The 53892-nt window shown below is 63.0% G+C and carries 59 protein-coding genes (1 of these 59 cut by a window edge); 37 read left to right on the top strand and 22 right to left on the bottom strand.

Translation table 11 applies throughout. The features are described from left to right. The first annotated feature begins 78 nt into the window (after positions 1-78). Positions 79-417 carry an ArsC family reductase gene (locus ACSQ3L_RS25725; RefSeq protein WP_436162457.1) on the top strand — a complete coding sequence of 113 codons (339 nt, stop codon included), beginning with the start codon at positions 79-81 and terminating at the stop codon, positions 415-417. 217 nt (positions 418-634) lie between these two features. Here the strand turns inward: ACSQ3L_RS25725 and ACSQ3L_RS25720 are convergent, their stop codons facing one another. From ACSQ3L_RS25720 to ACSQ3L_RS25710, 3 genes are read right to left on the bottom strand one after another with little or no spacing between them, the layout of a single operon-like run. Then, on the bottom strand, positions 635-988 hold the full coding sequence (locus tag ACSQ3L_RS25720) for a DUF488 domain-containing protein (protein WP_436162456.1): 354 nt from the start codon (positions 986-988) through the stop codon (positions 635-637). 19 nt (positions 989-1007) lie between these two features. Beyond that, the gene (locus ACSQ3L_RS25715) at positions 1008-2264 is read right to left on the bottom strand and encodes an aminopeptidase (protein ID WP_436162455.1); all 1257 of its coding nucleotides are present in this window, start codon (positions 2262-2264) and stop codon (positions 1008-1010) included. After that, on the bottom strand, positions 2261-3253 hold the full coding sequence (locus tag ACSQ3L_RS25710) for a LysR substrate-binding domain-containing protein (RefSeq protein ID WP_436162454.1): 993 nt from the start codon (positions 3251-3253) through the stop codon (positions 2261-2263). The genes ACSQ3L_RS25715 and ACSQ3L_RS25710 overlap by 4 nt, the downstream gene beginning before the upstream one ends. A 95-nt stretch (positions 3254-3348) precedes the next feature. Here ACSQ3L_RS25710 and ACSQ3L_RS25705 point away from each other — a divergent pair, with 95 nt between their 5' ends. The 3 genes from ACSQ3L_RS25705 to sbmA all read left to right on the top strand — a co-directional run bounded on the left by ACSQ3L_RS25705 (position 3349) and on the right by sbmA (position 6216). Continuing rightward, complete coding sequence (locus ACSQ3L_RS25705; protein WP_436162453.1) at positions 3349-3564, top strand: hypothetical protein; 216 nt, start codon at positions 3349-3351, stop codon at positions 3562-3564. A 117-nt stretch (positions 3565-3681) separates the two neighbouring features. Beyond that, a complete protein-coding gene (locus tag ACSQ3L_RS25700; RefSeq protein ID WP_436162452.1) occupies positions 3682-4842 on the top strand; it encodes a YbfB/YjiJ family MFS transporter in 1161 nt (386 codons plus the stop codon). Positions 4843-4956: 114 nt separating this feature from the next. Further along, positions 4957-6216 carry a peptide antibiotic transporter SbmA gene (gene sbmA / locus ACSQ3L_RS25695; RefSeq protein ID WP_436162451.1) on the top strand — a complete coding sequence of 420 codons (1260 nt, stop codon included), beginning with the start codon at positions 4957-4959 and terminating at the stop codon, positions 6214-6216. A 36-nt stretch (positions 6217-6252) separates the two neighbouring features. On the opposite strand, the gene ACSQ3L_RS25690 is transcribed toward sbmA, so the two are convergent. Beyond that, the gene (locus ACSQ3L_RS25690; protein WP_436162450.1) at positions 6253-7260 is read right to left on the bottom strand and encodes a polysaccharide deacetylase family protein; all 1008 of its coding nucleotides are present in this window, start codon (positions 7258-7260) and stop codon (positions 6253-6255) included. Between the two features lie 212 nt (positions 7261-7472). On the opposite strand from ACSQ3L_RS25690, the gene ACSQ3L_RS25685 reads away from it, so the two are divergent. Further along, positions 7473-8138: a tetratricopeptide repeat protein gene (locus ACSQ3L_RS25685; protein WP_436162449.1), complete on the top strand. Its 666-nt coding sequence runs from the start codon at positions 7473-7475 to the stop codon at positions 8136-8138. Further along, positions 8135-9565: a ribosome biogenesis GTPase Der gene (gene der / locus ACSQ3L_RS25680; RefSeq protein WP_436162448.1), complete on the top strand. Its 1431-nt coding sequence runs from the start codon at positions 8135-8137 to the stop codon at positions 9563-9565. Before ACSQ3L_RS25685 ends, der begins: the two co-directional genes overlap by 4 nt. A 183-nt stretch (positions 9566-9748) precedes the next feature. On the opposite strand, the gene ACSQ3L_RS25675 is transcribed toward der, so the two are convergent. Next, complete coding sequence (locus tag ACSQ3L_RS25675; RefSeq protein WP_436162447.1) at positions 9749-10669, bottom strand: LysR substrate-binding domain-containing protein; 921 nt, start codon at positions 10667-10669, stop codon at positions 9749-9751. Between the two features lie 119 nt (positions 10670-10788). Here ACSQ3L_RS25675 and ACSQ3L_RS25670 point away from each other — a divergent pair, with 119 nt between their 5' ends. From ACSQ3L_RS25670 to ACSQ3L_RS25640, 7 genes are all read left to right on the top strand, one after another. Next, positions 10789-12090: an MFS transporter gene (locus ACSQ3L_RS25670; protein ID WP_436162446.1), complete on the top strand. Its 1302-nt coding sequence runs from the start codon at positions 10789-10791 to the stop codon at positions 12088-12090. Between the two features lie 144 nt (positions 12091-12234). Beyond that, positions 12235-13416: a cell wall hydrolase gene (locus tag ACSQ3L_RS25665; protein WP_436162445.1), complete on the top strand. Its 1182-nt coding sequence runs from the start codon at positions 12235-12237 to the stop codon at positions 13414-13416. A gap of 254 nt (positions 13417-13670) precedes the next feature. Continuing rightward, positions 13671-14078, top strand: coding sequence for an AtpZ/AtpI family protein (locus tag ACSQ3L_RS25660; RefSeq protein ID WP_436162444.1), 408 nt, complete (start codon positions 13671-13673; stop codon positions 14076-14078). A gap of 59 nt (positions 14079-14137) precedes the next feature. Further along, a complete protein-coding gene (locus ACSQ3L_RS25655) occupies positions 14138-14896 on the top strand; it encodes a F0F1 ATP synthase subunit A (RefSeq protein ID WP_292185521.1) in 759 nt (252 codons plus the stop codon). 86 nt (positions 14897-14982) lie between these two features. Continuing rightward, positions 14983-15207: a F0F1 ATP synthase subunit C gene (locus tag ACSQ3L_RS25650; RefSeq protein WP_006206606.1), complete on the top strand. Its 225-nt coding sequence runs from the start codon at positions 14983-14985 to the stop codon at positions 15205-15207. A gap of 78 nt (positions 15208-15285) precedes the next feature. Next, complete coding sequence (locus ACSQ3L_RS25645; RefSeq protein WP_436162443.1) at positions 15286-15885, top strand: F0F1 ATP synthase subunit B; 600 nt, start codon at positions 15286-15288, stop codon at positions 15883-15885. 10 nt (positions 15886-15895) lie between these two features. After that, positions 15896-16387, top strand: coding sequence for a F0F1 ATP synthase subunit B (locus ACSQ3L_RS25640; protein WP_436162442.1), 492 nt, complete (start codon positions 15896-15898; stop codon positions 16385-16387). A 259-nt stretch (positions 16388-16646) separates the two neighbouring features. Here the strand turns inward: ACSQ3L_RS25640 and ACSQ3L_RS25635 are convergent, their stop codons facing one another. Together ACSQ3L_RS25635 and ACSQ3L_RS25630 are read right to left on the bottom strand one after the other, a co-directional pair. Then, positions 16647-17345, bottom strand: coding sequence for a ribonuclease HII (locus tag ACSQ3L_RS25635; RefSeq protein ID WP_436162441.1), 699 nt, complete (start codon positions 17343-17345; stop codon positions 16647-16649). A gap of 152 nt (positions 17346-17497) precedes the next feature. Continuing rightward, on the bottom strand, positions 17498-18652 hold the full coding sequence (locus tag ACSQ3L_RS25630; protein ID WP_436163526.1) for a PA0069 family radical SAM protein: 1155 nt from the start codon (positions 18650-18652) through the stop codon (positions 17498-17500). A gap of 150 nt (positions 18653-18802) precedes the next feature. Between ACSQ3L_RS25630 and ACSQ3L_RS25625 the strand changes: the two genes are divergently transcribed. Continuing rightward, the gene (locus ACSQ3L_RS25625) at positions 18803-19327 is read left to right on the top strand and encodes a glycosyltransferase family 2 protein (RefSeq protein WP_436162440.1); all 525 of its coding nucleotides are present in this window, start codon (positions 18803-18805) and stop codon (positions 19325-19327) included. A 146-nt stretch (positions 19328-19473) separates the two neighbouring features. Next, positions 19474-20448 carry a hypothetical protein gene (locus ACSQ3L_RS25620; RefSeq protein WP_436162439.1) on the top strand — a complete coding sequence of 325 codons (975 nt, stop codon included), beginning with the start codon at positions 19474-19476 and terminating at the stop codon, positions 20446-20448. A 22-nt stretch (positions 20449-20470) separates the two neighbouring features. On the opposite strand, the gene moaB is transcribed toward ACSQ3L_RS25620, so the two are convergent. From moaB to ACSQ3L_RS25590, 6 genes are all read right to left on the bottom strand, one after another. Next, positions 20471-21025, bottom strand: coding sequence for a molybdenum cofactor biosynthesis protein B (moaB, locus tag ACSQ3L_RS25615; protein WP_436162438.1), 555 nt, complete (start codon positions 21023-21025; stop codon positions 20471-20473). Further along, the gene (locus tag ACSQ3L_RS25610; RefSeq protein WP_436162437.1) at positions 21025-21912 is read right to left on the bottom strand and encodes a 4-(cytidine 5'-diphospho)-2-C-methyl-D-erythritol kinase; all 888 of its coding nucleotides are present in this window, start codon (positions 21910-21912) and stop codon (positions 21025-21027) included. Before ACSQ3L_RS25610 ends, moaB begins: the two co-directional genes overlap by 1 nt. A gap of 26 nt (positions 21913-21938) precedes the next feature. After that, on the bottom strand, positions 21939-22124 hold the full coding sequence (locus tag ACSQ3L_RS25605) for a hypothetical protein (RefSeq protein WP_292185499.1): 186 nt from the start codon (positions 22122-22124) through the stop codon (positions 21939-21941). A 132-nt stretch (positions 22125-22256) separates the two neighbouring features. Next, the gene (locus tag ACSQ3L_RS25600) at positions 22257-23120 is read right to left on the bottom strand and encodes a S49 family peptidase (protein ID WP_436162436.1); all 864 of its coding nucleotides are present in this window, start codon (positions 23118-23120) and stop codon (positions 22257-22259) included. Positions 23121-23200: 80 nt separating this feature from the next. Next, on the bottom strand, positions 23201-24001 hold the full coding sequence (locus ACSQ3L_RS25595; protein WP_436162435.1) for a tRNA1(Val) (adenine(37)-N6)-methyltransferase: 801 nt from the start codon (positions 23999-24001) through the stop codon (positions 23201-23203). After that, complete coding sequence (locus ACSQ3L_RS25590) at positions 24001-24225, bottom strand: putative signal transducing protein (protein WP_023759075.1); 225 nt, start codon at positions 24223-24225, stop codon at positions 24001-24003. Before ACSQ3L_RS25590 ends, ACSQ3L_RS25595 begins: the two co-directional genes overlap by 1 nt. Before the next feature lie 195 nt (positions 24226-24420). Between ACSQ3L_RS25590 and ACSQ3L_RS25585 the strand changes: the two genes are divergently transcribed. Beyond that, the gene (locus ACSQ3L_RS25585) at positions 24421-25437 is read left to right on the top strand and encodes a polyprenyl synthetase family protein (RefSeq protein ID WP_436162434.1); all 1017 of its coding nucleotides are present in this window, start codon (positions 24421-24423) and stop codon (positions 25435-25437) included. Between the two features lie 21 nt (positions 25438-25458). On the opposite strand, the gene ACSQ3L_RS25580 is transcribed toward ACSQ3L_RS25585, so the two are convergent. Next, positions 25459-26892 carry an MFS transporter gene (locus ACSQ3L_RS25580; RefSeq protein WP_436162433.1) on the bottom strand — a complete coding sequence of 478 codons (1434 nt, stop codon included), beginning with the start codon at positions 26890-26892 and terminating at the stop codon, positions 25459-25461. Positions 26893-26997: 105 nt separating this feature from the next. Between ACSQ3L_RS25580 and ACSQ3L_RS25575 the strand changes: the two genes are divergently transcribed. From ACSQ3L_RS25575 to ACSQ3L_RS25555, 5 genes are all read left to right on the top strand, one after another. Further along, positions 26998-27603, top strand: coding sequence for a TetR/AcrR family transcriptional regulator (locus tag ACSQ3L_RS25575; RefSeq protein ID WP_436162432.1), 606 nt, complete (start codon positions 26998-27000; stop codon positions 27601-27603). 77 nt (positions 27604-27680) lie between these two features. Then, positions 27681-28349 (top strand): GntR family transcriptional regulator, encoded by a 669-nt coding sequence (locus ACSQ3L_RS25570; RefSeq protein ID WP_436162431.1) that lies wholly within the window; start codon positions 27681-27683, stop codon positions 28347-28349. A gap of 195 nt (positions 28350-28544) precedes the next feature. Next, positions 28545-29138, top strand: coding sequence for a biotin transporter BioY (locus ACSQ3L_RS25565; RefSeq protein WP_436162430.1), 594 nt, complete (start codon positions 28545-28547; stop codon positions 29136-29138). Next, positions 29135-29578, top strand: a complete 444-nt coding sequence (locus ACSQ3L_RS25560; protein WP_436162429.1) for a DUF1284 domain-containing protein — start codon at positions 29135-29137, stop codon at positions 29576-29578. The genes ACSQ3L_RS25565 and ACSQ3L_RS25560 overlap by 4 nt, the downstream gene beginning before the upstream one ends. Before the next feature lie 235 nt (positions 29579-29813). Beyond that, positions 29814-31589, top strand: coding sequence for a tetratricopeptide repeat protein (locus tag ACSQ3L_RS25555; RefSeq protein ID WP_436162428.1), 1776 nt, complete (start codon positions 29814-29816; stop codon positions 31587-31589). 81 nt (positions 31590-31670) lie between these two features. Here the strand turns inward: ACSQ3L_RS25555 and ACSQ3L_RS25550 are convergent, their stop codons facing one another. Next, on the bottom strand, positions 31671-32132 hold the full coding sequence (locus tag ACSQ3L_RS25550; protein ID WP_436162427.1) for an N-acetyltransferase family protein: 462 nt from the start codon (positions 32130-32132) through the stop codon (positions 31671-31673). Between the two features lie 229 nt (positions 32133-32361). Between ACSQ3L_RS25550 and ACSQ3L_RS25545 the strand changes: the two genes are divergently transcribed. After that, the gene (locus ACSQ3L_RS25545; RefSeq protein ID WP_056581147.1) at positions 32362-33282 is read left to right on the top strand and encodes a glycine--tRNA ligase subunit alpha; all 921 of its coding nucleotides are present in this window, start codon (positions 32362-32364) and stop codon (positions 33280-33282) included. Between the two features lie 3 nt (positions 33283-33285). Here ACSQ3L_RS25545 and ACSQ3L_RS25540 read toward each other — a convergent pair whose 3' ends face one another. Further along, entirely contained in the window at positions 33286-33462 is a 177-nt protein-coding gene (locus tag ACSQ3L_RS25540; RefSeq protein ID WP_436162426.1) for a hypothetical protein, read from the bottom strand. A 195-nt stretch (positions 33463-33657) separates the two neighbouring features. Here ACSQ3L_RS25540 and glyS point away from each other — a divergent pair, with 195 nt between their 5' ends. Both glyS and ACSQ3L_RS25530 read left to right on the top strand, forming a co-directional pair. Further along, on the top strand, positions 33658-36279 hold the full coding sequence (gene glyS / locus ACSQ3L_RS25535) for a glycine--tRNA ligase subunit beta (protein ID WP_436162425.1): 2622 nt from the start codon (positions 33658-33660) through the stop codon (positions 36277-36279). Between the two features lie 109 nt (positions 36280-36388). Continuing rightward, positions 36389-36628: an ATPase gene (locus ACSQ3L_RS25530; RefSeq protein WP_436162424.1), complete on the top strand. Its 240-nt coding sequence runs from the start codon at positions 36389-36391 to the stop codon at positions 36626-36628. 78 nt (positions 36629-36706) lie between these two features. Here the strand turns inward: ACSQ3L_RS25530 and ACSQ3L_RS25525 are convergent, their stop codons facing one another. Together ACSQ3L_RS25525 and ACSQ3L_RS25520 are read right to left on the bottom strand one after the other, a co-directional pair. Continuing rightward, the gene (locus tag ACSQ3L_RS25525; RefSeq protein ID WP_436162423.1) at positions 36707-37096 is read right to left on the bottom strand and encodes a hypothetical protein; all 390 of its coding nucleotides are present in this window, start codon (positions 37094-37096) and stop codon (positions 36707-36709) included. A 180-nt stretch (positions 37097-37276) separates the two neighbouring features. Further along, a complete protein-coding gene (locus ACSQ3L_RS25520; protein WP_436162422.1) occupies positions 37277-37780 on the bottom strand; it encodes a hypothetical protein in 504 nt (167 codons plus the stop codon). Positions 37781-37969: 189 nt separating this feature from the next. Here ACSQ3L_RS25520 and ACSQ3L_RS25515 point away from each other — a divergent pair, with 189 nt between their 5' ends. From ACSQ3L_RS25515 to ACSQ3L_RS25500, 4 genes are all read left to right on the top strand, one after another. Continuing rightward, positions 37970-38944 (top strand): L-threonylcarbamoyladenylate synthase, encoded by a 975-nt coding sequence (locus ACSQ3L_RS25515; RefSeq protein ID WP_436162421.1) that lies wholly within the window; start codon positions 37970-37972, stop codon positions 38942-38944. An 8-nt stretch (positions 38945-38952) separates the two neighbouring features. Next, complete coding sequence (locus ACSQ3L_RS25510) at positions 38953-40383, top strand: FAD-binding oxidoreductase (RefSeq protein WP_436162420.1); 1431 nt, start codon at positions 38953-38955, stop codon at positions 40381-40383. A 191-nt stretch (positions 40384-40574) separates the two neighbouring features. After that, positions 40575-41141 carry a DUF6101 family protein gene (locus ACSQ3L_RS25505; RefSeq protein WP_292185556.1) on the top strand — a complete coding sequence of 189 codons (567 nt, stop codon included), beginning with the start codon at positions 40575-40577 and terminating at the stop codon, positions 41139-41141. A gap of 81 nt (positions 41142-41222) precedes the next feature. Then, a complete protein-coding gene (locus ACSQ3L_RS25500) occupies positions 41223-41387 on the top strand; it encodes a hypothetical protein (RefSeq protein WP_436162419.1) in 165 nt (54 codons plus the stop codon). A 178-nt stretch (positions 41388-41565) separates the two neighbouring features. Here the strand turns inward: ACSQ3L_RS25500 and ubiA are convergent, their stop codons facing one another. After that, positions 41566-42549 (bottom strand): 4-hydroxybenzoate octaprenyltransferase, encoded by a 984-nt coding sequence (gene ubiA, locus ACSQ3L_RS25495; RefSeq protein ID WP_436163525.1) that lies wholly within the window; start codon positions 42547-42549, stop codon positions 41566-41568. 68 nt (positions 42550-42617) lie between these two features. Further along, on the bottom strand, positions 42618-43529 hold the full coding sequence (locus tag ACSQ3L_RS25490; protein WP_436162418.1) for a LysR family transcriptional regulator: 912 nt from the start codon (positions 43527-43529) through the stop codon (positions 42618-42620). A gap of 89 nt (positions 43530-43618) precedes the next feature. Between ACSQ3L_RS25490 and ACSQ3L_RS25485 the strand changes: the two genes are divergently transcribed. Both ACSQ3L_RS25485 and purD read left to right on the top strand, forming a co-directional pair. Further along, entirely contained in the window at positions 43619-44434 is an 816-nt protein-coding gene (locus ACSQ3L_RS25485; protein ID WP_436162417.1) for a phytanoyl-CoA dioxygenase family protein, read from the top strand. Between the two features lie 157 nt (positions 44435-44591). Next, entirely contained in the window at positions 44592-45869 is a 1278-nt protein-coding gene (gene purD, locus ACSQ3L_RS25480) for a phosphoribosylamine--glycine ligase (protein ID WP_436162416.1), read from the top strand. Positions 45870-45894: 25 nt separating this feature from the next. On the opposite strand, the gene ACSQ3L_RS25475 is transcribed toward purD, so the two are convergent. Beyond that, entirely contained in the window at positions 45895-47061 is a 1167-nt protein-coding gene (locus ACSQ3L_RS25475) for a glycoside hydrolase family 25 protein (protein ID WP_436162415.1), read from the bottom strand. A 253-nt stretch (positions 47062-47314) separates the two neighbouring features. Between ACSQ3L_RS25475 and ACSQ3L_RS25470 the strand changes: the two genes are divergently transcribed. The 4 genes from ACSQ3L_RS25470 to ACSQ3L_RS25455 all read left to right on the top strand — a co-directional run bounded on the left by ACSQ3L_RS25470 (position 47315) and on the right by ACSQ3L_RS25455 (position 51202). Next, complete coding sequence (locus tag ACSQ3L_RS25470) at positions 47315-47869, top strand: hypothetical protein (RefSeq protein WP_436162414.1); 555 nt, start codon at positions 47315-47317, stop codon at positions 47867-47869. A 159-nt stretch (positions 47870-48028) separates the two neighbouring features. Further along, on the top strand, positions 48029-48478 hold the full coding sequence (locus ACSQ3L_RS25465) for a hypothetical protein (RefSeq protein ID WP_436162413.1): 450 nt from the start codon (positions 48029-48031) through the stop codon (positions 48476-48478). Positions 48479-48642: 164 nt separating this feature from the next. After that, complete coding sequence (locus tag ACSQ3L_RS25460; protein WP_436162412.1) at positions 48643-50412, top strand: acyl-CoA dehydrogenase; 1770 nt, start codon at positions 48643-48645, stop codon at positions 50410-50412. Positions 50413-50431: 19 nt separating this feature from the next. Next, complete coding sequence (locus ACSQ3L_RS25455) at positions 50432-51202, top strand: crotonase/enoyl-CoA hydratase family protein (protein WP_436162411.1); 771 nt, start codon at positions 50432-50434, stop codon at positions 51200-51202. Here the strand turns inward: ACSQ3L_RS25455 and pdxH are convergent. After that, positions 51193-51810 (bottom strand): pyridoxamine 5'-phosphate oxidase, encoded by a 618-nt coding sequence (gene pdxH / locus ACSQ3L_RS25450; protein ID WP_436162410.1) that lies wholly within the window; start codon positions 51808-51810, stop codon positions 51193-51195. The two genes, ACSQ3L_RS25455 and pdxH, sit on opposite strands and share 10 nt — an antisense overlap. Positions 51811-51887: 77 nt before the next feature. On the opposite strand from pdxH, the gene ACSQ3L_RS25445 reads away from it, so the two are divergent. The 3 genes from ACSQ3L_RS25445 to fabI all read left to right on the top strand — a co-directional run. After that, a complete protein-coding gene (locus ACSQ3L_RS25445; protein WP_436162409.1) occupies positions 51888-52349 on the top strand; it encodes an RT0821/Lpp0805 family surface protein in 462 nt (153 codons plus the stop codon). Positions 52350-52609: 260 nt separating this feature from the next. Beyond that, positions 52610-53539 carry a DnaJ C-terminal domain-containing protein gene (locus ACSQ3L_RS25440; RefSeq protein ID WP_436162408.1) on the top strand — a complete coding sequence of 310 codons (930 nt, stop codon included), beginning with the start codon at positions 52610-52612 and terminating at the stop codon, positions 53537-53539. 105 nt (positions 53540-53644) lie between these two features. After that, a protein-coding gene (gene fabI / locus ACSQ3L_RS25435; protein ID WP_292185271.1) for an enoyl-ACP reductase FabI crosses the window boundary here: on the top strand, positions 53645-53892 show its beginning. 571 nt of this gene lie beyond the right edge of the window; the window shows 248 of its 819 coding nt (coding positions 1-248); the start codon lies at positions 53645-53647; its stop codon lies beyond the right edge, outside the window.

Genomic DNA, 53892 nt, shown 5'->3' with positions numbered 1-53892 from the left:
GGCAAAGCGGGAAGGGCGGTTTTAGGCTGCGAAGCGGATTCGACGGTCAGCCCAAGGAAAGCAGCTTTGACGATCACCATGTACGGCATCACCAATTGCGACACGGTCAGGAAGGCGCGCGTCTGGCTGGAGGGCCATGAAAGTGCCTACCGGTTTCACGATTTCAGGGCAGAGGGACTGGACGCCAAGCGGCTGGATAACTGGGTTAGCAAGGTCGGCTGGGAAAAGCTGCTCAACAAGGCGAGCACGACGTTCCGCGAGCTGCCGGACAAGGAAAAACAGGGCCTCGACGAAAAGAACGCCAAGGCGCTGATGCTGGCCAAGCCAACGATGATCAAGCGGCCCGTGTTGGAGGTCGGCGACCGGGTTCTGGTGGGGTTCAAGGCTGATGTTTATGAAGAGGCGGTGGGGAAGTAGAGCCGCCTCTCGTTCCGCGGTGTTCCGTCGCGCCCCCCTCTGTCCTGCCGGACATCTCCCCCTCAAGTGGGGAGATTGGCAGCTTCGCCGCTCCGCCATTCTTGTCGCGTTCGTGATTTGCGAAGACGACGATGACAGCGGATCTCCCCACTTGAGGGGGAGATGGCCGGCAGGCCAGAGGGGGGCGCTGTCCCGCCGACTCGCAAAAAGAAGGTCTTCAGCGTCCGCGCAGATACCCCGCCAGCGCCACCGCGTTGTTATGCGCCTCGTCATGCGCGCCGTAGAGCAGCGTCACATTGCCGTGGCGAAGCAGGCCGCGCAATTCACTCACCGCCTCGCCATTCCCATCCAGCTCAAGCCGGTACCGCTCCCGGAACTCCGCCCAGCGCGCCGGTTCATGCCCGAACCATTTGCGCAGCTCGTTGCTCGGCGCGATGTCCTTCAGCCACAGCGTCAGCGCGGCGCCCTCCTTGCTGACGCCGCGCGGCCAGATCCGGTCGACCAGAACCCGCTGCCCGTCGTCGGGAGCGGGTGGCTCGTAGATACGCTTGACCGCCAGATCGAAGGCCATCGGACCCTCCGTAAACGGGTCAGGCCCACTCGCCCTTGCGCATGACTGGCACGCGGGCTCCGTCCTTGTGGACGCCGTCAATGTCGATCTTGTCCGAACCGATCATCCAATCGATGTGGATAAAACTCTTGTTGCCGCCGCGCGCCGCGATCTCGTCCTGGCTGAGCGAGGCGCCGTCGACGAAGCACTTCGAATAGCATTGGCCGAGTGCGATGTGGCAGGCGGCGTTCTCGTCGAACAGCGTGTTGAAGAACAACAGGCCGCTCGCCGAGATCGGCGAGGAATGCGGCACCAGCGCTACTTCGCCCAGGCGCGGCGCGCCTTCGTCGGTGTCGAGCACTTTCTTCAGCACGTCCTCGCCCTTCGATGCCCTGGCCTCGACGATCCTGCCCTCTTCGAAACGCACAGAGATCTCATCGATCAGCGTGCCCTGGTAGGACAGCGGCTTGGTCGAGGAGACATGACCCTCGACCCGCCTTGCATGCGGCGTGGTGAAGACCTCCTCGGTCGGGATGTTCGGATTGCAGGTGATGCCGTTCTTGGCGGTCGAGGCGCCGCCCATCCATTCATGGCCGTCCGCCAGCCCGACGGTCAGGTCGGTGCCCGGTCCGGTAAAGTGCAGCGCATGGAAATTATGGCCGTTGAGCCATTCCGTGCGGCTGCGCAGCGCTGCATTGTGCGCCTTCCAGTTGCCGATCGGGTCCTCAACATCGACCCGCGAGGCGGCGAAGATGGCGTCGGCGAGCTTCACGACCGCAACGTCGTCGGCATTATCAGGAAAAACCTGCCTGGCCCAGGCGAGGTCCGGATAGGCGACGATGTTCCAGTTGATGTCGAAGCCGGTGATCTTTTCCAGCGCCGGCTGGTAGGCCATCGAATTGGCCTTGTTGGCGCGCGCCACTTTCGCCGGATCCTGCGCCGACAACAGCGACGGATCCTCGCCGCGTACGGCCAGCCTGGCCGCATTGTTGGAAAAGGCCTTCGCCATGCCTTCATAGAGCCAGCCGGCGGCGCGGTCGAAGCTCGCATCGGCGCCGAAGCGGTAGCGTGCCAGCGTCATCTCGTCATCGTTGAAGATCGGTGTCACCAGCCCGGCGCCGGCCTTGTAGGCGTGCTCGACGATCCGCCTGGTCAGCGGCAGTGCCGCGATGGACGACGTCAGCACCAGATCCTGTCCCGGTTGCAATTGCAGTCCGACCTTGATGGCGACTTCCGCCAGCCTGTCGAGCTTCACCGGGTCGATCGATGCGGAAACGCCGCGCGAATGTGTGGTCATGATCCTGCCTGTCGTAGTTTGATGTCCGACTCTACATAGCTCGGTGCCACGGTGCTTTCCACCGCGATCGCGCCGGCGGGTTCTGCAGTGTCGGACCCGAACTGCGCCATCGTTGCCTCGATCTCTTCCCTGATCCAGGCCTTGAAGTCCCGGACCTTGCGACTTTCGGCCTTGGTGCTGGAGGTCACCAGCCAATAGCCGAGCCCGCTCTGGGCGCGGATTCCGAACGGCGCCACCAGCCGCCCATCGGCCAGCGCATCGGCGGCGAGCAATTGCCAGCCCAGCATCACGCCATGGCCGGCGATCGCCGATTCCAGGCACAGCATCGGGTCGGTGAAACGCGCCCCCTTCAGGAAGGTGACGGGTGGAACGCCTGCTGTCTCGAACCAGCTCTCCCAGTTGATCATCGCCCGCTCGTCGGTAATTGCGCAGGTCTGTGCAAGGTCCTCGATCGACTTCAGTTTTTGGGCGATCGCCGGCGCGCAGACCGGGAAGACTTCCTGCGCCAAGAGCAGTTCCGCCCGCCCGCCCGGCCATTTGCCGTCGCCGAGCCGGATGGCGATGTCGATGTCCGAGTGATCGAGATTGGCCAGCCGCACCGAAGCGTCGATGCGCAGCAGTACGTTGGGATGCCGGTCGAAGTGGCGCGATAACCTGGGCAACAGCCATTTCGAGGCAAAGGCCGGCGCCACCGAAACCACCAATGTGCATTGCGTCGCCTCGTCGGCCAGCGCCACGGCCTGGGCAAGCTCACGAAATCCAGCGCCGAGGCGGCTCGCGAAGAGGGCGCCGAACTCTGTCAGCACCAGACCGCTCGTCGTTCGTTCGAACAGCGCCTGGCCAAGCTGTTTTTCGGTGCGGCTTATCTGCTGGCTGACGGCGCTGACGGAAACGTTGAGCTCACCGGCCGCCGCCGCCAGCGATCCGAGACGGGCAACGGTTTCGACGGCGCGAAGGCCGTTGAGATGGACGCGATTGAGCATGGTCATTTGAGTTTTTCTAAACCGGTCCGCCCGAAATCTCAATTGAAAGACACATCGAAACGGCAGATTCTAAAAGCGGAAACAGGCCTGTGGAGCCGGAAATGCTAAGGATCTTGTCGTCGTCGCTGAAGGTCTTTTTCGCTGCGGGTGAGCCGCGCCGCCGGGAGAGCGAGGCGCAGAGATGGCTGACCGATCCGCTTGCACATCCCGTCCTGAACACCATGGCGGAGCGCGAATTGGGCGACGTGCCGTTCAGGCTGACGGCGCGGCGGACAGTGCACGAGACGGCTTCATTGCACGCCGGCGGCCGCTGCTGAGCGGACGCTAAGCGTTCCGGCTTAGGGAAGGGCGAGGCGAGCGCCACGTCCTGCGGCCGCACTGGCCCAACAGATGGCGGATTGTTTCAACGATCCCTGCATTTATTGTGCGCTGCAATGATATCGGCCACCTCAACCGCGCTGCGTTTCGCTTTCGCCGGCATGATAGCCATGGCGGTTGCCATGGGCATCGGCCGTTTCGTCTACACACCGATCCTGCCCGGCATGATGGAGGAACTGCATCTGTCGCCGGCCGATGCCGGGTGGATCGCCTCGGCCAATTATCTCGGCTATCTCGTCGGCGCGTTTGCCGCTGCGGGCGGCTGGGCACATGGGCGCGAGCGCCTGCTGATGCTGGTGGGGCTTGGCGCCAGTGCGGTCCTCGCCGCGCTGATGGGGCTGACCGATGCGATGGCCGCCTTTCTCGTCATCCGCTTTCTGGCCGGTCTGGCGAGCGCCTTGGTCATGGTGTTCATGGCCAGCATCGTTTTCAGCCACATAAACGCTGCCGGGCGCAGCGACCTGCAGGCGTGGCATTTCGGCGGCGTTGGCCTCGGCATCGCGGTGTCCGCGGCGATGATGGCGGTGCTGGTCACCGAGCATGCCGGCTGGGCGGCTGGCTGGTTGTGGTCGGCGGCGATTTCGGCCGGCGGTTTCGTGGTGGTGGCGCTGTTGGCAAACGAGGGTCCGCTGGCCAATGGCGAAGCCGGCCCGGAGCCGGCGCTGGCGAAAGACCGCTCGCTGATCAAGATCATCGTCGCCTACGGTCTGTTTGGTTTTGGCTACGTGGTAACGGCGACGTTCCTCGTCGCCATCGTCCGGCAAGGCGGCGGCAGCCGCGTCTTCGAAGCCATGGTGTGGATGGGCGCCGGTCTTGCGGGCTTCCCGTCAGTCTGGCTCTGGCAGAAGATCGCTGCCCGGACCGGCCTCTATGCCACCTATGCGCTGGCGTGCTTCGTCGAAGTTGTTGGCGTCACCGCCAGCGTCGCCATTGGCGGACACACCGGGCCGCTGCTAGGCGGCGTGTTGCTCGGCGGCACTTTCATTGCCATCACAGCACTTGGCCTGCAGGCCGGACGTCAGCAGGCGCCACAGGCGCCTCGGCGCATCTTCGCCCTGATGACGGCTTCGTTCGGCCTCGGCCAGATCATCGGCCCGATCGCCGCCGGATTGCTGGCGCAGGCGTCAGGCGATTTCTTCCTCGCCTCGATCGTCGCCGCGGCCATGCTGGTCGTCTCCGGCGCCGTCACCTGGTCGGCTGCGCCAAAATCGCCATGATTGTGGGCTTGCTGTGCCGGGCATCGGGCACGGGCATTTTCTTTCCCGCTAATGTGTGACTTTATGCCCGCCGTAGTCAGCCTGATTTGCGCCTAGATCGAGGAATTCGCCACAGTGTTCGTATCTTTTTTCCCGCAGCCGAAGCTCTTCTTCACTTCGGCCGCCGTCTGGAGCCTTGCGGCGATCCTGTTCTGGTTTTTCGGTGGTGAACAACTGGGCGCGGTTTTCGGATTGCCGCCCGCTGTTGCCGGCGCGCCGCCCATCATTGGCATCGCGATCCTCATGTCGCCGCCATTTCTATGGTTTTATCTCTATTTCGCGTTCTGCGTGGCCGTCTTCTACGCATTCTGGAGCTGGTATTCGCCGCATCCATGGCAGCGCTGGTCGATCCTGATGACCGCGGTCATCCTGTTCTTCATCTATTTCAATGTGCAGGTCAGTGTCGCCGTCAACGCCTGGTACGGACCCTTCTTCGACTATGTGCAGGGACTGATGTCGGGGACTGGAAAGTCGACCAACAGCGAATTTTATATCGGATTGGCCGATTTTTCGTGGCTCGCGCTGGTCGGCATGAATGTGCAGGTGGTCAATGCCTTCATCGTCAGCCATTGGATTTTCCGCTGGCGCACGGCGATGAACAACTACTTCGTCGAGAATTGGAGCAGGCTACGCCATATCGAGGGTGCCTCGCAGCGTATCCAGGAAGATACGATGCGGTTCTCGCAGATCATGGAAGATCTCGGCTCCAGCTTCGTCCAGTCGATCATGACCTTGATCGCATTTCTGCCGGTCATGATCCAGTTGCAGGCGCATATCACCGAGTTGCCGATTATCGGCGCGATCCCGCAGCCATTGGTTGTCGCAGCCCTTGCCTGGTGTCTGTTCGGAACGATCTCGGTGATGGTTGCCGGCCTGAAACTCCCGGGCCTGCAGTTCCGCAACCAGCGTGTCGAAGCCGCCTATCGCAAGGAACTCGTTTACGGCGAGGATCACGCCGACAGAGCCCAGCCAGCCACCACCGCCGAACTGTTCGCCAATGTTCGTCATAATTATTTCAGGCTCTATTTCCACTACATCTATTTCAACGTCGTTCGGTACACGTACCTGCAGGCCGACAACATTTTCTCACTGCTGATCCTGGGTCCGTCGCTGGTGGCGCACAAGATAACGTTCGGCGCGCTGAACCAGATATCGAACGCCTTCGGCAAGGTGACCGGCTCGCTGCAGTTTCTGCTCACCTCCTGGTCGACCATCGTCGAACTGCAATCGGTCCACAAACGCCTGCGTGCCTTCGAAGCGACGCTGCAAGGCGAGCCGCTGCCTGAAATCGACCAGCGCTACCTGGCAAGACAAGGCGCCGAGGATCCGGCCTAAAAACCGGGGGGTCGGAAATCGAACCGGGTTGGCGGCTCAGCCGCCGACCGAAGCTTGCTTCTGGGAAGCATCCTGCCGCGAAACATAATCGCGAAAACTGATGCACTCGACATCGGCCTTGACGCAGACATCGCCGGCAAAGCGCTCCAGCGCGTTCCAGTAGGCGCCGTCATTCATCAGCGCGAAGTGGAAGCCGAGTTCCAGCGGAATGCGCTTGCCGACATACTGCTTGTCGAAGGCGGCGCGGAAGGCATCATAGGTCCGGTTGGCGAACTCGTCCGCCTTGCTTGGCCGCTCGAAACCGCCGGAATGCCTGACATAAAGATTGTAGTCCATGGCGATCACCGGTCGTGACTTCGGTCCCTCCGGAATCTGCGGCAGCGAAAAGTGCACGATGCCGTTGCTGGCTGTCGGCAGGGCCGGACCCTGCGAGACGCCGCTGGCGTCGAATTGATAGCCCGCCGCCGGCAGCGCTTCGTAAAGCGCCTTGCTGGTCGACAAGTATGGGGCACGAAAGCCGACCACCGCATGCCGCACGAAATCGCGCCAGCCCCCGGGCTCGGGCGCAATGCCGTTGATCGCATAGGCGTTCTCGAGAATGTGCTCGAACGAACTGAACTCTTTCAGCCAGTCTGCCTTGCTCCAGTCCTTGCCGTCGAAATGGCCGCAGCCATGGCTGGCGATATCGTGGCCTTCATGCGCGGCAAGGCCGATCTGCTCGAGCCGCTCGATGACTTCTTGCTTCGAAGCGGCAAAGCCGATGTTGGATTTGCCGGCGCTTTTGCCGGGTGCAGTGTATTCCTTGCGGGTTTCCGGCGACAGCAGGAAGACGCAGGAGAGAAAATAGGTGAAATGCGCGCCGGTGCGCTCAGCCAGTGCCCGGCTGCGCTTCCACTGCGAGATGTCGCGCGCGCTGTCGAACGAGATGATGACGACCTGTTTCGGCTTGGCCGGCGCCGGTGGCGCGGGCGGGTCGGCCAGAGCCCCACCGGCAGTGGCAAGCGCGGCAAGCGAAAACGCAACAACGCGAAATGGACGGTACATCGGCAATCGATCTTAACCCGGGGAACGTTTGCAAGCCGGCTATCGCCTAAATGTGGCGCGGGTGCGATTGGCCTTTTTGGCTGCTTCCCCAGGGCAAACATCCGTTTGCCCTGGGGAATAGGCGATTTTCCGGTTGAACCCCTTCCATGCCGGCAAAATTTCGCTAAAACGCGGGCTGACAAAGGCCCGACCGGGCAGGAATGGTTTGATCGATGTCCGACGACAGTTTTATCCGTGAAGTCAACGACGAGATTCGTCGCGAGCAGGCGCAGGCGCTGTGGGACCGTTTCGGTCCTGCCTTGCTGGTCCTTGCGATCCTCGTGGTGCTCGGCACCGCCGCCTTCGTCGGCTATCGCTATTGGGACGAGACACGCGCCAACCGCTCGGGCGATGCGTTCTCGCAGGCGCTGAAGCTTGCCAATGACGGCAAGAACGACGAGGCGCTGACCGCACTCGACCAGTTGGAGAAGGATGGCTACGGCGCCTATCCGCTACTCGCCCGCATGCGCGGCGCGACCGTCAAGGCAAACAAGGGCGATGTCGCCGCCGCGGTCAAGGATTTCGACGAAGTCGCCGCCGACACGGCCATTCCCCAGGGCATTCGCGACATGGCGCGCCTGCGGGCAGCACTCCTGCTCGTCGACAATGGCTCCTTTGCCGATGTCTCCAGCCGTGTCGAAGCGCTCACGTCCGACACCAACACGCTGCGCCACACGGCGCGCGAGGCGCTCGGCCTTTCCGCCTGGAAGGAAGGCAAGACGCAGGATGCGCTAAAGCTGTTCGACCAGATCGCCGCCGATGACGGCGCGCCGCGCAACACCCGCGAGCGCGCAACGTTGATGTCCGAGCTGATCCGCGGGTCGGGCAGTGCGTCGTGACCTTCAAAGTCGCCATCATCGGCAGACCTAACGTCGGCAAATCGACTCTTTTCAATCGGCTGGTGGGAAGGAAGCTGGCGCTTGTCGACGACACGCCGGGCGTCACCCGCGACCGCCGCGTCCACGCCGCCAAGCTTTACGACCTGCATTTCGACGTCATCGACACGGCAGGCTTCGAGGACGCGGGCGCCTCGACCTTGCCCGGCCGCATGCGTGCGCAGACTGAGATCGCCATCCGCGAGGCCGACCTTATCTTCTTCACCATCGACGCCAAGTCCGGCCTGTTGCCTGACGACAGGACCTTCGCCGAGATCGTGCGCAAGTCCGGCAAGCCGGTCGTGCTGGTCGCCAACAAGGCCGAGGCGAAGGGCGCCCAGGGCGGCATGCTGGAGGCCTGGGAACTCGGCCTTGGCGAGCCGATCCCGGTTTCGGCCGAACATGGCCAAGGCCTGCCCGACCTGCGCGATGCCGTGATCGGCGCGCTCGGCGAAGCGCGCGCCTTCGGCGAAGACGAGGATGGCGAAGACGAAGAAATCGCCGCCGGCGAGGTGCTGATCGGCGAGGATATCGCCGATCCGGATGCCGAGCACAGCTATGACGACACCAAGCCGATGCGCATCGCTGTCGTCGGCCGCCCCAATGCCGGTAAGTCGACGCTGATCAACGCGCTGATCGGCGAAGAGCGGCTGCTCACCGGACCGGAAGCCGGCATCACCCGTGATTCTATCTCGGTCGACTGGGATTGGCATGGCCGCCACCTGAAGCTGTTCGACACGGCCGGCATGCGCCGCAAGGCCAGGATCCACGAGAAGCTGGAAGTGATGTCGGTTCAGGACGGCCTACGCGCCATCCGCTTCGCCGAGATCGTCATCATCGTGCTCGACGCCACCATTCCCTTCGAGAAGCAGGATCTGCAGATCGCCGACCTGATCATCAGGGAAGGCCGGGCGCCGGTGATCGCCTTCAACAAATGGGACCTGATCGACCATCCCCAGGAGCTTCTGGCCGAACTGCGTGAGAAGACCGAACGGCTTCTTCCTCAGGCGCGCGGCCTCCAGGCCGTACCCGTATCGGCGGAGACCGGACGCGGCCTCGACAAGCTGATGGATGCCGTCATCAGGACCCACAAGGTGTGGAACAGCCGCGTCTCGACCGGCAAGCTCAACCGTTGGCTGGAAGGCATTCTGGCGCATCATCCGCCGCCTGCCGTGGCCGGGCGCCGGCTGAAGGTCAAATACGTCACGCAGGCCAAGACCCGGCCGCCGGGTTTCGTCGTGCAGTGCTCGCGGCCGGATGCGATGCCGCAATCCTATGTCCGCTATCTCTCCAACAGCCTGCGCGAAGCCTTCGACATGCCCGGCGTGCCGATCCGCATCGCGCTGCGCACCTCGGACAATCCGTTCGCCGGCAGGTCCAAGAAACGCTGAAGGCTCGGGCCTTTTAGCGCTGTGGCATCTTCGCTCGGCTGAGGTGTGACGCAACAGTGCCTTTGCCGCAAGATCTTTCGTACGCTGGCAGGACAGAGGGGGTGTGAAGGAACTCAACGCCGGGTGCTCGGTTCTGGAGTGCTGTGCCTTTCAGAAGGTTTAGCAACTTCGCTTTTCAAGAAACTAAGCTACTTCTCTCAGCGCCCGATCCATGCGCGCGTCGCCCGGCAGTGCCAGCCGCGCAGCCTCAAGCAAAATGTCGGCTAGACGCGCCGCCACTGGTTCGAGTTCGGCATCCCGGCGATACAGAAAGAGCGCCAGTTTGGGCAGTACCGGCAGCCCGGCGATCTCCGGTGTCATCGCGCTGACGCTGGCCGGCAGGCCGATGTCGGTGCGGATCGTCAGCCCCAGCCCCGCCGCAACGGCTGCCCAGATGCCGCCAAGGCTCGGGCTGGAAAAGGCCATCCGCCACGACAGCCCGGCCCTGTCGAGCGTTTCGGTTGCCACCGTGCGCAAAAGACATGGCGCTTCGAGCGCCACCAGCGGCAGCGGCTCACCGTCGCGCAGGCTGGTCTCGATGCGCTTTGCCGGTCCGATCCAGCGCATCGGCACATCGGCGACATGCTCGCTATAGGGCAGCGTCTCGCCGCTGTGCCAGGCGAGCGCGATGTCGAGACTGCCTGACAGGACCCGTTCGGCAAGATCGCTACTGCGCGCGATCCTGGCTTCGATCTTGACCTTGGGGTGCGCCCGGGCGAAGCGGCCGAGCACGTCAGGCAGCACCGCCTCGCCGAAATCCTCTTGCAGGCCGAGCCTTACCCAGCCTTCCAGCTCGACATCGTGAATGGCGGATGCCGCTTCGTCATTCAATTCGATCAGCCGACGCGCATAGCCGAGCATCGTCTCGCCGGCCTCGGTCAAGGCGAGGCCGCGCCCCGATTTGCGGAAGATCGGCGTCGACGCCTGTTCTTCCAGTTTCTTCAACTGCGCACTGACCGCGGACGTCGAGCGGCCAAGCCGGTCAGCCGCCTTGGCAAAGCTGCCCAGCTCCATGCCGGTGACGAAACTGCGCAGAACGTCGAGGTCGAATGTCACGCGTCGCATATGGTTAGTCCCGATTTTCAGGATGCTAAGTTTAAAACTTCCTGATTTTCAGGACAAAACTATGGCGCTAGAGACAAACCGTCAAGGCTAGACCGCTGACCAAGCATGGGAACGAAATCATGTCCGCCATCGTCAATTGCACCGACCGACGGCCGCCGGAACGCCTGGAAGATATGGCTGCCGGCTCCGCCGGGAGGGTATTCAAGCCCGGCCATCGCTGGAAGGTCCTGGGCATCGGCGTTGCCGCCAATGCCAGCTTCTCAGCCACATTCGCCGGCATACCGGCGACAGCAGTCGTGCTTCGTCAGGGCTATCACCTGAGCAATGCCGAACTCGGCCTGGCGCTTGGCCTTCTCGGGCTGGGCGTCGCGCTCAGCGAACTGCCCTGGGGCTTGCTCACCGACCGCTGGGGCGATCGCCGCGTGCTTCTCATCGGGCTCGGCGCCACGGCGGCGTGGCTCTTGGCCATGGCGATGCTGGTCGTGCCGACAAGGACCGGCATTCCCAACGTCACGCTGCTCTCCGCGAGCCTGCTCATCACCGGACTGCTCGGTGGTAGCGTCAACGGTTCGAGCGGCCGCGCCATCATGGGCTGGTTCCAGGAAAACGAGCGCGGCTTTGCCATGAGCATCAGGCAGACGGCGGTGCCGCTCGGCGGCGGCCTTGGCGCGCTCGTCCTGCCCGCGCTTGCCCTGTCTTTCGGCTTTACCGCGGTGTTCGGGGTTCTGGCGGGTGCATCCGCTCTCTCTGCCCTGTTCGCCTGGCGCTGGCTGCACGAGCCGCCGCCGGCGGCGGGCGAAGGCCGTCTCGCTGCGGCTTCTGTGGCCGGACCGGCGCCGCTGCGCAATCGCGACGTCTGGCGTATCGCGACCGCCGTGGGCCTGCTCTGCTTTCCGCAAGTGGCCGTGCTCACCTTCGCCTCCGTGTTCCTGCATGATTTCGTCGGACTGGGAACGGCGGCGATCAGCGCGAGCCTCGCCGCCGTGCAGATCGGTGCCATGGTCATGCGCGTCTGGAGCGGCCGCTTCACCGATCGCCACGGCAACCGCCGCCAGTTTCTTCGCTTGTGCAGTGCGCTCAGCGCACTTGCCTTCGCTGTGCTTTGGCTGCTGGTTCTGGCCGGCCCCGCCATGCCGGGCGGCCAGTTCTTCCTGATGGCGCTCCTTCCCGGTGTGCTGATTGTCGCAGGCATCTCGGTCTCCGCCTGGCACGGCGTCGCCTACACCGAGCTTGCCACGCTTGCCGGTGCCGGCCATGTCGGAACCGCGCTCAGCCTTGCCAACAGCTTCGTTTTCATCGGCTTCTTCCTGGTGCCGGTGGCCATTCCGGGACTCTTGCATCTCTGGTCGTGGTCCGGCGTCTGGCTGTCCGCCGCTATTTGCGCGCTGATCGCCTGGCCGATTTTCCTGAGGCCGGCCTGAACGGCCTGCCGCAAAACCGCCCGACTTCGCAACCACGACCTCCAGCCGACCGGGAAAACCCGATCGAACCCGTTAACGTCCCATCAAGGTTAATGCATCATTTTGCTCTCCAGTGGGGTCTGTAGCGTTCCTGGAGAGAGTTCCGTGCATCGACGCGTGTTGAAGCGGCTGGCTGCCGCCGCCGGTGAGAGAAGACGTGGCTTTCTGCCTCCGTTCGTCATCGGTCTCGGCATCTGGATCGGCTTTCCGACGGTCGCCGCTTACCAGGACATGACGAGCCTTGTCTCAGGCCTCGAAGCGAACACCCGCTGGAATTCCTATGTCGAGAAATCCGTCGCCGGTTCGACCCATGCGGCCGAGATGCCCTTTGTCGATTCCGATATCACCGGCTCTATCTCCGGATCGGGTATCCACCTGGCCGGTGTCGGCAGCGTGTCGTTTCGCGGCAAGGGCGGCAAGGTCAGCGGCACGCCCGATGAGGATCGCGTCGTGCGCGCCGAGAAGAAGGGGCGCATCGTCCAGATGTCTCCCGTCGCACCGCCGAAGAACTTCAATGCCGGTTCGATCTTCGAGCGCACCTCCTCGTTGCTGCGGCCCAGCATGGACAGCGGTTTGAAGATGGCCTTCGCCAAGCCGCAGATCAAAGGCAAGGAAATCCAGATCGCCGCGGCGTTCCATACACGCGAGGACAAGAAGCCCGATCCCGGCGTGCCGGCCATGCTCGCTTCGCTGGTCAACAATGACCATCCGGACGTGCTGGCGACCGCCTATGCGCAGTCCGAGCCCGACTATGCCAAGGCATCGCCCTTCGAAGCCCTGCTTCAGGACGAGCAGCCCAATGACGGCCGCTTCATTCCGCCGATGGCCAAGGGCGATCATTCCTGGATCCAGAACCCGCTGCCGGCGAGTGTCTTCTCCAAGAAGGAGCAGGCATGCCTGGCCAACGGCATCTATTTCGAGGCGAGGAGCGAATCCGTGCGCGGCCAGGCCGCCGTCGCCCAGGTCATCCTCAATCGCGTCCGCAACCCGACCTATCCGAATTCGATCTGCGGTGTCGTCTACCAGAACGACAGCTGGTTCAACCGTTGCCAGTTCTCCTTCGCCTGCGACGGCAGGAGAAAGCGCATCGACAGTCCGGTCGCCTACAAGACTGCCCAGGATATCGCCATGGCTGTCACCGCCGGCAAGATCTTCATCCCGGAGGTCGGATCGTCGACCCATTACTACGCCCAATATGTCCATCCCGTCTGGGCGCGCACGATGCAGAAGATGACCAAGATCGGCCTGCATATCTTCTATCGAACCTATGGCGGCGGCTGGAGCTGAGCGCGCAACAGCCGCTGATCTTTGACGTGGCGCGCGGTCGATCAAAGAGCTGTTGCCCGGGGGATTCGCGCCATGCATACCCATCATCGTGGCGGGCACGATGTCGCACCCTTCTAATTGGTTGATTTTGTTGCCTAAAATACATGGCAATGAACTTCCGCCCGTGGCTTGACGGGCGCAAACCCTCTAACTATGTTGCCGGCGACTTTAGAAGCGGACGGACGGTGACGGTCTGACCGGGCAGGGGGGTTGCGATGGCCGACAAGAATGGGCCAGACGGAACCGGAGAAACCGGCCGCGGCAAGCAGCATGAACCCGACATCCGCGACGACGATCTTGAGCGCCGCCGGCGTAATCTTGAAGCATCGCTTGCGACAAGGCGGTCGGACCGGCTCGAGGGGAAAGACGACGCGAAAGCGGGCAGTGTGGCCGGATATGGCCAGGCGCTCAAACTCTCCAGCGAGTTTATCGCCGGGGTGGTGGTGGGTGCCGGCATCGGCTGGATCATCGACCGTCTGGCGGGGACATCGCCATGGGGTCTGATCGTGTTTTTGCTGCTCGGTTTTGGCGCCGGAGTGCTCAATGTCATGCGTTCCGCTGGCGTTGTGGCAGAATTCGGACAGGGCGATAAGTCGCGCCGTGACCAGGACGACAAGAAATGACCGCGCTTCATGTGCGGTAATGCTAACGAGGCCGTACGCGGCATTGACGGGGTTTGAACGTGGCAGCTGACAAGGTCGATCCGATCCACCAGTTCCATATCAACAAGCTGATTCCGATCGAGATCGGCGGCTACGATCTGTCTTTCACCAATTCGGCGCTGTTCATGGTCGCAACCGTGGTCGTCGCGGCTGCGTTTCTGTTTCTCACCACGTCGAGCCGTAGCCTGGTTCCAGGCCGGTTGCAGTCGGTCTCCGAGATGGCCTATGAGTTCGTCGGCAACATGTTGCGCGATGCCGCCGGCACGCAAGGCATGAAGTTCTTCCCGTTCGTGTTCTCGTTGTTCATGTTCGTGCTGGTCGCCAACCTGCTTGGCCTGTTCCCGTATTTCTTCACGGTCACCAGCCACATAATCGTCACCTTCGGCCTTGCCGCTTTGGTGATCGCGACCGTGGTCGTCTACGGCTTCATGAAGCATGGTCTTGGCTTCCTGAAGCTGTTCGTGCCGCATGGCGTGCCGGTGTTCCTGCTGCCGCTGGTGGTGCTGATCGAAGTGATCTCGTTCGTGTCGCGCCCGGTCAGCCTCTCGGTTCGTCTCTTTGCCAACATGCTCGCCGGGCACATCACGCTGAAGGTGTTCTCCGGGTTTGTCGTCAGCTTGAGCGCGCTCGGCGCGGTCGGCGTCGCCGGCTCGATCCTGCCTCTGGCAATGGCGGTGGCGCTGACGGCGCTGGAACTGCTGGTCGCCTTCCTGCAGGCCTACGTCTTTGCCGTGCTGACCTGCATGTATCTCAACGACGCCCTGCACCCAGGGCATTAGACTCAAGAGTTTTCGGCCCAAGAATTTCCAACATTGGCGCCGGATGGAAATCGCAACGGAATTTTAGATCCAAAGGAGTTGAACAAATGGACGCAGAAGCAGCAAAGTACATCGGCGCCGGCATCGCTTGCCTGGGCATGGGTGGCGCGGGCATTGGCCTCGGCAACATCTTCGGCAGCTACCTCGCGGGCGCGCTGCGCAACCCGTCGGCTGCCGATGGCCAGTTCGGCCGTCTGATCTTCGGCTTCGCCGTGACCGAAGCTCTGGGCATCTTCTCGCTTCTCATCGCGCTTCTGGCCCTGTTCGGCTGAGCCCCTCTCTGGCTAAGCCATGAGAGGATTGAACAGGCCGGCCGCGCAAGCGGCGGGCCTGAATTTCGGGGATAGTCCATGTTCGTGACATCTGCCTTCGCGCAAGAGTCCGCGCCATCAGCCGATACCAGCCACGCTGCGACGGAAGGCGACACGCATTCCGGCACCGGCGTGCCTGCCGAAGCGCATGGCACGTTTCCGCCATTCGATCCGGCGACGTTCCCGTCGCAGCTTCTGTGGCTGGCGATCACCTTCGGGCTGTTCTATCTCTTCCTGAAGCGGGTGGTGATGCCGCGCGTCGGCGGCATCATCGATGTCCGCAACGACCGCATCACGCAGGATCTCGATCAGGCAGCCAAGCTGAAGGGCGAAGCCGACGCCGCCGTTGCTGCCTACGAGCAGGAACTGGCGGAAGCCAAGACCAAGGCCAACGCGATCGGCCAGCAGGCCAACGATGCGGCCAAGGCTGAAGCCGAGACCGCACGCAAGAAGGTCGAGGCCGCGCTCGATGAAAAGCTTGGCGAGGCCGAAGCCCGCATTTCTTCCATCAAGGCCAATGCCATGAAGGAAGTCGGCAGCATCGCCGAGGACACAGCTTCGGCGATCGTCGAGGCCCTGGTCGGCGGCAAGGCCAGCAAGGCCGAGATCGCGGCCGCGGTCAAATCCGTGGCCCGGTGAGGAGCGCATCATGGATTACACATCTCTCGCGACGCTCTGGGCCACGATAGCCCTGGTCATCTTCCTCGGCGTTGCAGTCTACATCAAAGTGCCTGGCATGATCGCCAAGGCACTCGACGCCCGCGCCGCCAGGATCAGCAATGAGCTGGAAGAAGCGCGCCGGCTGCGCGAGGAGGCCCAGCAGCTGCTCGGCCAGTACCAGCGCAAGCGCAAGGAAGCCGAGCAGGAGGCCGCCGACATCGTCGCCGCCGCCAAGCGCGAAGCCGACATGCTTGCCGCCGAGGCGCACAAGAAGACCGAGGACTATGTCGTCAGGCGCACCGCGCTTGCCGAGCAGAAGATCGGTCAGGCTGAGCGTGACGCCATCAGCGAAGTCCGCGCCAGCGCCGTCGACATCGCCGTGGAGGCAGCACGCGCGCTGCTCGCCGGCAAGATCGACGCCAAGGCGGGTGCCGATCTGTTCAAGGCATCGCTTGCGGACGTGAAGTCGAAGCTGAACTGAGCCTTGGTAGATGCAGTACAATCAAAGCCGCCCGGGCAACCTGGCGGCTTTTTACTGTGGCGCTGACACCAATGCTGCTGATCTCCCCCTTCGTGGGGGAGATGCCCGGCAGGGCAGAGGGGGGCGTGAAGGAACGCTAACCTTTGTTGTCCTGCGATCTACCGGGACAAGCCTGAGGGGCGAATTGAAATCGATTGAGAGGTCGGCGGGGCAGCGCCCCTCTCTGTCCTGCCGGACATCTCCCCCACGAGGGGGGAGATTAGCTATCCAATCCAGCAAAGCTCTCTTCTTCAACCACTTCCACTCCACCCAATCTGAACGGCGCAAACGACACGCGGTGCAGCCGTGCCACCGGCCCATGCGCTTCGATCGCCGTGCGATGGCGGACCGTGGCGTAGCCCATATGGACTTCGAACCCGTAGCGGTCGTGGTGATTGCCGCAACCGCACATCATACGGTCGCGCATCACCTTGGCGACGATCGAGGCGGCGGCGATCGATTGCGAGCGCTGGTCGCCCTTGATCAGTGCGCGCCCCGCGCAAGGCAGCCCAGGCGGCACGTCGCGTCCATCGGCAAGGGCGAGCTTCGGTCGGACCGACAGCCCGACCAGCGCACGGCGCATCGCCTCAAGGCTGGCTTTGAGGATGTTGCTGCCGTCGATGCCCTCGGCGCTGATGGAGGCCATCGACACCGCCTGCGCGGAGCCGAGAATTCGCAGGAACAGGGCTTCACGCTGCAAATGGCTGAGACGTTTGGAATCGTCGAGTCCGTCCGGAATGTTGGCAGGGTCGAGCACCACGGCCGCGGCAACCACCGGCCCGGCCAGGGGACCGCGACCGGCCTCGTCCATCCCGGCAACAGGCCACAGACCGTCCGCCATCGCCTTCGTCTCGAAGGAGAAGTCGGGCTTCTCGATGATCTCAAAGAGAGGCGGAGAATCAGAACGCGCGCGAGCCATGTTGCGGCGAGGTTCGCATCGGCTCCGATTCTCCGCAAGTCCCTCCGGGTCGGGTGGGGCGCCGGACCGGGAGGGCACCGTCTGCAGGCCGGGGCAGGCCGGACGGGATTCTTGGTGCGCGACGGATCAAACCATCGCGACGAATTGTCTCTTCAAAGCAGCGTCAACTGCATCTGATCTTTCCCGGCGGCAACGAACTGGTCGGTCCGCAGCGTGCGTCGTTCGGCATTAAGGCCGATCCGCTTGGCGGTGATCTCGAAGCGCCGGCCGATCTGCCAGGCATAGGGTCCCGCACCCTTCATGCGCTTGCCCCATTCCGAATCGTAGTCCTTGCCGTCGCGCATCGAGCGGATCAACGACATCACATGGCGGTAGCGGTCGGGATAATGGCGCAGCAGCCAGTCCTTGAAGATCGGGCTGACCTCCAGCGGCAGGCGCAGCACGACATAACCCGCCTCGCGCGCCCCTGCGGCGCGTGCCGAATCGAGGATGCGTTCCATCTCCTGATCGGTCAGGCCGGGGATGATCGGCGCCACCATGACCGAGGCCGGAATGCCGGCATCCGAAAGCTGCCGGATCGCCTCCAGCCGCTTGGTCGGCGTCGACGCGCGCGGCTCCATGGTGCGCGCCAGCATACGGTCGAGCGTCGTCACCGACAGCGCCACCTTGGCGAGCCCGCGCTCGGCCATGCGCGACAGGATATCGATATCGCGCGTCACCAAGGCGGACTTTGTCACGATGCCGACCGGATGGCCGCGCGCTTCCAGCACTTCGAGGATTTCGCGCATGATCCGGTATTGCTTCTCGATCGGCTGGTAGGGGTCGGTGTTGGTGCCGATAGCGATGGTTCGCGGCTGGTAGCTGTCCTTCGAAAGCTCCTTGTCGAGCAAGCGCGCCGCATCCGGCTTGGCAAACAGCTTGGATTCGAAATCCAGACCCGGCGACAGGCCCATGAACGAGTGCGTCGGCCGGGCAAAGCAATAGACACAGCCATGCTCGCAGCCGCGATAGGGGTTGATCGACCGGTCGAAAGAGATGTCGGGCGATTCGTTGCGGGTGATGATGGTGCGCGGCTTCTCGACCTGTACTTCGGTCTTGAAGGGCGGCAGTTCCTCCAGCGAATTCCAGCCATCGTCGAACACGTGCCGGCTGACCGGCTCGAACCGGCCGGACGGGTTGATGCCCGCCGACCTGCCGCGGTTGCGGTCCGGGCGGACACGCACGCCGCTCTGTTCGATCATCGCATTGGCCATCTCGGCCCTTCCTGCTCCGAAAGCCGCAATATCGGCGCGCACGATCTGTTCCATCTTCGCCCGCTCCCAGGGACTGTCCATGTTGTGTCGAATCGCTCTGTTCATGAAAATATTCCTACCTTGCTGATGAGAACAAAGCAAGAACTTTCTATGGTGCGCTGCAAAAACTGGCGCTCCCCAACGCTTTCCGCTATTCGGCTGAGGATGCTCAGCGTTCTCATCGAAACCCGCAATGACGAGGAGGGCCTTGCCCGCACGCTAGCCTCGCTGATTGGCGGCGCGGTTGAGGGCGTGGTGCGTGAAGTCATCGTCTGCGACACGGGCTCCACCGACCAGACGCATCGTGTGGCCGAGCATGCCGGCTGTCAGTATGTGACGGGCGGTGTCGCTGCCGGCATCCGCCAGACCAAGGGTGACTGGCTACTGCTCCTGGAACCAGGCGCGCGGCTGATGGAGGGCTGGATCGATGAGGTTGTTGCGCACACTGCCAAGCAAACCATGGCGGCGCGGTTTTCGCGGGCGCGTGGCAGCCGTATGCCGTTCCTGGCCCGCGTTTTTTCAGGAAACCGCGCCTTGGCCGACGGATTGCTGATCAGCAAGCGCCAGGCAGCTGCCTCGGCCAAGAGTGCCGGCAGTGCCGAGGCCATCGCCCGCGGCCTCGCAACAAAGCGGCTCGACGCCGAGATCTGGATGGCGCCGGCCAGGCAGGAACGCCGCTCCCCTAAGTGATTTTTTGCAACTGCTCTGTCCATTGTGCATTGCACAAAATCTGACGCGGGTTTAGCTTCCGGTTTACGCGGGTGAATTGGGTTTGGGTCATGCCGAGCGGCGAGCACCGATGCGGCATCGGTGACGCTCTCATATCCGAGGACCCAATGAAGCTTTCAACCCCCGACACATCCGGCACGGCCAGTCTCGAGTCCATAGCGCGCAACGGCAGCCTGCTGCGGCGCATCGCCGTGCGCATTCCAACCTATCTGACGGACCTGCGTGAAAACCCTGCCTGGCTGCCGATGTTCGTGCTGGCGCGCACCATGCCTGGACGCCGCATGCATTGGCTGGGCGCAAAACGCGCCCGCCCAGCCGCCAACGCGGGGGATACGATGTTTACCGGCGTCGAACGGCAAGCGGTGGTCGAAGCGCTGCGCTCCGACGGGCTGTTTTCAGGCCTGGTTTTGCCGCCGGCGATCCATGAAGAGATCGCTGACTTCGCCGGGCGCACGCCTTGCTTCGGCAATTTCGACCGCCGTCTCGAATTCATGCCGGGGGAACATGCCGAGGCCGAGAAGCGCCTTGGCCGCTCGCTGCTCAGTGGGCATTTTTTCGAGCGCATCCTCGACTGCCCGGCCGCACTCGCCATCCAGCGCGATCCGCTGCTTCTGGATATTGCCGCGCACTATCTCGGCGGCCAGGCAAAACTGATCACGACGCGCGTCTGGTGGAGTTTTCCCACGGGTGCCGCTTCGGATGCCGACAAGAACCTCGCCTCGCTCGGCAAGTATCATTTCGACCTCGACGACTGGCGCATGCTGAAATTCTTCTTCTACCTCAAGCCGGTCGATGCCGACACCGGCCCGCATGTCTACGTCAGGGGCAGTCACAAGCGCCGCAGCCTCAAGCATCAGCTTACCCTTCTGGTCGGCCATCCCGCGCAACAGGTTCTGGATGTCTATGGCGAGCAGAGCCCGGTGACGCTGACCGGCGAGGCCGGTCTCGGCTTCGTCGAGGACCCCTTTGGCTTCCATATGGGCACCGTGCCGGCACGCACGCCGCGGCTGATGATGGAAGTCGGCTTCGGCGTATCGCCGCCGTCGCGCCGTCGGTTTCATGGCGAGCCGGTCATCCGCTGAAAGGGACGCTTTGCCTCGGCTTCTACGGAGCCGATTTGCCGCGCCGCAGATGCTCGTCCAGGCGCGGCATGATCTCGACGAAGTTGCACGGCATGTGCCGGTAGTCGAACTGCGCCTTCAGGATGCCGTCCCACGCGTCCTTGCAGGCGCCGGGTGAACCTGGCAGCACGAAGACGAAGGTGGCGTTGACGACTCCGCCGGTCGCCCGGCTCTGGATCGTCGAGGTGCCGATCTTGTCGTAGGAGATGCGGTGGAACACTTCCGAAAAACCATCCATGCGCTTTTCGAAGATCGGCTCCAGCGCTTCCGGCGTCACGTCACGGCCGGTGAAGCCGGTGCCGCCGGTGGTGATGACGACATCGACATTTTTGTCCCGTGACCACGCCAGAACCGTGTCGCGGATTTTTTCGCGGTCGTCGGTGACGATATCGCGGGCCGCCAGGATGTGGCCGGCCTCGGTGATGCGGTCGGCCAGCGTCTGGCCGGATTTGTCGTCGGCGAGGCTGCGTGTGTCCGAAACCGTCAGCACCGCGATGCGCACGGGAATGAAGGGACGGCTCTCGTCAATTCTGGCCATCAGCATCCCTCCGATGCGATGCTGCGCGTCGCCGCGACGAACCAGTCGGGCTGGCGGCCGCGGATTTCGGCGGCCGCGCGCTTGGCGACATTGCCTGTTTCGAACAGGCCGAAGCATGTCGCGCCCGACCCGGACATCCGTGAAAAACCCGATCCAGCCTTGTTCAGCCAGGAAAGCGCCCTGCCAATCGCAGGCTGCATCGCCAGCGCTGCCGGCTCGAGATCGTTGCGGGTGATCTCCAGCCAGTTGCGCAGGCTATGAAAATCGATGCTGCGCGGCAGCGGCGGCAATGCTGCGTTGTCGCGGTGGGCAAGCGCTGCGAAGACCTCCGCCGTCGAGACCGGCGTGCCTGGATTGACCAGCACCAGCCCCAGCGCCGAAAAATCCGGCACCACCGACAGTTCGTCGCCGATGCCGCGCGCGACCAGCGGCCTGGCTGCCAGGCACATCGGCACATCGGCGCCAAGCGAGAGGCCGATCCGCGCCAGTTCGGTGCCATCGATGTCCAGGGTCCATGTCTCCATCAGTCCGCGCAGCACGGTCGCCGCGTCGCTCGAACCGCCGCCGACGCCGGAGGCAACCGGCAGGTTCTTTTCGAGCCGGATCGCAACCGGCGGTGTTCTCTGGTGCCCGACCGCCTGTCGCAAAGCATCGCGCGCCCTAAGCACGAGATTGCTGGCGTCGACAGGAACGGCCGGTGCGTAGCGGCCGGACACGGTAAACTCATCGTTGTCGGCGAGCGCGATTTCGACCCTGTCGCCAAAACGCGTGAACACCGCCAGGCTTTCGATCAGATGATACCCGTCAGGGCGCCTGCCGGTGACATGCAGCGCAAGATTGATCTTGGCGTACGCAGGCCAAGTGCGCACACCGAAAGCGGTGTCCACTGCGTTTGATGTAAGCGAAATGATGCTCAGTCCTTGGCCAGCCGGTACTCGCCGGTCTTCGGATCCTTGACCAGCGTGCCCATCGTGCCGTTGGCCGCCTGCTTTTCGGTGCGCCGCACCTTGGCGGTCACGCGCTCGGCTTCGCGGATGAAGGTGCGGTAGCCGAAATAGGCGGCGACGCCAACGACGGTGAAGAAAATGATCTGCGGCATGCCAAAACTCCTCCCACGCTGGGCCGGCGAAGGCGGCCGGTAGGGCCGGTTGACGCATGTCGCCCAAAAGTAGATCCGGATACGACATGCATGAGACTTCAAACTGTCATGCTAGACGGTTTTGCCGGGTTTTCAAAGCCCGAACCGGGACCACAATGCGCGCTCTTCCGCCGCATCGATCACGCCGCTGGCCGCAGCGGCTGCGATATCGGGCACCGAGAAACCCTTGCTCGAGCCAAACAGGCCAAAGCGGCCGAGGAAACCGCGCGGCGCTGTGATCAGCCTGAGCTGGGTTTTCGCCCCAAAACGGGTCTTCAGCACCGTGCGCATGTCGCCGAGCGCATCGACCAGTCCGAGTTCGAGGCCCTTGATGCCGGTCCAGAACAGGCCGGTGAACAAGTCCGGATCGTCTTTCAGTTTCGTGCCGCGCCGCTCCTTGACGAGATCGATGAACGTGCCGTGCACCTCGAGCTGCAGCGCCTTCAGCCGTTCGACGTCTTCCTTCTTCTCCGGCTTGAATGGATCGAGTACCGCCTTGTTCTGGCCGGCGGTGTGGACACGGCGCTCGACGCCGATCTTCTTCATCAGTTCCGGGAAGCCAAACGAGGCCGACACCACGCCGATCGAACCGACGATGGAGGACGGATCGGCGAAGATCTCGTCGCCGGCGACCGCGATCATGTAGCCACCCGATGCCGCGACGTCCTCGACGAAGACCAGCACCTTTTTGTTCTTTTCGCTCGCCAGGTCACGGATACGCTTGAAGATCAGCCGCGACTGCACCGGCGAGCCGCCGGGCGAATTGATCGAAATGGCGACTGCCGGCGCATCGTAGGAAAACGCCTTCTCGATGAGGCCGGCGGTGGAGGCTAGCGACAGGCTTGGCCGGAACGGGCCGCCGCCGGCCATGATCGTGCCATGCAGCCGGATGACCGGAATGGTGACGACGGTGGAGCGCCAGGATTTCGGCAGCAGGCGGTTGATAAGGCGTTTCACGATGGCGAAGTCTCCGGTCGATGGGTCGCAGGCATGTAGGGATTTCCCGGCCAACGGCAATGTGAGGGGCCAAGAATAGCTCAATCTCCGAACAGCGAGGCGAGGCCGTTGGTGATCATTTCGCTGCGCTCATCGGGGCCGTTGCCCGATTGCGCATGCAGCATCAGGGGCGGGCGTATGGCAAGCTTTCCCCGCGCGCCGAGCGCTGCTCGCACGACAATGCGGATCGCCGCCGCGTCGGGGCGAGGGTGGACCGCAAGCATCTCGGCATCGCCGAACCGGCCGGTGATCGCATCCAGAATGGCGCCGAGCTGTTCGGGCCGCGCGATCACGGCCAGCCCGCCGTGCGGCCTGACCACAGCCGCCGCACTGCGGATCCAGCGCTCGAACAGCCCGTCCTCCATGACATGCGCCTCCTTTCGCAGGCGATCGGGTGTGGCGCGGTCACGTGCGGCGTTGAAGGGCGGGTTCATGATGACGAAGTCGAAGTCGTTGTCGGCGAGGCCGACGGCCGCCCGCGCCCTGCCCGACACGGTGACATCGGCGACCAGCACGGATGCGCGATCGCTGAGATGCGCATTGCCGGGATGGGCAAGGGTGGCCGCGGCGAAAGCCGCCATTTCCGGCGCGCGTTCGACAAGCACCGCCTCGGCGGCTTGGCAGCGCGACAGCACCGCCAGGCCGGCGGCCCCGGCACCGGAGCCGAAATCGGCGAGACGCCCGCCAAAGGAGGATGGCACGGACGCCGCTAACGTCATCGCATCCATGCCGGCGCGATGACCGCCTTGCTTGGGCTGCACAAGCCAGAACCGGCCGCGATGGAAAGCGTCGACCGTATGGGCCGGTGTGTCCGGGACAAGGAGGGCTGGTGCGGCGGACATTATTTTCCACGGATCTCGTTGGCGATGCCGGCATCGGTCAGGATGCGCCGCGCCGCGTCGGCTTTGTCGGCGTCGACCATGACGCGCCGCGGCAGGATGCCGAGCGAGCCGTCGAGCACGCTCATGTTCTGGTCGGCGACGAAGCAGCCGATGCCGGCATCGCGCATCAGCGATTCGACAAAGGAGATGATGACGGCGTCGTTGGTGCGAATGAGCTCTATCATCGGGCGAAACTCTCAGTTTGCAGCGCTGATGTAAACGGGCAGGCGGATTCCGAGCTCCGTTTGGACGCCGGTTGACATTCTGTCGCCGCCGCCGCGCCAATTCGCCACTTGCCGTGGCCGTGTCCGCCGCCCTAGAGTCCACGAAGGGACTAAGGGTGCCGTCGCACGCTCTATACCAAGACGGGAGTGATTGTCGTGGGTGTCGTTCTCAACATCGAAAACGGGAAGCGGGAGCCCGCCTCCATCAAGGATATGATCGATCTGACCGCGGCCGATATGGGGCGCGTTAATGAATTGATCCTGTCCAAGGCCGGCTCCGACGTCGAGATGATCCCCGAAATCGCCAATCATCTGATCTCGTCCGGCGGCAAACGGCTGCGGCCGATGCTGACGCTCGCTGCGGCGCAGATGTTCGGCTATGCCGGCGAGGGCCACGTCAAGCTCGCCACTTCGGTCGAATTCATGCACACGGCGACGCTGCTGCACGACGACGTCGTCGATGAGAGCGGCATGCGCCGCGGCAAGAAGACCGCCCGCATGATCTGGGGCAACCAGGCGAGCGTGCTGGTCGGCGACTTCCTGCTCGGCCAGGCCTTCCGCATGATGGTCGACGTCGGCTCGCTCGAAGCGCTCGACATCCTGTCGAGTGCGGCCTCGATCATCGCCGAGGGCGAGGTCATGCAGCTTGCCGCCGCCAAGAACCTCGAAACAACCGAGGACGAGCATTTCGCCGTCATTAAGGCCAAGACCGCTGCACTTTTTTCGGCGGCTGCCGAGGTTGGCCCGGTCATCGCCCAGGCGACGCGCAATGATCGTGCCGCGCTGCGCTCCTACGGCATGAATCTCGGCCTTGCCTTCCAGCTGATCGACGACGCGCTGGACTATGGCGGCACCAGCAAGGATCTCGGCAAGAATGTCGGCGACGATTTCCGCGAGGGCAAGGTGACCTTGCCGGTCATCCTCGCCTATCGGCGCGGCACCAAGGCCGAGCGCACTTTCTGGAAGCGTGCCATCGAGGACAATGTCACCGACGATGCCGGCCTGGAAAAGGCGATCGGCTTGATGACCCGCCACGGCGCCATCGCCGACACGATCGGACGAGCCCGCCATTTTGGCGAGATCGCCCGCGACGCGCTGGCGCCGCTGGAAGCGACGCCGCAGAAATCGGCTCTGGTCGACGTCATCGATTTCTGCATCAGCCGGGTGAACTGAGAGGCGTCACCCGGTTGCCGGCTACTTCGCCTTTTCCGGCAAAGCGAACGCGGCAAGCAGGCTGACAACGATGCCCGCCGCCGCCAGCCAGAAGGCGATCTGTATGCCGTCGGCTATCGCGGCCTTCAGCGCTTCGCCTGTCAGCCCGCCGACATGGCTGTTGGCGATCGCGATCAATGTCGCCATGCCGATCGCGTTGCCGATGTTGAGTGTCGTGCAGGCCATCCCCGAGGCAACGCCTTGCTCGTCATGCGCGACACCCGAAGCCGCGGCGATCCACATAGCGGTCCAGACGATGCCCTGTCCGACACCGGAGATGATCAGGCCGGGAACGAGAGCCAGATAGAAGCTGTCGGCTGATGCTCCAAGGACCATCAGCACTGTGCCGGCTGCCCCGATGACCATGCCCCCGACCAGGGTCGAGCGGGTCGAAAAGCGCGTCGCCAGGCGTTCTCCGAGCTGCGTGCCGGCGGCAATGGCGATCGACGGTACCAGGAAGGCCAGGCCGGTCTCCAGCGCGGTGAAGCCATGCACGGTCTGCAACAGGACGGTGAGGAAATAGGGCAGGGCTCCGAACGTTCCCATATACAGGAAGGTGATGGTCATGCCGGCGACGAGGCTGCGGTTTTGGAACAGGCGCAACGGCATCAGCGGGTAGGTGCTTCTTGCCTCGATCAGCGCGAAGGCGATGATGAAGATCGCCGCCAGCATGGCGCTAGCAATGATCGCTGGCGAACTCCAGCCATATTCCGGCCCCTGGACCAGCGTGAAGACCAGCAATGTGGCGCCTGCGGTGACGGTCAGCGCGCCGGGCAGATCGAAGTTGCGATGCTCATGTCGCTTGGGATCGCGCGGGATCATGGCAAACGCAGCGGCGATGGCGATCCCGGCCAGTGCCACGTTGACATAGAACACGGCCGGCCAGCCGAAGGCGCTGGTGAGGAACCCTCCCGCCAAGGAGCCGAGCGTCAGGCCGCTCGCCCCGGCGCCTCCCCAGACCGCTAGCGCCCGGTTGCGCTCCGGTCCCTCGGCGAAAAGGCGGTTTATCAACGACAATGTCGCCGGAAACAGGAAGGCAGCACCGATGCCTTGCACGGCACGCGCTGCGATGATGACCTCGGGTGACCAGGCGAGACCGCCGAGCAGGGATGCCAGTGCATAGAGCCAGAGCGCGAAGATGAAGATGCGGCGCTGACCGATGAGGTCGGCGGCTCGGCCTCCAAACAGCAGGAAGCCGCCGGTAAACACGGTGTAGGCGCTTACCACCCATTGCAGCGTCTGGCCGGAAAAGCCGAGGCCGGAGCCGATCTCCGGCAGCGCCACGAAGACGATGTTGAGGTCGAGCGAAATGATGAGCTGAGCGAAGGCCAGCAATGCCAACGTGGCGCCGCGCTTGGTACCGATCCCTCTTGCGGCCGCGACATCGAGCGGCGCGCCTTGATCCAGTGAACTCATATCAGTCTCCGTTTTTTAGATTCTTTATCGATTGACAAAGAATTAGAATTTGCATTCCGGAGTCAAGCAGATTATTTGTCGATCGATAAAAAATGGAGTTTTGCAATGGCGGGCCGGCCAAGGGAGTTCGATCGCGATCAGGCGCTGGAGAAGGCGCAGGACGCCTTCTGGACGCGCGGGTACGAAGGCACCTCGATGGCCGATCTGGTTTCGGCGCTGGGCATCGCCTCGGCGCGCATCTATGCGGCCTTTGGTTCGAAAGAGGATTTGTTTCGGGAAGCGGTCGGGCTCTATGAGGCCAACGAAGGCGGTTTCGCCACTCGTGCCTTGGCTGAAGAGCCGACTGCCCGGCGGGTCGTCGAGCGGATGCTGCGCGAGGCCGTCGAAACCTATACGCAGCCAGGGCGGCCGCAGGGCTGTATGGTGGTGTCGGCCGCCACCAACTGCGCCGCCGAGAATGACCGCGTGCTGGAGTGGCTGGCGGAGCACCGCCGAGCACGCACGGTGTCGATTGTCGAGCGACTGAACGAAGCTGTTCGTGATGGGGAATTGAAGCCGGATACGGATGCCGAGGCGCTGGGCGACTACTATGCCACGCTCATGCACGGTCTATCCGTGCAGGCGCGCGATGGGGTGCCGAAAAAACGCCTGCATGATCTCATCACCGTGGCGATGCAGGCGCTGGACGCCAGGCTTGCCCCGCAGCCTTGAGTCTCTCCGGGGGAGCATTCGCGATTTCGAGTGCGATTGGCTCGACAAGTCGCCCCGCCGCAAATTATCTATAAAACATGGCAAAGGGCACAGACGACACCATCGCGGTGCGCATCAGCAAGGTGCTGGCGGACCGCATCATCTCCGGCGCGATCGAGCCGGGGGCCAGGCTTCGGCAGGATCACATAGCCGCGGAATTCCAAACCAGCCATGTTCCCGTGCGCGAGGCCTTCCGCCGTCTCGAGGCGCAAGGCCTGGCCATCGGTGAGCCACGCCGGGGCGTGCGTGTGGCGTCTTTCGATCTGGGAGAGGTCAAGGAAGTCGCCGAAATGCGGGCGGCGCTCGAAGTGCTGGCGCTGCGCCATGCCGCGCCGCACCTGACATCGGCCATTCTCGATCTCGCCGAGGAGGCGACCAAGGCCGGCGACAAGTCCCGCGATGTCAGGTCGTGGGAGGAGGCCAATCGCGCCTTCCACCGCTTGATCCTGGCGCCATGCGGCATGCCGCGCCTGCTCGCCACCATCGACGATCTGCATGCGGCAAGTGCCCGTTTCCTGTTCGCGGCATGGCGCTCGGAGTGGGAGACACGCACCGATCAGGATCACCGCGCGATACTCACCGCCTTGCGGCAGGGAAACACCGAATCGGCCGCCGTGACGCTTGGGCGGCACGTCCAATGGATTGGCCGCAAGCCGGTCAGGACGGCCTCCGGGACGACGCGCGAAGCATTCGCCATCGTCGGTTAGAGCAATTCCAGCAAAAGTCTGAACCGGTTTTCCCGGGAAAGGGCGCAAAGCGCTTTCCCTTGGGAATTGCGGAAAACAAAGGTGCAGGTCGGCCTCCGTTAAAGCCAAGGCTTGCAATCTCCAGGGAAGTGTGGATTCGATAATAGATCGAAAACAGAAATTATCTATAATTTGCAATCGATCGAAGGAATCCCAATGACAGACGTCGCATTCTCATCCAGCAAGCCGTCGTTCAGCCCGCTCCGGCTTCAGGATCGTTCCCTTGCCTGGCAAGTTGGAGCCGTCGTGCTCGGCACCCTGTTCCTGGCGCTGTCGTCCTATATCGAGGTGCCGATGGTGCCGGTTCCGGTGACCATGCAGACCTTCGCCGTGACATTGATCGGCGCGCTCTATGGCTGGCGGCTTGGCGCTATCACCATTGCCGCCTGGCTGGTCGAAGGGGCCATCGGCTTTCCGGTCCTGTCCGGAGGGGCAGCGGGTGCGTCGTATTTCGTCGGGCCGACGGGCGGCTATCTCTTCGCCTTTCCGCTTGTCGGCGCCCTCGTCGGCTGGCTGGCCGAACGCGGCTGGAACGGCAAACGGGTGATGCTTGCCTTCGCCGCCATGCTGCTCGGCAATCTTACCTGCCTGATTCTCGGCACTATGTGGCTCGCCGCCATGATCGGCGCCGAACAGGCCATCACCTTTGGGTTCCTGCCTTTTCTCGTCGGCGGTCTGCTCAAGTCCGCGCTCGGTGCCGCGACCCTCATGGCCCTTCCCGGCGGCAAGGCGAAATCGGCCAATCCGTGACAATCAGGCTGCGCGCCCACCACCTCCTTTGCCTGCTCACCTATGTCGGCAAGGGATACAGCCCCGCCTTCACCGCCAATTATGACGGGATCGCGGGGCGCCTGAGCCGGGGCGAGGACATCCTCCTCGTTTCCGGCCCGGATGATGTCTGCGCCCCGTTGCTCGACGAGCCGGAACCGCACTGTCTCAACGAGAGTGTCGTCGAGCGGGACCGGCTCGCCGCGCAGGATGTGGGGGAGTTGCTGGCACGGCCAATTCGGATCGGCGCCCGCCTCGATCTCGATGCAGCGACCCTAGCCCGGATGAGGCAGGCATTTTCAGCTGGTGGCGTGCGCAAGGCTTGCGACGGCTGTGAGTGGAATGAGCTGTGCCGCACGATCGCAGCCGGCGGGTATAGCGACGCGCTGGTGCAGCGGTCTGCCTCGCCAGGCGAACGCTGACATCGGTCCGAGCCTCAGCGGTCGATCTGTGATATATTCGTCTCCGCGCAGGGCCATGGCCGAAATTCAGGAACGGAAAACTGGTGCCTGTCGCCATGGTTTGTTAATCGGGTGCCCGGATTGTGAATTCGAGGCGGATTGAAGCGTGACCCCAAAAAGGCCATGCTTTGTCAGGAAGATCGAGTCTACGCCGATCCCGCTGACGCGGAGATGGCGCCTGGCTGAAAGGGATACGATGCGGCAAGGACGTGCACGCTGGCTGGCAAGGCTGGCAATTGTGACAGGCATGGCGATCTCGGCTCTGCCGGCCTATGCCAAGCAAACCAGCGAACCGGTCAAGATCACGTCGTTCTCGGGCGCCTATCTGGCAGCCCGGATCGCCGAAGGCGACAACGATCTCGACAGCGCCATCGCCTACTACAAGCAGGCCCTGGCCTTCGACCCGAGTGACACCGGCCTGCAGCAGAGCCTCATGCTGTCGCTGGTCGCGCAAGGCCGCTTCGACGAATCCCTGGTCTATGCCGACAAGCTCAAGGAAGTGCCTGACGTCGAGCGCTTCTCGCGCCTGGCACTGGCAGTGGATTCCTTCCACAAGAAGGACTTCACCAAGGCGCAGTACTGGCTCAAGCTGTCGCTGGAATCCGATCTCGACCGGCTGATCTCCGGTGTGATGTCCGGCTGGGCGCAGCAAGGCGCCGGCGAGCCCGCCGATGCGATGGCCTCCATCGACAAGCTGCAGGGGCCGGATTGGTTCGGCCTGTTCAAGTCGTTCCATCGCGCCCTGATCGCCGATGCGTCCGGCATGCCCGAAAAGGCCGAAGCAATCTACGCCGCGACCATGCAGGACACCGCCGCCGGTGGCGCGGCTCCTGAAACCTGGATGCGCAACGCCCAGGCCTATGCCTCGTTCCTGGCCCGCAAGGGTGACAAGACCAAGGCGCTGTCGGTGCTCGATCAGGCCGAGGCGTTTTCGCCCGGCAAGCTGGAAATTGTCGCCTTGCGCGACAGAATTACCAAGGGCGACAAGATTGCGCCCTTAGCTGCTGGCCCGTCGGACGGTGCGTCGGAAATTCTGCTCGACCTCGCCACCGCGCTCAACCGTGGCGGCGGCGAGCCGTTCGTCCGTCTTTATCTGCAATATGCGCTCGCCCTCAAGCCTGACAGCGACGCAGCCCTTGTGCAGCTCGCTGCGGTGTCCGAGCAATTGAAGGACGGGGAGGGCGCCATCGCGCTCTATCGGCGGATTCCTGCCACCTCGCCGCTGAAGGAGCTTTCGGACCTGCAGCTCGGCCTCAACCTTGCCGATCTCGACCGCCACGAGGAGGCGATCACTCATCTGAAGGCTTTCGTCGACGCCCACCCCAATGACATGCGCGCCTATCTGGCGCTCGGCGGCGTCTATTCCTCGAAGGATGATTTCCGGTCGGCCGCCACTCTCTACGACAAGGCCGTCGAGGCGCTGAAGACGCCGACCGCGGCCAACTGGAACATCTTCTACCAGCGCGGCATCGCCTATGAGCGCCTGAAGGAATGGCCCAAGGCCGAGCCGAATTTCCGCAAGGCGCTGGAGCTGTTCCCCGACCAGCCGCAGGTGCTGAACTATCTCGGCTATTCCTGGGTCGACATGAACATGAACCTCAAGGAAGGCCTGGCGATGATCCAGAAGGCCGTCGACCTCAGGCCAAGCGACGGTTACATCGTCGATTCGCTGGGTTGGGCCTATTTCCGCCTTGGTAGGTTCGACGATGCGGTGCGTGAGATGGAACGCGCCGTGTCGCTGAAGCCGGAAGATCCGGTTCTCAACGACCACCTCGGCGATGCCTACTGGCGCGTCGGCCGCAAGCTGGAAGCCACCTTCCAGTGGAACCAGGCCCGCGACCTGAAGCCGGATCCCGATGTGCTTGCCACCTTGCAGCAGAAGCTGATGAAGGGCCTGCCGCCGATCGAATCCAACACGGCGCAGGAAACCCCGAAGGTCAAGCCTGAGCCGGTGCCCGCCCCGAAGGGGTGAAGTTCGCCATTTGAGTTCAATGCGAACGGGGCTCTTTTCGGAGTCCCGCTTTCGTTTGAACCACGTATCCGGCTGACCGCCTCAGAAGAGCTTGCGATAGACGACGAAGCCGGAGTGCTCGGCGACTTTGTCGTAGAGCTTCATCGCCGTGTGATTGGTCTCATGCGTCAGCCAGTACACCCGGCCTGAGCCGGCAGCCTGGGCGCGCTCATAGACGCCCTCGATCAGCGCCCGGCCGACGCCTTTCCCACGCGAGGCCTGCGTGGTGAAAAGGTCCTGCAGATAGCAATTCGGTGCGATCGCGGTGGTGCTGCGGTGGAAAAGGTAATGCACGAGGCCCAGAAGCTGTCCCTCGCTTTCGGCGACCAGTGCATGGACCGGCTCGTAGGCATCGAAGAAGCGGGACCACGTCATCTGGGTGATTTCGCCCGGCAGGGCCGTTTCGCCGGAGCGGCCATAAAATGTGTTGTAGCCGTCCCACAGCGGCAGCCATTGGTCGAAGTCCTGTCGCGCAATGGGGCGAACGATAATCGGGCTGGGCATGATTGACCTGTTGTCTTGACAAGGACGATGCATCGAACAGACATCAGGCTGCCATGGCCGGCAATGGGCCAGCCCCTCGCAATGCTTTCAACGACATGTTCACCGGGGCGCACCGGCCCGCCTTGCTTGACGCTTCGCCGCTGGGTCTCTAGGACGTGCCGGCAAGCTAGCCTGTGCTGTCGAGGCCCCCGTGACGATTGAAATCCCGACGATTGAAATCCCCGCCCATATGCATCCCAGCCGCTCGTTCCAGGGGCTGATCCTGACCTTGCACAATTACTGGGCGGCCTATGGCTGCGTCATCCTGCAGCCCTACGACATGGAAGTCGGCGCCGGCACCTTTCATCCGGCAACGACGCTGCGCGCGCTTGGGCCAAAACGCTGGAACGCCGCCTATGTCCAGCCATCGCGTCGCCCCAAGGACGGGCGTTATGGCGAGAACCCGAACCGGCTGCAGCACTATTACCAGTATCAGGTGATCCTGAAGCCCAACCCGCCGAATTTGCAGGAGCTCTATCTCGGCTCGCTGGCGGCGATCGGCGTCGATCCGTTGCTGCACGATATCCGCTTCGTCGAGGACGATTGGGAAAGCCCGACGCTGGGCGCCTGGGGGCTGGGCTGGGAATGCTGGTGCGACGGCATGGAAGTGTCGCAGTTCACCTATTTCCAGCAGGTCTGCGGCATCGAATGCGCGCCGGTGGCCGGTGAACTGACCTACGGGCTGGAACGGCTGGCCATGTATGTGCAGGGCGTCGACAATGTCTACGACCTCAACTTCAATGGCCGCGAAGGCGCCGACAAGGTCACCTATGGCGATGTCTTCCTGCAGGCCGAGCAGGAATATTCGCGCCACAATTTCGAATACGCCAACACGGCCATGCTTTTGCGCCACTTCGAGGACGCCGAGGCCGAATGCAAGGCGTTGCTGGATGCGGGTGCGCCGGCGTCGAACGACAATCTGCCGATGCACCGGATGGTTTTCCCGGCCTATGATCAGTGCATCAAGGCCAGCCATGTCTTCAATCTGCTCGACGCACGCGGTGTGATTTCGGTCACCGAACGGCAAAGCTACATCCTGCGGGTGCGCAATCTGGCCAAGGCTTGCGGTGAGGCATTTTTGAAGACGCAGGCGGGTGGCTTGGCGGCCTGAGTTTCAGGCCTGCTTCATCATCTCGAAGGAAGCTTTGATCGGCAGTAGGCTCTGGCTGCTAGCACCGTCGATCGTGCGCAATGCCTGCCGAACGCCCGGCATCGAGAAGGCACCGTGAGCCTGCGCGGTCAAGCAGGCGCCGAGTGCGAGGATCTGCAGAAGTCTGGATGCCGTTTTCATGGTCGTTGAGCCAATAGTTCCCTGCCTGAGCGTGGGTCGCTCCAGCGCTGCGTTCGGTTCATGGAAATCTTTGATCCAAGGACGGGCGGGATCGTCTCGTCCCGACAGGACGGCCAAAATTTGTGTAAAGGGTGACAGCAGCCAGCCGAGTTGCTATGCCCCGCCCGGACCACTCTCCCGCATGAGCTGACCCCGATGCCTGACCTGCTTCTAGAACTTCGCTCCGAGGAAATCCCTGCGCGCATGCAGCGCAAGGCGGCGGGTGATCTCAGGAAGATGCTGACTGACGGCCTGGTCGAGGCGGGGCTGACCTATGAGGCGGCGCGCGAGTACTGGACGCCGCGGCGTCTGACGCTCGATATCCGGGGCCTGACCGCTCGTTCGAAGGATATCCGTGAGGAGATCAAGGGGCCTTCGACATCGGCGCCCGAACAGGCGGTCCAGGGTTTCCTGCGCAAGGCCGGACTTTCCTCGATTGCCGAGGCGCATGTCCATTCCGATCCGAAGAAGGGCGATTTTTATGTCGCCCACATTTCGAAGCCGGGCAGGGCGGCGGAAGAGATCATCGCCGAGCTGGTGCCGGGCATCATCCGCAATTTCCCGTGGCCGAAATCGATGCGCTGGGGGCCGGCCTCGGCCAAGCCCGGTTCGTTGCGCTGGGTGCGGCCGCTTCAATCGATCCTGTGCACCTTCGGCCCGGAGACCGAGGAGCCGGTGGTGGTCGATTTCGAGATCGACGGCATCCGCTCCGGCAACATCACCTACGGCCACCGCTTCCATGCGCCTGATGCCATTACGGTACGCCGCTTCGACGATTATGTCTCCAAGCTGGAAGCGGCCAAGGTCGTGCTCGATGCCGACCGCCGCAAGGAGATCATCCTTGCCGATGCCCGCAATCTCGCCTTCGCCAACGGGCTCGACCTGGTCGAGGACGACGGGTTGCTGGAAGAGGTGTCGGGGCTGGTCGAATGGCCGGTCGTGCTGATGGGCGAGTTCGAAGAGGCTTTCCTGGCCATTCCGGCCGAGGTGATCCGACTGACCATCCGCGCCAACCAGAAGTGCTTTGTGACGCGGCCGCAGGGCGTCGACGACGCGCTTTCCAACCGCTTCATCCTCACCGCCAACATCGAGGCCAAGGATGGCGGCAAGGAGATCGCCCATGGCAACGGCAAGGTGGTGCGCGCCCGCCTGTCCGACGCGCTTTATTTCTGGACGACCGACCAGGGCGATTTGCCTGACCTCGGTGAGCTCAAGGCATCGGCGGAAAAATTCGGACTTGATCTCAAGAAACCGCTCGACCAGCGCATGGCCCGCCTCGATCATCTCGGCGTGACTTTCCACGCCAAGCTCGGCACGCAAGGCGAGCGGGTGGAGCGGATCAAACTATTGGCGGAAGAACTGGCGCCGATCGTGGCGCAGTCGATCTCTCCCCTTGAGGGGGAGATGGCCGGCAGGCCAGAGGCGGTCGCCTCGCATGAAGCGCCGGCATCCTCTCTCGCCAATAAGGAGTTGCGTCCCGTCGTGCCGACCCCCTTTGTCGCCTTCGGCGACATCTCCCCCTCGAGGGGCGAGATTGCCGCGCTCGCGGGTCGCGCTGCTGTCCTGGCCAAGGCCGATCTCACCACCGAAGTGGTTGGCGAGTTTCCTGAATTGCAGGGCGCCATGGGCCGCAAATATGCGCTGCTCCAAGGCGAGCATCCTTCCGTGGCCGCTGCCATCGAGGAGCACTATAAGCCGCAAGGCCCGTCCGACTATGTGCCGAGCGATCCGGGGTCGATCACCGTGGCACTCGCCGACAAACTGGACACGCTGGCCGGGTTCTGGGCCATCGACGAAAAGCCGACCGGGTCAAAGGACCCCTATGCGCTGCGCAGAGCGGCGCTGGGTGTGGTGAGGATCATACTGGAAAACAGGATCAGGCTTTCCCTGGGTGTCGCCATTGCAGCGACGGTGGCCTCGGCGCTGGCAGCATATGAACGACTTGGCGAGGGGGCCGAGAGTCGTGGTGTGGTCACGATGCTCGATTCCCGCATCCGCGAGTACAAAGGGGCAAGCCGGCTGCTGTCGGAAGCCGGCTTGATCTCCAACTTGTTGAAGGACGGGCTAGCAAACGCAAATTCACAAACCTTCGGCTCCGCCGATCAGGAACGAGAGTTCTTCGATGGCCAGCGTATGATGGAATTGGAAGCATCGCTTTCGCCATTCATCGCCGATCTCGTCGCCTTCTTCCACGACCGCCTGAAGGTCTATCTGCGCGACCAGGGTGCACGCCACGATCTGATCGATGCAGTGTTGTCGGCAGGGGGCGCTGTCCCGCCGACCTCTCAGCGCGAAGCGCCCCCCTCTGCCCTGCCGGGCATCTCCCCCTCAAGGGGGGAGATCGGCCAATCGTCCAACGACGACCTGCTGCAGATCGTGCGCAGGGTCGAGGCGCTGGGCTCCTTCCTCGACACCGAGGACGGCAAGAACCTGCTTGCCGGCACCAAGCGTGCGGCCAACATTCTGGCCGCCGAGGAGAAGAAGAAAACGGCGGTCGCCGAAACCGTTGTGCCGGCTCTGTTTCGCGAGGATACCGAGAAATCGCTGTTTGCGGCGGTGAATCAGGCCGAGAAGCAAGCCGGCGAAGCGGTTCAAAACGATGACTTTTCCGGCGCCCTGCTGGCGCTTAGCGTTTTGCGCGAACCGGTTGATTCATTCTTTGAGCATGTTCTCGTAAACGATGAGGACGTGTCCGTGCGTGCCAACCGCCTGGCGCTGCTCGCCCGCATCCGCGCGGCCACCAATCAGGTCGCGGATTTCTCGAAGATAGCCGGTTAAGGCGAAGAAAATATTCTTTGCCGCCGGCCGTTCGCGCCGGCTTACAGTCATATGGCGATGACCTCTCCGTGGCAAAAGGGACATGTTCCCCAACCCCACGGAGGCTTCCATGAATTCCGATCACGACATCGAAGTGACAGAAGAAACCCCGGCTCCGGCCGAGGCGCTTGAATCCGCTTCCGAAACCATCCTCGATCATGCCGCCGCCGCCGCTGTCGAAGCCGCTGACCTGTCTGACGATGACGGCGATGATGAAGAAGGCGAAGAGTCTGCCGAAGCCGCCACGCTCTCGGATGACGACGAAGAAGATGAGGACGAAGACGACGACGACAAGGAAGAAGCCGCCTGAGATTTCAGCCGCTATTGACGAAAAAGGGCGGCGCCAACGCGCCGCCCTTTTTCGTCATCCCTTCCGGGTGCTGCCCCGTCAGTTCTCGAGAATGCTGACGCGCACGCTGTTTTCGTAGACGTCGACCTGGATCAGCGGCTCGCCATTGACGATCGCGCGCTTGGTCGAGGAGCTCATGGCGCCGCCGCGCTCCAGCATGCGTTGCAAGTCGGCGCGCTGGTCGTTGGTCCTGAACCAGCCATCGCCCTCGTCGTCGCTGTCGCGGCGGTGGAATTTGTGCCAGTTGGCGCGGTCCTGCCGCACCATTTGCGCGGCATTGTCCAGCGCATAGCCATCACTCGCCTGATGATCCCGATCGGAAATGCGCGCAACATAAGATCCCAGCATGTCGTCGGCATGAGCCGTTCCGACGCCAAGCAGTGACGCCAGCAGAATGCCTGCCGCGGTGACGATTCCAGATTTTCTCATGGTCAACCCCCTTTGCCCCTAGCGATGAAATCCCGTCTGCAGGAGCCGCCTGACGAAATCTAGCCGATGGCGCCCTCACGGCTGAAATAAACCGAAGCGGGGTTTGCCCGGCAATGGTGCGCCGGGCGCCAGACCGCCGTCAAGTCACGCCAACAACGTCAGGCTGCCGTTGAGCCGGGGCTACTTGGCATAGCCGTTGGGAGGCATCCGCTCACCTGCTGCCTCCCCCGGAGCACTCGGCGGGGTGGATTGGGCCTCAGCGTTGCCCGAGGGTGCCGCGGAGGCCGTTGCCGGCGCGGAGCCTGCCGCCGGCGCGGTCTCGGCGGCTGGCGCGGCACCTGTCTCTGGTGCAGCGGTTGGCGCTGGCGCCGGGAAGTCGGGACCAGTAACGCCGCCACGAATGACCATCGGGCCTGATTGGAAGCCGTGCCTGGCCTCTGGCTTGTCCGGGATCGCCGCCACCTTTTCATCGGTTACGTCGGGCTGCGCTTCCCCTATTGCCACCACCGACTTCGGATCGCTGGCGTTGACTGCATCGGCGGTTTTAGGCTGGCTGGGGGCACCGATCCTGACGATCGATGGTGTCGAGGAAGGCGCACCCGGAAAAACCAGTGACGAGGCCTGAGCCCCACCGGTCACCGCGGCCAGAACAATCCCCATCAGTATGCGCACAGACACTGACATAGCTCCCCTTTTACCCAGAAGCTGCTCAATAGCAGGCCGCAATTGATGCGGGCTTTCGCGGAAACGTAGCATTTTAGGAATTGATAAATCGCCAATGCCCCGATTTGTCCAACAACAGAGTTGCCCAACAGCCGGCTTGCCCAACGGCCGCCATCGTATTACGCACCCCGCATCTGTGAGGTGACGAGAGTGGCTGAAATACTTAGCTCGGGCGAGGCCCTGGAGCGGGCGCTGGCGCTGCTCCGGGCCGGCGATGTCGTCGCCATCCCGACGGAAACCGTCTACGGGCTTGCCGGCGACGCCACCAACGGCATCGGCGTGGCCCGCATCTTCGAAGCCAAGGGGCGCCCTCGCTTCAACCCGCTGATCGCCCACGTCGCCGACATGGCGATGGCCGAGCGCCTCGCGCTGTTCGATCCGCTGTCGACGAAACTGGCGCTGGCGTTCTGGCCCGGTCCGCTGACGCTGGTGTTGCCGCAACGGCCTGGCAACGGCATCCATCCATTGGTCACCGCCGGGCTCGATACGATTGCCTTGCGCATGCCGAGGGGCTTTGGCGGCGATCTGATCGCCAGGCTGGGCCGCCCGCTCGCAGCGCCCAGCGCCAATTCATCCGGCAGGATCAGTGCAACGACCGCGCAAGCGGTGGCGGCCGATCTCGGCGCGCGCATAAAGCTGGTGGTCGATGGCGGCGCCACCCCGGTCGGGTTGGAATCGACCATCGTCAAGGCCGAAGGGGGCAGAGTGCGGCTGCTGAGGCCCGGCGGCATTGCCGCCGAGGAAATCGAGGCGGTCATCGGCATGGAACTGTTGCGCGGCGGCACCACCGGCGTCGAGGCGCCGGGCATGCTCGCCTCGCACTATGCGCCGGGCGCTGCGATGCGGCTCAACGCCGGCACGGTCGGCGAGGGCGAGGCCTTGCTCGCCTTCGGCGGCCAGCGGGCGGAAGGCTGGCGACACGCCAGTGCCTTCCTCAATTTGTCTGAAACCGGAGACCTGCGCGAAGCGGCGAGCAATCTGTTCGCCTACATGCAGGAACTCGACAGCAGCGGCGCACAGGCCATCGCCGTCGAGCCGGTTCCCTTCGACGGTCTCGGAGAGGCGATCAATGATCGCCTCTCGCGCGCGGCCGCCCCTCGTGACAACACACAAGCCACATCATAGCTTTCCCCATGACCGAAAATTCAAACAGACTCGATCCCGCTCTCATCGATCGCTTCGCGGCGATCGTCGGCGACAAATATGCGTTGCGTGACGAGCACGACATCGCGCCTTACCTCATTGAACGGCGCGGGCTCTGGCACGGTGCGACATCGCTGGTGCTGCGGCCGGGCAGCGTCGACGAGGTCAGCCGAATCATGCGGCTGGCGACCGAGACGGGCACGCCAATCGTGCCGCAAAGCGGCAACACCGGCCTGGTCGGCGCCCAGGTGCCGGACAGATCCGGCCACGAGATCATCCTGTCGCTGTCGCGGCTGAACCGCATCCGCGAGATCGATGTCCTGTCCAACACGGTGACGGTAGAGGCCGGTGTCATCCTGCAGACGCTGCAGGAGGCGGCGGATGCCGCCGACCGGCTGTTCCCGCTGTCGCTGGCCGCGCAAGGCTCCTGCCAGATCGGCGGAAACCTGTCGTCCAATGCCGGCGGCACCGGCGTGCTTGCCTACGGCAATGCGCGCGAACTCTGCCTCGGCGTCGAAGTGGTGCTGCCGACCGGCGAGGTTTTCGACGATCTGCGCAAGCTGAAGAAGGACAACACAGGCTACGACCTGAAAAACCTGTTCGTCGGCGCCGAAGGCACGCTCGGTGTCATCACCGCCGCCGTGCTCAAGCTGTTCCCGAAGCCGAAGGGGCGCGAAGTCGCCTTCGTCGGCCTGTCGTCGCCTGAAGCGGCACTTTCCCTGTTCAGCCTGGCCATGGATCGTGCCGGGGCGGCACTCACAGCCTTCGAACTGATCGGCAAGCGGCCATATGATTTCACGCTGGCGCATGCCCAGGGCGTGGTGCGGCCCTTGGTCGGGGACTGGCCGTGGTACGTGCTGATGCAGATTTCATCGGGCCGTTCACCGGAGGATTCGCGGGCGTTGATCGAGGACGTGCTCTCGGCGGGCCTCGATCAGGAATTCGTCGGTGACGCCGTCATTGCGGCGAGCCTCGGACAGGGGGATGCCTTCTGGAATTTCCGCGAACTGCTGCCCGAAGCGCAAAAGTCGGAGGGCGCCTCGATCAAGCACGACATTTCGGTGCCTATTGCGTCGATCCCGCGCTTCATCGAAGAAGCCGCCGGCGCGGTGGCGTCGGTGAGCGCCGGCGCCCGCGTGGTCTGCTTCGGCCACATGGGCGACGGCAATCTCCACTATAACATCTCGCGGCCCGTCGACGGCGACGACGAGGCATTTCTCGCTCTCTATCATCCCATGAACAAGGCGGTGCACGACGTGGTGCGCAGCCTGCACGGTTCGATCTCGGCCGAGCATGGCATCGGCCAGTTGAAGCGCGACGAACTGATCGCCACCGCGCCGCCGATGGCGATCGATCTGATGCGCCGGGTGAAGGCTGCCTTCGACCCTGCCGGCATCATGAATCCCGGTAAGGTTATCTGATCCTTTCGACATATTGTGGCTGGTGGGATTCCGATAACCATCCCTGAGATCAGCAAAATTTAACCGACTTTCTTAAGCGCGGCGGTAAGAAGCCGGCGCTACTGTCTCCATACAAACGAGGCTGGAAAAACCGGCCCGGAGAGAACCGGACACCGGCTCTCAGGAGACAGACAGGAAGGCACTCTATGAGCATGAACACCGGACTGAAGCCAGTCTGGGCGGGACGCAACATGCGTCTCGACCCATTTCGCCTGCCGCAAGTGGTGAGCTACGCGACACGCGACGACTACGGCGATGTGACCTTCACCATCGACCAGCGCGGCGCCGTGATCCGCCGCCTGCTCGAGATGAGCGGTCTGCCCGCGATCATCGTTCTGCCCGCCAATGCGTTCCGCGGCGTTGCCGCCCGCGCCATGGAGGATCCCGAGGGCAATGTCACGGTGACCCTGGAACTCCTGCACAACGATCCGATGCTTTCGGTGCCGCTGTTGGTCGCCGACGATCTCGACGATGTCGCCGCCGACTGGCGCGCCTGGGCCGACGCTTACCGTCTGCCGATGCTGCTGATCGAATCGGATGGCGTTGCCCGCACCCTGGAAGAATCGCTCGGCGCCGCCATCAAGACGCTGCCGCCGCAGGATCGCCGCAAGGGACGCATTTCGAACACGCGCCGCCCGCGCTTCCTCGCCCGCCGCAGGGCCGGCGACCTTGGTCTCAGGCTGGTCATCGACGGCCAGGAGATTATCTCGCGAGAGTAGCTTAGCCGCTGCGCCGCGCCGGTTTCGCAAGCGTACCATGGCTCAGACCGATGCAAGGTTCGTGAAGGAACGAGGTTGCGAATGCAATACGCGACGGGGCAGACGATCAAGATCGGCGACGAGGTTATTGCCGACGGCATGCAGGGAGTGATCGTCTGCGACTTGGATAATCGTGAGTTTGCAGAAGGCTATGACACATGGGATATGCCCACGACTGAAACACTGGGCGGCGGCATCCTGTCCTAAGGTGTGATGATCGAGACCGTCGAAGCAGGCATAATCCACTACGTGGCTGGAAGCGGCGCGATCGATTTCGTCCGATCCGCAAACGGATAGCCAATGGACCAGTCGGCCTCGGCAGCGTGATGAGGCGTAACGCCGGACTTTCTGGAAGGTGGTTTCAATCTTTCCAGCTCAAATTGACTTAAACCAGCGGCTTCAGCGCCACCCACACGGCGCCGCCGATCAGGCCGAGGAAGATCAGCCAGCCGACCTGATTGTTCGATCGGAACAGCCGCAAGCATTGGTCCGGATTGTCGATATCCAACACCGCGATCTGCCGAGCCATATGGGCGCCGGCCGCGATCAGCCCGGCCAGCGCCACCACCGGCGCCTGCGCCGACGCGAAGGCAATGGCGAAGCAGATCAGCGTGCCGCCATAAAGCCCTGCCAGCCAAGCCTTGGTGTTGTCGCCGAACAGCCTTGCCGTTGAGCGCACGCCGACAATGGCGTCATCTTCCTTGTCCTGATGCGCGTAGATCGTGTCATAGCCGATCACCCACAGGATTGAGCCGATATAAAGCATGACAGCAGGCCCATCGAGATCGCCGAACTCGACCGCCCATCCCATCAGCGCGCCCCAGGAAAAGGCAAGGCCAAGCACCAGTTGCGGCCAGTTGGTTATCCGCTTCATGAACGGATAGATGGCTATGGTGGCCAGCGAGCAGATGCCGAGCAGGACGGCGAAGCTGTTGAACTGTATCAGCACCACGAGGCCGACCAGTGCCTGCAGGACGAGAAACAGCCATGCCCGCCGGCGCGTGGCCTTGCCCGACGGCAGCGGCCGCGAGCGCGTGCGCTCGACCTGGTTGTCGATGTCCTCGTCCACGAGGTCGTTGTAGGTGCAGCCGGCGCCGCGCATGGCGATGGCGCCGGCCAGGAACAGCACGAGATACAATGGCGACGGCAGCAGCGAGAGGAGCGGGTCGCCCGGACGCGGATAAGCGCTCGCCGCAAGGGCGGCTGACCACCAGCACGGCCACAGCAGCAACTGCCATCCGATCGGCCTGTCCCACCGGGCAAGCTGCGCATAGGGCCATATCGAGCGCGGCAGCACGCGGTAGACCCAATGGCCGTTCGGCGCATCGGCGACACGGCCCTGGGCCGCTTTCGACTGGATGTTTTCCATCCCCTTGGAGTGGCAGCAGCGGCGGAAACCGTCAAGCGTCAAGCGGTGGAGCGGCGCCCCTCAGCCTTTCACGAGGCAAAGATGTCGCGGGTGGAGAACCAACCCTTGGCCACGTCGACGAAGGCCAGCGCCGCATTCGACACACGCTGATGCGTGTCATAGGTGAGTAGGATCCGCTGCATGGGCAGCGGATCCGATAGCGGTTTGCAGATGAGCGGCAGCCCGTCATAGCTGCGGTCGCCATGCGGGCGGGTGTAGCTGACCGCGACGCCGAAGCCGTTGGCGACCATGCTGCGCTGCAGTTCGAACGAGCTTGTCGTCATGTCGGCCACCGGCGAAAGGCCACGGCTGCGGAACAGGTCGAGCATATGCTGCCAGCTGTGCGGCTGGTCTGTGGTGATCAGCGGATAGGCGGCCAGATCGGCAAGACTGACCGTTGGCCGGTCCGCCAGGGCATGGCCCGCCGGCAGCAGCGCGTGCGGACGAAGTTCGCGCAGCAGGACGCGGGCGAAATGTGTCGGCAGGCTGAGATCATAAGTGAGGCCGAGATCGATGGCGGCATCGCCGAGCCGTCGTCCCAGCGTCTCGAACGTCTCGTCGCGAACGACGATTTTCACGGCCGGATAGCGTTCGGAAAAGGCGCGAATGAGTGCCGGCGCGAAGAACGGCGCCAGATCCTCGAAACATCCCAGCACCAACTCCCCGCCGACAGCCGATCTGCTTGAACCCAGGCCGACAAGTTCGTCCGTTTCGGCGAGAACCTGTCTTGCCTTGGCCACGACGGCGCGGCCGAACGATGTCGGCGATACGCCGCTTCCCCGCTGGCGGACGAACAGCTTCTGGCCGAAATTCTTCTCGACCGCATCGATGGCCACCGAAATCGACGGCTGCGAGACGTTCAGCACCTTGGCCGCTCCGGTGACGCTGCCGTGGCGCGCCACGGCGACGAGATAACGCAATTGGGTGAGGGTTACATTCATAGGGCGGTCCTATGTACCAAATGGAAAGTTATTATTTTACTGAATGAATGAGGGTTGCGATAGTCGGTTCATTCCAAGAGGAGAACGCCATGGCTTCCCAAGCTGCCACACTCGACGCAACCCTGATCGACGCAGCCACGATTGCCGACTATCAGCGTGACGGCGCGGTCTGTATTCGCGGTGCGTTCAAGGGCTGGGTCGACACGATCGCCGCCGGCATCGAGCGCAACATACAGAACCGCAGCGCCACCGCGTCCGACATCGCCAACGGTCGCGGCAGTTTCTTCGACGACTATTGCAACTGGGAACGCATCCCTGAATTCGTCGAGGTGGTGCGGGAATCACCGGCCGCCGAACTGGCGGCGGCGGTGATGCAGTCGCGCACCGCACAGTTCTTCCACGATCACGTGCTGGTCAAGGAACCGGGTACGCAGAAGCCGACGCCCTGGCATCAGGACATCCCGTACTACTTCGTCGATGGCCGGCAGACGGTGAGCTTCTGGATCCCCATCGACCCGGTGAAGGAAGCGACCCTGCGCCTGATCGCCGGCTCGCACAAATGGGACAAGATGATCCTGCCGGTGCGCTGGCTCGACGACAGCAATTTTTACGCCGGCGAAGGCGACTATCTGCCGGTACCCGATCCCGATAAGGATCCCTCGCTGAAGGTGCTCGAATGGGAAATGGAGCCGGGCGACGCCATCCTGTTCGACTTCAGGACCGCGCATGGCGCGCGCGGCAACATGACAGCGGCACGACGCCGGGCGCTGTCGCTGCGCTGGGTCGGTGACGATGCGCGCTATGTCGAGCGGCCGGGGCGCACCTCGCCGCCCTATCATGGCCATGGCATGCAGCCGGGGCAGAGGCTGCGCGAGGACTGGTTTCCCGTGGTCCACCAGGGCTGAGCGAATTGCCAGAAAATCGGCGGCGACGTCCGCCTCCAATTTTCGGCTGGGGTGACGTTCCCGTGTGCAATTCCCATCAAAGCACCCTGATGCCTTGACCAGTCGCCCAGAGAGCAATAGCGGGTGCTCCAAGGGAAATAGGCATCAAGAGGTGGCCATGAACGTTCTTCTTCTCGGCTCCGGCGGCCGCGAACATGCGCTCGCCTGGAAGATCGCCGCATCGCCGCTGCTGACGAAGCTCTATGCCGCCCCCGGCAATCCAGGCATCGGCAGCGAGGCCGAACTGGTGAAGCTTGATATCACCGATCATGCCGCCGTGGCCGCGTTCTGCAAGGACAAAAAAATCGACCTCGTCGTGGTTGGGCCGGAAGGGCCGCTGGTCGCCGGCATTGCCGACGATCTGCGCGCGCAGGACATCCGCGTCTTCGGACCCTCCAAGGCCGCCGCGCAGCTTGAGGGTTCGAAGGGTTTCACCAAGGATCTCTGTGCCCGCTACAACATCCCGACCGCCGCCTATGGCCGCTTCGGTGATCTGGCCTCGGCCAAGGCCTATGTCGAAAAGACCGGCGCACCGATCGTCATCAAGGCCGATGGGCTCGCTGCCGGCAAGGGCGTCACCGTCGCCATGACGCTCGGCGAAGCACAGGCCGCACTCGATGCCTGTTTCGATGGTTCCTTCGGCATCGCGGGCGCGGAAGTTGTGGTCGAGGAATTCATGACCGGCGAGGAGGCGAGTTTCTTTTGCCTCTGTGACGGCACCACCGCGCTGCCCTTCGGCACCGCGCAGGATCACAAGCGCGTTGGCGATGGCGATACCGGCCCCAACACCGGCGGCATGGGCGCCTATTCGCCGGCCCCGGTGATGACGCCGGAACTGGTCGAACGCACCATGCGCGAGATCATCGAGCCGACCATGCGCGGCATGGCCGAACTGGGTGCGCCCTTCTCCGGCGTGCTGTTTGCCGGGCTGATGATCACGGACAAGGGGCCGAAGCTGATCGAATACAACACCCGCTTCGGCGACCCGGAATGCCAGGTGCTGATGATGCGGCTGAAGGACGATCTGCTGGTTCTGCTCAACGCGGCAGTTGATGGCCAACTTGCCCACACCTCGGTGCGCTGGCGCGACGAGGCGGCACTGACCGTGGTGATGGCGGCGAGAGGCTATCCCGGCACGCCGGAAAAGGGCTCGGTCATCCGCGGTGTCGAAGATGCGGCGGGCGACGGCGTCCAGATATTCCATGCCGGTACCGCCATCAACGGCGGCGCGCTGGTCGCCAATGGCGGCCGCGTCCTCAACGTGACGGCATCAGGCGCCACGGTCGGCGAGGCGCAGAGACGAGCCTATGCCGCGCTCGATCGCATCGACTGGCCGGATGGCTTCTGCCGCCGTGACATCGGCTGGCAGGCCGTGGCGCGCGAGCAGGCCGGCTGAAGGTCGGTATTGGAGGGTCGGCAGTCTACCGCAAACCGCGATCGATCGTGGTCGAAGCGGTGCTGAGCGGATCGGCGGCGGCGAAGGCGGCGTCGAGTTGCGCCGGCGAGCGCTGCTCGGTTCGCTTCCAGGCGACATATTGGACAATGCCAAAACTTGGCCTTCGCGGCACCGTCTTCACGACCGGCATGCGGAAACCGTCGCGGAATCGCGACCAGCGAGAACCGAGCGCTGCGACCATATCCTCGAAAGTCGGCGGCGCCGCCACCGAGGCATAGGTGATGGTGACATTGCCGGCGAGACCGGCTTCGCGTGAGACCGGTAGCGGTATCGAGGCGAGATAGTCAGGGGGCACGTCGATAAGGCCACCGAACGGCCATTGGTCACGCAGCGTGGCAGCATCCATCGGCGCGACGTTGACGTCGATGTCCTTGGGCGTGCCGGCGACCCTGTAAGGGCAGCGGAACCGGCCGCAATTGGCTTGCGCCGAAAACTGCCACAGCGCGTAGCCCTGCCAGTTGCCCATCGGAAAATGCACGTCGATGTCGGACTTGTAGCGGGCATACCAGAGCGGCAGCCGCGACAGCAGCCTGTACCTGTAGCTGTTGTCGGCAATGTACTGGGCCGTTTTGCCGTTGGTGTAGAGCACCGGGAAACGCCCAATGCGCCGATGCACCTGGCGCACGAACTCCTCGGCATCGTCGAGCGACATCCATTGCGAGGGATCGTTGCCCTCGATATCGAGAGCCATGAGATCGTCCGGCGCCGGCTCGGCGAAATCGAGGAAATTATTGGCCTGCTCGACCGGATTGCCGGGGCGGGCGAGGTGATAGGCGCCCCATTTCAGGCCGAGTGCCTTGGCCACCACCCGGCGCGTCTGGAACAGTTCGCGCGTCACCGCATGGCGTTTCCACAGCGCCTTGCAGAGTTTCACCTCGGCGTCGCCGCCCAAGCAGAAATAGGGCGGCGGCATGCCGTCGGACGCCTTGTTGATGAAGCCGACGATCCTCTTGTCGGTGGCAAGTTGGCCCCAGTCGATGGAATTGTACTCGTACGCGTCAACGACCAGGGCGCGGTCGGCGTCCTTCCACGGCTCGGAGAAATCCGAGGCCTTTGCCGCCGTCGACAGCACCATCGTCGCCGTGAGTGCGAGAAGCGCTGTGCGGCGAAGGAGGCGCGCCGTCCTTTTCAAAAACAGGGAATCCCCGTTGATCAAAGGCAAATCCTGGACCGCTATGGTTAAGGAAGTGCTTCTCGATGCGCTGCCGGTTGCGGGTCGGTCCTGCAAGGCTGCCGACATCCTAGTCGTCTGAATTCGGAGCTGGGGAGGATCTCGCCTAAAAATCGTGCTGCGCCACTAAGTCAACCATAAATTTCTTGACATACCAGTATGTATGTCATACTTATGAAATTGTCGGACACGGAAATCAAAGACTGGATAAGCGATGAACAAGGTTGTGGAAGTACGGGAAACTGGTTTGAAGCTGCTTAGAGCGGCAGGGTACAGCTATGAGCGCGTTGGAAAAGGAATAAGCTACAACGTTCGTATTAACCCGGATAAACTTGCCCATGTAAAAGTCGGTACCAAAGGTGGGCCGATAATTCGCGCTCAAAGCCTCGATGCAGAATGTGATTTCAACGGACTGACAGATGAAATTACTCATCTATTATATATCAATAGCGATAGAAAGACAGAAGAGGTTACTATCTATTTGATACCTAAAGTTGATGCAGTCAATGCTTTCCGCGATGCATGGAAAGATCGCCTAGTGAAATCATCAGGCGTGCCTGCCTCAGATATGGTATCTATTGCTTTTTTTGACGGGAAAAATGACGTCGACCACGGGTATCAAAAGAAATTTTCTAAATACGAAATTCGATCACTTAATAATGAAAAATTCTCGGTAGTTATGCCTCTGACTATTGAAGAGGCCAAGGCAGGTCTTGCGGCAAAGTTCGGCGTCAGTGCTGACGCCATCAAGATATCGATTGAGATGTAGAAGTCGCAATTTGCCATGAAATAGAATATTATGGTTCTGTTTCAATCGGCTAGCAAACGATAGGGCAAACCGTCACTATTATTGGCCAATGGTGGTTTGGCAATTTTCCAATTAGTATGAAAAGCATAGTCGAATTGATGCATGGGGGAGGCGGCGCCATTGAGTAGTGATAAACAAATCACAGGTAACATTGGCGTATTTCATGTGGCCCGTGAATTGTCGATGTCCGGTTGGAACGTCATGCTTACTGTGCGCAATGCCAAAGGTGCTGACTTGTTTGCTATCTCGGCAGACGAGCGCGTCACGCACCCGATTCAGGTTAAGGCTCACGCAAGCAAACCACAGGATTTACATTTAGGACTTGAGCCGGAGAGTTACACTACGCCGTGGTGGGTCTTTATAGCGTTTGCGCTTAGCTCAGAACCGGTATGCTATGTGATTTCGCTAGGAGAGATTCGCGATCGCATGGGACGCGATCCGGGTACCCGATCAGGGAAACCCGAACACCAGCGGCTCTTCTGGTTGCACCGTCGCTATTATACCCCCGGATCAGATTTCGAGATGATCGAGGCGCGCAATGCTTGGCATCGTCTCGGGCCGCCTCGGTAAGTTTTGCATCCTCGCCGGTCAACGCAGTCGCAACGCAAAATCCGCGTGACAAAATTTGACGTTTACGTAAAAAGAAGATGGGAGACCGCTCAAAGAGCGGATGGTTTTGCGGTGGCACTCGCTCTAGAGTCGGCGGGGCCGATGCATCAGGAGGAGTGAGCGGCATGTATCGGGCACCGGTCGAGGATATTGCGTTCACGCTCAAGCACGTGGCCGGCATGAAATCGGCGCTTGATGCCGGCAGGTTCGGCGATCTCGGTGAGGATGTGGTCGATGCCGTTCTGGGCGAGGCCGGCCGCTTCGCCACTGAAGAGGTTGCACCCCTCTACAAGATCGGCGATCAGCAAGGTGCGGTGCTGAAGGACGCTGCCGTCACCACACCGCCTGGCTGGAAGGAACTTTATCGTCGCTGGATCGATGGCGGCTGGAACGCGCTCTCCGGGCCTGAAGCCTATGGCGGCCAGGCGCTGCCGACCATGCTTGGCGTCGCGGCGCTCGAAATGTGGAACTCCGCCGCCATGGCTTTCGGTATCGGCCCGACGCTGACCATGGGCGCGGTCGAAGCGCTCGACAAACACGCCTCCGAAGACCTCAAGGCGAAATATCTCGAAAAGCTCGTCTCCGGTGAATGGATGGGCACGATGAACCTGACCGAGCCGCAGGCCGGTTCGGATCTCGCTGCCTTGCGCGCCCGCGCCGAGCCGGCGGGGGATGGCAGTTACCGCATCTTCGGCCAGAAAATCTTTATCACCTATGGCGAGCACGATTTCACCGACAACATCATCCATCTGGTGTTGGCGCGGCTGCCCGATGCGCCGGCCGGCACGCGCGGCATCTCGCTGTTCCTGGTGCCGAAATTCCTGGTTGGCGACGATGGATCTCTGGGCACGCGCAACGACGTTTTCTGTTCGGGTCTTGAGCACAAGCTCGGCATCCACGCCTCGCCGACCTGCACCATGATCTATGGCGACGGTTTTCAGGGCGCCAAACAGGGCGCGATCGGCTGGCTGATCGGCGAGGAGAACAAGGGCCTCGCCTGCATGTTCACCATGATGAACAATGCGCGGCTTTGTGTCGGCATGCAGGGCGTCGCTGTCGCCGAAGCCGCGACGCAGAAGGCGATCGCCTATGCCAATGAGCGCCGGCAGGGCAAGGCCGCGAGCTACACTGGCACCGGCATGGCGCCGATCGTCCATCACCCCGATGTCCAGCGCAATCTTCTGACCATGAAGGCGCTGACGCAGATTGCACGCGCCATCAGCTATTCCTGTGCCCACGCCATCGATATGGCCCGCGTCTCCGCTGGCGACGAGGCGGCGCATTGGCGTGACCGCGCCAATCTGCTGACGCCGTTGGCCAAGGCTTTTTCGACCGATGTCGGCGTCGAAGTCGCCTCGCTCGGTCTCCAGGTGCATGGCGGCATGGGCTTTATCGAGGAGACGGGCGCGGCCGCCTTCTATCGCGATGCGCGCATCGCGCCGATCTATGAGGGCACCAACGGTATCCAGGCGATCGATCTGGTGATGCGCAAGCTGCCGCTCGGCGGCGGCGACCATGTGCATGGCTTTATCGGTGAACTGGCTGATGTGGCTGGCGCGGTGCGAACCTCGAACCTGCAGGGTTTCGGCCGCACCGCCGATGCTCTCGACGCGGCACTGGGCGATCTGACGCAAGCGACCCGCTTCCTGCAAGAACTGGCCGCCGATGGTCGGTCCGACGAGGCGCTGGCCGGTGCCACACCCTATCTCAGGCTGATTTCGCTTGCCGCCGGCGGTGTCTATCTGGCGCGGGGCGCTCTTGCCGATCAAGGCCGTATTCCCCTTTGCCGTTTCTTCGCCGAAAACCTGCTCGGCGAGGTCAGCGCTTTGAGAGCGCGCGTCATCGATGGCGCCGAAAGCCTCGCAGCTGCCGGTAAGGCACTGATTTCCGCCTGACGTTCACAAGGAAAACACCGTGACAGACCACATCCTCGTCGAGCGCCAGGGCGCCATCCAGATCATCCGCATGAACCGGCCGGACAAGAAGAACGCGCTGACGCGCGCCATGTATGCGAAAATGTCAAAAGCCCTGGCCGAGGGCGACGCTGATTCTGCGATCCGCGTCCATGTCTTCCTCGGCGTGCCCGGCGCCTTCTCCTCGGGTAACGACCTTGCCGATTTCATGGTCGTCGCCACCGGCGGCGACGGCGGCACCGAAGTCTGGGATTTCCTGATGGCGCTGGCCAAGGTCGAGAAACCGATGGTCTCCGGCGTCGACGGCATTGCGGTCGGCATCGGCACCACGCTCAACCTGCATTGCGACCTGACCTTCGCCACGCCGCGCACCGTGTTCAGGACGCCTTTCGTCGATCTGGGCCTTGTGCCGGAGGCGGGATCGAGCCTGTTGGCGCCGCGCGTCCTGGGTCAGCAAGCCGCATTCGCGCTGCTCGGCCTTGGCGAGGGCTTTTCGGCTGAGCGCGCCAAGACCGCCGGCCTGATCTACGAGGTGGTCGAGGAAGCAGCGCTGGAGGCCTCGGTGCTAGCGGCGGCTGGCCAGATCGCGGCCAAGCCGCCGCAGGCACTGAAGATCGCGCGCGACCTGATGCGCGGCTCGCGCGACGATCTCGTCGCCCGCATCGGCGAGGAAAGCGAGCATTTCCGCGAACGGCTGAAGTCCGACGAGGCGCGCGCTGCACTCACGGCGTTCATAACAAGAAAGAAAGCTGAGCCTCTTCTTCAGGGATAAAGCCTCGTCTTGTCCCAACCGCCTTTCGCGTCGCGGCTGAAGACAAGCCGGTCGTGCAGACGGAACGGCCTGTCGTGCCAGAACTCGATTGTCCGCGGCACGATGCGGAAACCTGACCAGTGCTTTGGTCGCGGGATCTCGCCGATCGGATAGCGTGCCGTATATTCGGCCACCGCCTTCTCCAGCGCAAAGCGGCTTTCCAGCGGGCGCGACTGTTTCGAGGCCCAGGCGCCGATGCGGCTGCCGCGCGGCCGCGTCGCATAGTAGGCGTCGGCTTCGGCGTCGCTGACGATCTCCACCGGGCCGCGAATGCGCACCTGCCGGCGCAGCGATTTCCAATGGAAGCACATCGCCGCCTTCATGCTGCCAAGAATCTCCTGGCCCTTGGCACTCTCGAAATTCGTATAGAACACAAACCCGCCCTCATCGAACCCCTTGAGCAGAACCATGCGCACATCCGGCATGCCGTCGGCATCGACGGTCGCCAGTGCTACGCCGTTGGGGTCGTTCGGCTCGCTCTTCGTGGCGTCTTCCAGCCATGCGGCAAAGAGGCGAAACGGCTCGGCAGCGTCGGTAAAGTCACTGCTTGTTAACTCGGTGTCACTCATAGTTTTTCTCAAATTGTCACGAAGCCAAGATTCTTACAAAGCCAAGATTCTTAACGAAGCAAGGGGGAGGTTGCCGATTGTCGCGTATCGCGCAAGCTTTTGACAGCAGGCAATGGGGCGTTATCGCTTCGGCCAGCACGAAAGCCGTGATCGTGGCAGTCGCCTTGCCACTTGCCGCCTGCGGTGCCGGTGGCTTCAGCCTGGAAAAGGCCGAAGTCGACCGCTCGATCCTGACCAGCAGCATATCGGCTTCAGCCGCGCCGGCCAATCCGGATCGCGACTCCGACCAGACGACGATCGGCAACGCGGTGTCCTCGGCCGACATCGTGCAACTCGGCGGGCAGTCCGTTCCATGGGCGAATGCCGGCACCGGGTCACGCGGTTCCATCACCGAGCTGGCCGAGTTGAAGGACAATGGCCAGACCTGCCGCCGTTTCAAGGCCTCGCGCGAAAGCTTCGACGGCGTCGCCATGTTCGAAGGCGAACTGTGCCTGGCCGGCGCCGGCGGCTGGCGCATGCAGGATTTCAAGGCGCTCTGAGCCTGATCCGAAAGTCGATCGGATAGGCTCGGCGGTCTTTTCACCGCCCGGCACATCGCCAATCTTGCCGATATCCCGATATCGGCTGCGACCGGCTCCTTCCGGATCGACAAAAATCCTTCGCCAGTCGACAGCCGCCGACTTTCGGATCAGACTCTGATTTTCCGCTTTCGATATCCTGCGCCAGCACTGGAATTTCTTCCTATGCGAGCGCATATAGGAGGCAACCAGAGACTCAACTCTTCTCCAGGGCAGTAAGCATGCGCGACCCCTATGAGGTGCTGGGCGTTGCCAAGAACGCATCGGCCAAGGACATAAAATCGGCGTATCGGAAACTCGCCAAGAAGCATCATCCGGATCAGAATCCGAATGATCCCAAAGCGAAGGACCGTTTTGCCGCGGCCAATCAGGCTTACGAGATCGTCGGCGACGAAAAGAATCGCGCCGCTTTCGATCGCGGCGAGATCGACGCTGATGGCAAGCCGCGATTCCAGGGCTTTGAAGGCGCTGCCGGTGGTGGCGATCCCTTTGGCGGCTTTCGCCGGCAACAGGGTCCGGGCGGCTCGCGGTTCGAATTCCGCTCCGGCCGACCTGGCGTTGATCCGTTCGACGGAAACAGCGACATCTTCAGCCAGATTTTTGGCGACACCTTTTCGGGCGCGCGCGGTCCCGGCATGGGCGATCGCCGCCAGCAGGCGACCGCGGCCGATCTGAACGTGACGCTCGACATCACCATCGAGGAAGCGGCGACCGCCGAAAAGGTGACGGCGATGTTTCCCGACGGCCGCAAGGTGGCCGTCAAGCTGCCGGCCTATGTCGAGGATGGCCAGACCATCCGCCTCAAGGGCCAAGGCGAGCAGGGGCCGGGCCAGCCTGGCGACGCGCTGGTCAAGATCCATCTGCGCCGCCACCCGCGCTACCGCATCGAGGGCCGCGACCTGCATGCCGATCTGCCGGTGACGCTGGCGGATGCGGCGCTCGGCGCCAAGGTGCCGGTCGAGACGCCGACCGGCAGGCTTGCGGTCAACATCCCCGCCTGGTCGAGCTCGGACAAGATCCTGCGGTTGAAGGGCAGGGGCCTGCCGGAAAAGGCCGGCGGGCACGGCGACCTCTACGCCCATGTGCGGATTATGCTGCCGGAAGGTGGCGATAGCGCGCTCGAAGCGCTGTTGCGCAGCCAAAAAGGCTGATCGGCGGCTTTGTCCCCCGAACTGTCCGGTTTGAACGCTTGAAGGGGCTCTGTGCCTGTGCGATAGGGCACTCCACAAAGCAGAAACCTTGCGGAGAGCGCTCATATGGCGGGTGGACAGGGCCTAATGGCCGGCAAGCGCGGCCTTATTCTGGGCGTCGCCAACAACAGATCGATCGCCTATGGCATCGCCAAGGCCTGCGTCGATCATGGCGCCGAGATCGCGCTGACCTACCAAGGCGAGGCGTTCAAGAAGCGTGTCGAGCCGCTGGCGTCGGAACTGGGCGCCTTTGTCGCGGGCCATTGCGACGTCACCGATCCGGCGAGCCTGGACGAGGTTTTCGCCAATGTCGC

This window comes from Mesorhizobium sp. LjRoot246, assembly GCF_964254115.1.
In the GTDB taxonomy this organism is placed as follows: Bacteria; Pseudomonadota; Alphaproteobacteria; order Rhizobiales; family Rhizobiaceae; genus Mesorhizobium.
This window is presented reverse-complemented; position numbering and strand designations above follow the sequence as displayed.

What these genes read in the sequence shown, in the direction of transcription:
- ACSQ3L_RS25555 (WP_436162428.1), top strand. Translation starts at nt 29,814, where the DNA reads ATGCGGCAAGGACGTGCACGCTGGCTGGCAAGGCTGGCAATTGTGACA.
- ACSQ3L_RS25440 (WP_436162408.1), top strand. Translation starts at nt 52,610, where the DNA reads ATGCGCGACCCCTATGAGGTGCTGGGCGTTGCCAAGAACGCATCGGCC.
- moaB (WP_436162438.1), bottom strand. Translation starts at nt 21,025, where the DNA reads ATGGCCAGAATTGACGAGAGCCGTCCCTTCATTCCCGTGCGCATCGCG.
- ACSQ3L_RS25460 (WP_436162412.1), top strand. Translation starts at nt 48,643, where the DNA reads ATGTATCGGGCACCGGTCGAGGATATTGCGTTCACGCTCAAGCACGTG.
- ACSQ3L_RS25595 (WP_436162435.1), bottom strand. Translation starts at nt 24,001, where the DNA reads ATGTCCGCCGCACCAGCCCTCCTTGTCCCGGACACACCGGCCCATACG.
- ACSQ3L_RS25700 (WP_436162452.1), top strand. Translation starts at nt 3,682, where the DNA reads ATGATATCGGCCACCTCAACCGCGCTGCGTTTCGCTTTCGCCGGCATG.
- ACSQ3L_RS25580 (WP_436162433.1), bottom strand. Translation starts at nt 26,892, where the DNA reads ATGAGTTCACTGGATCAAGGCGCGCCGCTCGATGTCGCGGCCGCAAGA.
- ACSQ3L_RS25590 (WP_023759075.1), bottom strand. Translation starts at nt 24,225, where the DNA reads ATGATAGAGCTCATTCGCACCAACGACGCCGTCATCATCTCCTTTGTC.
- ACSQ3L_RS25470 (WP_436162414.1), top strand. Translation starts at nt 47,315, where the DNA reads ATGAACAAGGTTGTGGAAGTACGGGAAACTGGTTTGAAGCTGCTTAGA.
- ACSQ3L_RS25640 (WP_436162442.1), top strand. Translation starts at nt 15,896, where the DNA reads ATGGATTACACATCTCTCGCGACGCTCTGGGCCACGATAGCCCTGGTC.
- ACSQ3L_RS25505 (WP_292185556.1), top strand. Translation starts at nt 40,575, where the DNA reads ATGAACACCGGACTGAAGCCAGTCTGGGCGGGACGCAACATGCGTCTC.
- ACSQ3L_RS25575 (WP_436162432.1), top strand. Translation starts at nt 26,998, where the DNA reads ATGGCGGGCCGGCCAAGGGAGTTCGATCGCGATCAGGCGCTGGAGAAG.
- ACSQ3L_RS25530 (WP_436162424.1), top strand. Translation starts at nt 36,389, where the DNA reads ATGAATTCCGATCACGACATCGAAGTGACAGAAGAAACCCCGGCTCCG.
- ACSQ3L_RS25690 (WP_436162450.1), bottom strand. Translation starts at nt 7,260, where the DNA reads ATGTACCGTCCATTTCGCGTTGTTGCGTTTTCGCTTGCCGCGCTTGCC.
- ACSQ3L_RS25490 (WP_436162418.1), bottom strand. Translation starts at nt 43,529, where the DNA reads ATGAATGTAACCCTCACCCAATTGCGTTATCTCGTCGCCGTGGCGCGC.
- ACSQ3L_RS25545 (WP_056581147.1), top strand. Translation starts at nt 32,362, where the DNA reads ATGCATCCCAGCCGCTCGTTCCAGGGGCTGATCCTGACCTTGCACAAT.
- ACSQ3L_RS25705 (WP_436162453.1), top strand. Translation starts at nt 3,349, where the DNA reads ATGCTAAGGATCTTGTCGTCGTCGCTGAAGGTCTTTTTCGCTGCGGGT.
- purD (WP_436162416.1), top strand. Translation starts at nt 44,592, where the DNA reads ATGAACGTTCTTCTTCTCGGCTCCGGCGGCCGCGAACATGCGCTCGCC.
- ACSQ3L_RS25645 (WP_436162443.1), top strand. Translation starts at nt 15,286, where the DNA reads ATGTTCGTGACATCTGCCTTCGCGCAAGAGTCCGCGCCATCAGCCGAT.
- glyS (WP_436162425.1), top strand. Translation starts at nt 33,658, where the DNA reads ATGCCTGACCTGCTTCTAGAACTTCGCTCCGAGGAAATCCCTGCGCGC.
- ACSQ3L_RS25650 (WP_006206606.1), top strand. Translation starts at nt 14,983, where the DNA reads ATGGACGCAGAAGCAGCAAAGTACATCGGCGCCGGCATCGCTTGCCTG.
- ACSQ3L_RS25720 (WP_436162456.1), bottom strand. Translation starts at nt 988, where the DNA reads ATGGCCTTCGATCTGGCGGTCAAGCGTATCTACGAGCCACCCGCTCCC.
- ACSQ3L_RS25565 (WP_436162430.1), top strand. Translation starts at nt 28,545, where the DNA reads ATGACAGACGTCGCATTCTCATCCAGCAAGCCGTCGTTCAGCCCGCTC.
- ACSQ3L_RS25485 (WP_436162417.1), top strand. Translation starts at nt 43,619, where the DNA reads ATGGCTTCCCAAGCTGCCACACTCGACGCAACCCTGATCGACGCAGCC.
- ACSQ3L_RS25715 (WP_436162455.1), bottom strand. Translation starts at nt 2,264, where the DNA reads ATGACCACACATTCGCGCGGCGTTTCCGCATCGATCGACCCGGTGAAG.
- ACSQ3L_RS25605 (WP_292185499.1), bottom strand. Translation starts at nt 22,124, where the DNA reads ATGCCGCAGATCATTTTCTTCACCGTCGTTGGCGTCGCCGCCTATTTC.
- ACSQ3L_RS25510 (WP_436162420.1), top strand. Translation starts at nt 38,953, where the DNA reads ATGACCGAAAATTCAAACAGACTCGATCCCGCTCTCATCGATCGCTTC.
- ACSQ3L_RS25620 (WP_436162439.1), top strand. Translation starts at nt 19,474, where the DNA reads ATGAAGCTTTCAACCCCCGACACATCCGGCACGGCCAGTCTCGAGTCC.
- pdxH (WP_436162410.1), bottom strand. Translation starts at nt 51,810, where the DNA reads ATGAGTGACACCGAGTTAACAAGCAGTGACTTTACCGACGCTGCCGAG.
- ACSQ3L_RS25625 (WP_436162440.1), top strand. Translation starts at nt 18,803, where the DNA reads ATGCTCAGCGTTCTCATCGAAACCCGCAATGACGAGGAGGGCCTTGCC.
- ACSQ3L_RS25525 (WP_436162423.1), bottom strand. Translation starts at nt 37,096, where the DNA reads ATGAGAAAATCTGGAATCGTCACCGCGGCAGGCATTCTGCTGGCGTCA.
- ACSQ3L_RS25675 (WP_436162447.1), bottom strand. Translation starts at nt 10,669, where the DNA reads ATGCGACGCGTGACATTCGACCTCGACGTTCTGCGCAGTTTCGTCACC.
- ACSQ3L_RS25570 (WP_436162431.1), top strand. Translation starts at nt 27,681, where the DNA reads ATGGCAAAGGGCACAGACGACACCATCGCGGTGCGCATCAGCAAGGTG.
- ACSQ3L_RS25540 (WP_436162426.1), bottom strand. Translation starts at nt 33,462, where the DNA reads ATGAAAACGGCATCCAGACTTCTGCAGATCCTCGCACTCGGCGCCTGC.
- ACSQ3L_RS25500 (WP_436162419.1), top strand. Translation starts at nt 41,223, where the DNA reads ATGCAATACGCGACGGGGCAGACGATCAAGATCGGCGACGAGGTTATT.
- ACSQ3L_RS25670 (WP_436162446.1), top strand. Translation starts at nt 10,789, where the DNA reads ATGTCCGCCATCGTCAATTGCACCGACCGACGGCCGCCGGAACGCCTG.
- ACSQ3L_RS25635 (WP_436162441.1), bottom strand. Translation starts at nt 17,345, where the DNA reads ATGGCTCGCGCGCGTTCTGATTCTCCGCCTCTCTTTGAGATCATCGAG.
- ACSQ3L_RS25520 (WP_436162422.1), bottom strand. Translation starts at nt 37,780, where the DNA reads ATGTCAGTGTCTGTGCGCATACTGATGGGGATTGTTCTGGCCGCGGTG.
- ACSQ3L_RS25725 (WP_436162457.1), top strand. Translation starts at nt 79, where the DNA reads ATGTACGGCATCACCAATTGCGACACGGTCAGGAAGGCGCGCGTCTGG.
- ACSQ3L_RS25710 (WP_436162454.1), bottom strand. Translation starts at nt 3,253, where the DNA reads ATGACCATGCTCAATCGCGTCCATCTCAACGGCCTTCGCGCCGTCGAA.
- ACSQ3L_RS25630 (WP_436163526.1), bottom strand. Translation starts at nt 18,652, where the DNA reads ATGGAACAGATCGTGCGCGCCGATATTGCGGCTTTCGGAGCAGGAAGG.
- ACSQ3L_RS25660 (WP_436162444.1), top strand. Translation starts at nt 13,671, where the DNA reads ATGGCCGACAAGAATGGGCCAGACGGAACCGGAGAAACCGGCCGCGGC.
- ACSQ3L_RS25550 (WP_436162427.1), bottom strand. Translation starts at nt 32,132, where the DNA reads ATGCCCAGCCCGATTATCGTTCGCCCCATTGCGCGACAGGACTTCGAC.
- ubiA (WP_436163525.1), bottom strand. Translation starts at nt 42,549, where the DNA reads ATGGAAAACATCCAGTCGAAAGCGGCCCAGGGCCGTGTCGCCGATGCG.
- ACSQ3L_RS25685 (WP_436162449.1), top strand. Translation starts at nt 7,473, where the DNA reads ATGTCCGACGACAGTTTTATCCGTGAAGTCAACGACGAGATTCGTCGC.